This is a genomic window from Olleya sp. UBA1516 (assembly GCF_002323495.1).
Taxonomy (GTDB): Bacteria; Bacteroidota; Bacteroidia; order Flavobacteriales; family Flavobacteriaceae; genus Olleya.
Genome location: NZ_DCQO01000012.1, coordinates 1 through 57,671, shown reverse-complemented (window position 1 = coordinate 57,671; position 57,671 = coordinate 1). Strand labels below are relative to the sequence as shown.

The following is a 57,671-nucleotide window of genomic DNA, read 5'->3' as shown; positions in this document are numbered from 1 at the left end:
GAAATGCCAAATTACTTTATAACATCTTCTAGCAAAGACATTGGTAAAGATGACGTACTAAACTACATTGATGGATTAAATGAAAACATCATAATTGAATAGTATCCGCCAAAAAGTTACCAACTTAAAATTAAAACAAAAAAAACTCGCTATTAAAGCGAGTTTTTTTGTTTTATTAAAGATATAAACTACATCATTTTTAATGTGTTAACCTCTTGCTCTGATAATATTTTCCAATTACCTCTTGGTATATCTTTTTTAGTTAAATGCGCTATTTGAACACAATCAATTCTAACTAATTCATATTTTAAATGCTCAAATATTGTATGTAAAATAGTGTTTCCTGTGTTTTTTATTTTTACACCAACTTCATTCTTTGTGTTATTTACATAGTCAATTTCTTCAACACCAACTTGTTTACCTTCAACCTTAAAACCTTCTCTGATTTTTTTAAGATCTTCCATTTTTAAGTTTTTATCCAACTCTAAATGAAATAATCTTTCAACACCTTTATTAGAATTAGTAAAACGTGCTACAATCTTTTCGTCGTTAGTAAAAAGTAATAAACCTGTAGAGTTACGTCCTAAACGTCCTATTGGCTTAATTCTAGAACTTGAAGCATTAGCTACTAAGTCCATAACGGTTCTACCTTTTTGTTCACTTGTAGTTGTAGCAAACCCTTTTGGCTTGTTTAATAAAACGTAAGCCTTCTTTTCTGGATTAATTCTAGCTCCATCGTACCTTACTTCATCCTCTAGCTTAACTTTATAACCCATCTCTACCACAACTTTACCATTTACGGTTACTAAACCCATTGCAATATGTTGATCAGCTTCTCTTCGAGAACACATCCCAGAATTAGCAACGTATTTATTTAACCTGATTAAATCAGAGTTAGTAGCGCTTGTAGGCTTTGCTTTTGGAGCAACTTTCTTTTTTATAGGTGCATTGCCTCTAGCAAAAGTTTTGCTTTTAGCATTATCACTTCCTCGTCCTGAAGACTTTCCTTTATCATTGCCACCTTTATGTCTACTCATAATATAATTTTTTGCAAATCTACAACGAATTTTTCATCTGTTGTTAATTATCGTATGAATGTTAATGATTTAACCATTAAAGAATTCGATTTAAAACTAAATCAATATTGATTAGCAGTATACTAAACACTCCTGCTACGATTATTATTTTTAAGATATTATGCAACCACAAATAGTGTATTTTAGTCACTGATCGCCATAATAAAAATAAATAGACAACCAACAGAGCCTCGCAAACATAAAAATACAGATACATATATCCAATATCAAATTTTGCTATTAAAAAATAAACCGGAAACAACGTAGCTATAACCAAAACACTAATCATTTTTTTGGATGTGCGCTCACCATATACAATTGGGATAGTCCTATAGTTTAGTGTTAAATCTCCTTTTATATTCTCTAAATCCTTAGTTAATTCTCTTATAGCAATTATTAAAAATAAAAACGTAGCATGAACAAATACTACTGACTTAAAATTATGATAGTAGACAAAAATTACAAAAAATGGTGTTAATGTCAATATTGACGACACAACATTACCTACAATAGGCATTTTTTTTAGTTTATGTGAATAAAACCAAATTGAAAAAATATAAAACGAAAAGAATAATACTGGCTTAAAAGACACGTAACTAGCCATTACTACTGCTGAAAAATTAAGCACAAAATAAAAAGACAACTTAGTATTTTGACTTACTAACTTATCCAACATTGTTTTGTTAGGTCTGTTGATTAAATCTTTTTCAGAATCGTAAAAATTATTAATTATATATCCTCCTGCAATTACAGCTGCTGTTGCTAACACTAGCATTAGCAGATTAACATCAAACAACACCTTTTTTAGTGGTTTGTCCGAAGCAAAAATGTAAATTGACGCTAAATATTGCGCAAGGACTACAACTAGTATATTATAGCCTCTAATTACAGAAAACATACTAAAAAACTTAATAAGTATATGTTTTTGCTTTCTAGTGAGCATTAACTATTTATTAGATGTAATTTTTTTATAAATTTTATAAACCAAAACGATGAATGCTAATAACAGCAAAATCATGAATAATTGCCAAACGAATAAGCTTATGGAAAAATGATTTAGTTCTGTTTTCAAAAAATAATGGTGTTAATTAAAAATTATAAACCACTTCTAATTTATAGTCTTTTAAGGCTAATTGCGCTTTTTTAATATCAGGTGTAAAACCTAAGATATAACCTCCACCACCAGAACCACAAAGTTTTAAGTAATAGTCATTAGTCTCTATTCCGTTTTTCCATAACTCATGAAATTGAGCCGGAATCATTGGTTTAAAGTTATTTAACACTACTTTAGATAACTGCTTGGTATTTTTAAACAGCGATTTTATATCTCCTTTTAAAAAGTCATCTACACACGCATCTGTGTGCTTTATAAATTGATTTTTAAGCATTTTTCTAAACCCTTCTTGCTTCATGTTTTCCATAAAGATACTTACCATTGGAGCAGTTTCTCCAATAATACCAGAGTCTAACAAAAACACAGCACCTTGACCATCGCTACTTTGCGTTGGTATACCTGTAGCTTCAATATTTTCTTTAGAATTTATTAAAATTGGTAAGCTTAAATAACTATTAAGAGGATCTAATCCCGAAGATTTTCCATGAAAAAAAGATTCCATTTCAGAAAAAATAGCCTTAAGCGTTAACAACTTTTCACGTGTCAAATTTTCTAATACAGTAATTTTATCTTGTGCATACTTGTCATATATAGCTGCAACTAACGCACCACTACTACCAACTCCATATCCTTGCGGAATTGAAGAGTCAAAGTACATACCTGCTTTAACGTCTTTATTTAATGACTGTATATCAAAAACGACTAATGAATCGTCTATTTTAGATAAATAGTCTGCAAAGCGTTGTAAACTTCGATTTGATTGTTGCGCTACTTCCGATGGATTGTCCTCCATTTTTAGCGCACCATTATAAAAATTATAAGGTATTGACAGACCTTTAGAGTCTTTAATAATACCGTACTCTCCGAATAATAAAATTTTTGAATAAAATAAAGGGCCTTTCATAAGCAATTAAGCATTGGTTTTATAAAGTTACAACTGTTTTGCGCCAAAACCAATTTTATCACAAATATAGTGACCGTTTTGACAATATGCAACTAACTGTTCCTTAATGAATTCATAAATTTTATCTTTATATTTATCTGGATATAAGACATGTACATTAGCACCAGCATCTAAAGTAAAGCAAACAGGCAACCCTGTATCTTTCCTAAATTGCCAGATTTTATTAATAATTTCTAGCGTATTAGGTTTCATTAAAATAAAATAAGGCATACTTGTCATCATCATAGCGTGTAGCGTCAAGGCTTCACTTTCGACTAAAGCAATAAATTGATTTAAGTCTCCTGTTTCTAAAATTGATTTGATTGCAGTTATGTTGTCTACTGCTTGATCAAAACGTTGGCTAGCAAATGGGTGTCCATGCATTAAATTATGACCAACTGTACTACTTACCTGTTTTTCTCCTTTATCAACCAATAATATGGTATCGTTATAGTTTTTAAAAATATCGTGAACTTTATACGGATATTTTACACCAAACAAATCGCTACTATCTTCAATTTTTGGATGTTTACCCCAAACTACTAAATCGCCTTCCAAACTCCTACAAGCACTACCTGATCCTAATCTTGCTAAAAAGGATGCTTTTTGGATAAAATGCGTTTGAGATAATTCTGGATTTAATTGTTTTTCTATGCTCATTATACACAAAGCTAAAGCGCTCATACCTGATGCGGAAGATGCAATACCAGAACTATGAGGAAACGTGTTTTTAGTTTTAATAGTAAACTCAAATTCTTTTAAAAAAGGCACATAACTTTCAATACGCTTAAAAAACGTTTCGATTTTAGGATGAAAGTCAGGCTTTAATTCTTCATCTAAAAAAACCTTAAAATCAAAACTATTATTACCTTTTTGCTTTTTAATATAGTGCAACTCAGTAATTGTTTTACAAGAATCTAAAGTAAAACTGATTGATGGGTTTTCTGGAATTTGATGTTCTTTTTTTCCCCAATATTTAACTAGTGCAATATTACTTGGAGAAGACCAAGTTACACTTCCGTTATTTAGCTTATTTTGATAGTTTTTTAATAAAAAACGTGATAAATCCATCTAATAATTAAATTTATACAAATATAGCTTTAATATTTAAACTAATTTATTAATTTTGACCACCGAATGAACATTCAATTTACTGATTAACAACCCTTAACAAATCGTCTGTCTTTCTTAAAAAATTTATAATGTTAACTGATAGGTAAAAAAAGTTCCCTTAAAACTTCGCCTCACCGCTTTTTACCATAAAATACAACCTGTCTAAATGGACAAAAAACAACGCATAATAATCACTATGTTAGAATTAGTGGTTAAACAAGGTGTACACGCTACACCTATGTCGCAAGTCGCCAAAGAAGCTAATGTAGCTGTTGGTACGATATACCATTATTTTGAAAATAAAAATGAGGTTATACAAGAACTATACATGATGATTGTTCAAGATTATGGTGTGGTTTTAATGGCTAATTTACCTGAAGGCGATTTTAAAGCACAATTTGAAACCATGTGGTCCAATTTGTACAACTACTTTGTTGGAAACCCATTAGCTTTTCAATTTGTCGAGTACGTTGCTGCACCACCAATTATATCTAAAGAGATTGTTAATCAATCTGTGCCTTATATTGCTAACATTAGAGATTTCTTTTTAAAAGGAATTGAAGAAAAGCATGTTAGAAATGTACCTGTAAGATTAATTTTGCAAATGGCTTTTGGAACCGTAATATCTGCAGTTAGACTTAAGAGTAACGAAGAATTGGAAATGACAAAAGAGGAAATAGATCTAGCAATAGAAATGTCTTGGGATGCTATTAGAAACAAAAACTAATTTTTTATTAGCGACAGTACCTTAGTAAGTGTTTTAAAATTTCTGGCGGTAGCTTTGATTTTTAATTTAGTTTCAAAAAAATTACTATTTGCCTTAGTCCTTCCATAACCTACACTTGAATAAAGATAGATACACTGGTTAGTTATGGTAAATTTTTCATTTGGAAAATCATAACTTGATAATGCTGTGATTTGACTTTGACTTGGAGCGTTATAAAGTAGAGCAAAATAGCTGTTTTCTTTTTCTACATCAGTAAAAGGACATTTTTTCAATATCAAATCAAGGTCTGCTTTTGTTTTTACTAGAGTTGGTATGTTAAAACCAAAATGATCTAAAATAGACTCCTCTATTTTACTGGTTATAATTGCTTTGTCTTTTAAATCTGTTTTTAGTATAATATTACCTGTTTGAATATACGTTTTTACATCATTAAAGCCTATATCTGATAACACTTGACGTAAATCTAACATTTTTATTTTGTTGTGTCCTCCAACATTAATACCTCTTAAAAATATAAAAAAAGTCTCCATACTAAATCTCAATATTTTTAGCCACAATGTAAGCTCCTGTCCATGCATTTTGGAAATTAAATCCACCTGTCAAGGCATCAACATTAATAATTTCGCCAGCAAAATACAGGTTACTATGCAATTTACTTTGGTAATTTTTAAAATTAACTTCCTTTAAATCTATTCCTCCTGCTGTAACAAATTCTTCTTTAAACGTACTTTTTCCGTCTACTTTAAAAATTGCTGTAGTTAATTGACTAGCCAAATCATCTAATTGGGATTTATTTAAATCTGCCCAACGTGTATTTTCAGTTATTCCTGCAGCTTCAACTAACGTTTTCCATAACCGTTTTGGCATATCAAATTGCGCTGCTTTAAAAACAGTTTTTTTAGACAAGTCTTGCTTATATGTTTTTAAATCTGACAGCACGTCCTCAAAATCTTGGTTAACAAAATTAACTTCAATATCAAATTTATACTCTTTTTTAGCCAAATCTAAAGCACCAAAAGCTGATAGTTTTAAAATGGAAGGCGCACTCATTCCCCAATGTGTAATTAATAAAGGACCAGAAGACTCTAACTTAGTCCCTATTACTTTAACTGTTACGTTTTGAGCCACAACACCTGGAATATCTTTAATCCTTGCATCATTAATATTAAATGTAAACAATGAAGGTACTGGCTTAATAATAGTATGCCCTAACTGCTCTAAAAAAGACCAAATTTTAGGATTACTTCCTGTGGCAACAATAAGTTTTTGAGCTGTAAATTGGTCCGATTTTGTAACCACTTCCCATTGCTGGTCGATTGGACTAAAACTTGTTACGGATTGATTTGTTAATACCTCAACATTATATTTATCAGCTTCGTTTAAAAAGCAATCAATAATGGTTTGCGAATTATTACTGGTTGGAAATATGCGTCCATCGTCTTCAATTTTTAATGACACGCCTTTATTTTCAAACCACTCCATAGTATCTCCAGTCATAAAGGTGTGAAAAGGTCCTAAAAGTTCCTTTTCTCCTCTTGGATAGTAACTGGTTAATTCTTGCGGAACAAACTCGGCATGTGTTACATTGCAACGTCCACCACCAGATACCTTAACCTTACCTAGTACATCTTTACCTCTTTCTAAAACAGCTATTTTTAAATTGGGATACAACTCGCCAATATTAATTGCTGCAAAAAAACCAGCTGCACCACCACCTATTATTATTACATCGTACTGTTTCATAATCTATCTGGAAAATCACTTATTATAGCATCAACATTATAGCTTTTCATACGTGCAATAGCTTGCTTAGTGTTGACTGTCCACACATTTACTTTATATCCTTGGTCTTGTGTCTGTTTAACATTGTCCTTACTTAGCAATGCTAAATTAGGATGAATTGCTTTTGCATTAATCCGCTTGGCTAAAGCAATTGCTTGATTTACACTTGCTTTTGTTAAAACGCCTAATGCTATATTAGGGTTGCAACTAAACACGTCAAGCAATTCTTTTTCTTGAAAACTACTAACAATAAAATGGTCCATTGTCCAATTTTTATTATCCACGTAATCTTTAATTACAGCACAAGTTGGATTAGCGGTATGTTCGCCTTTTAATTCAATATTTATAAAAATTTTATTATCAATTAAATCTAATACTTCAGTTAGCGTTGGGATACTATATAGATTTTCAACCTTTAATTGCTTTAATTCCGATAACGAAAATTTACCAATTTCTCCTGTACCATCCGTAATTCTATCTAACGTAAAATCATGAAAAACAACTAGCTCTCCTGTTTTACACACGTGTACATCAATTTCGATCCCATCGACTCCCAAATCCAAAGCCTTTTGGATTGACTCCAAGGTGTTTTCTGTCACATGACCTTTTGCTCCTCTATGACCAAATTTTAATATTTTGTTCATTAATTTTATAAATACTTTAAGATTACAAACTTTAGTCTGACTTGTTATATGCCTATATTTAATCTTATTTTAAACATGACAATTTATGACTTTTCATTTAAAACCAATACTAGTTTTAGCATTACTTTTTATGTCTTGCAATACAGGAAAACTAACTGTAGTAGGATCCATAGATGGTGATTTGGACGAAGCTTCTGCAGCACAATTAATTAGTGGATCTGATTTAATTTGGACTATTGAGGATGCAGGTAATAAAAACAATGTGTATGGTTTAGACAAAAAAGGTAATATTATTAAAGATATAGATATTAGCAATATTAAAAACCATGACTGGGAAGACTTAGCTGCTGACACCAATGGTAATTTATACATTGGAGATTTTGGAAATAACTCAAGAAAACGAGACCACTTTTTTATATATAAAGTCAATAACATAGCAAACATTAAGGACAAAACCGAAGCTGAAACTATACGCTTTACATTACCTGATGATATTAAGTCTGAAGATTTTGAAGCTTTCTTTTTATGGAATAATGACTTTTATATTTTTAGTAAAGAGAATAAAAAAACAATGGTTATTAAAGTACCAAACACCATTGGGTCTCACGTAGCAACGTATGTTACAGACTACAAACTAAAAGGAAAAGACACACGTGTAACATCTGCAGACATCAGTCCTGATGGCTCTACTATTATACTATTAAATCATGATAGAATTTGGAAACTTACAAACTTTAAATCCGATGCTTTTTTTGATGGTAATGTAGAGAGCATCTCATTAAATCATGATAGTCAAAAAGAAGGTGTTTGCTTTATAAATAACACGTCTATTTATATTACAGACGAAGACTCTGGTAAAGAAGATAATAATATTTATAAGTTTAAATTATAGATTAAAAGATTTTAATCTGTCGTTTATTAATTTTAAATCCTCCTGATTACTTATAGCACTATTAGCATCTATTGATAAGCGTTTAACTTCGTTATCAATATCTGTTAAATAGCCTTTATTATCGCAATCTATATTAAATGCTAAATGCTGAAATAGGTTAATTAATTTATTAACTATAATAACGTCATGCTTTGCGTAAGTCCTAATTGGAGCCATTACAAAATATAGTAACTCTTTAAATGTCACAGAGCTAATTTTTACTACTGGTTTATTATCTTCCAACAAGATACTTATATCATTTTTATACATTCTGCTTTGAAAAAGTTCTGCAAGATAATCTATTGCGATAATAGTTGTTCCAGGATCATTAATACCAGGAGACATCGCTTTTACAGCAATTTCGGTAATTTGTTTAAAGCCTAAAACGTAGTTATCTTCTATAATCTCGTCTCTAGAAAAAAGAAAATAAGCTAGTAAATCTTCAAGAGCTTCGTCTTTAAGTTTTGTTTTACATTTAAATAAAGGCTTGTCCTTATATATGTATTGTCCTTTAATTGCTACAATTTCAAATTGATTGTCATTTTGTTTTGCATGTTGACTAAAAGGGTCTAATATAATATCTTGTAAAAAGCCTGTTGCTGGAGACTTATAAACCGTCCAATCATCCGTATTTGGAAACCCTTGAGTTGTATCTTCTTCTGAATGTATAAGTTTATCTAGTCTATTTTTAGCCTCATCAAATATACGCTGCATGATACTATGAACCTGAATCTCTTGCGAAATGGAATGTATAAAATAAATAAAAGCACCTAAGCAGATAACCATAAATACAATAGCCAATAATACTGAAAAGCCAGGCAATTGGTTTTCACCTCCATCAGGCTCTATTCCTACCATAGTAAATATGCAAAATAGTAACGTTGCATTATATATACCTAATATTTTTTGATGACGCTTATTAGATATTAAACCAGGTAAGACTCTAGGCGAAAAGTTACTTGATGCTTGATTTAACAATATCATTACCATGGAAAAACTAAAAACCATTATGGAGATTAGTCCAGCAATAAAGGTGGTTAAAATATTAAATGCGGTTTCTGAATTATTTATAACCAACAGAGGTACATTGTCTACTAAATAAGACGATATACCTCTATTTTCTGCATAGTACATAAAAAATGTAAACAGTAACCCTGTCAGGCTATAAACCGAAGGGTAAAAAGCTATTTTACTTTCAAGTTTTTTTAAATATTCAAAACCATTAACTATAACATTTTTCATTAATTGGGTTTTAAAAATTTAATCCAAATCCAAAAGAAAAACGTAATCCTTCTTCGCTATTAAAAAAGTTAAATGTCCCAGAAACACTATCTGCTGCAGTCACCCAAAATCCAACACCATAATCGTTATGCCAAATTTTTGACGCATCATTTTTAGTCCAAACACGTCCTACATCACCTCCAACAAAGACACCTAATTGTAATGGTAACGTTTTTGTTTTAAACTGATTAAAGCTATATCTAATATCTGCACTACCAGTTAAACTGTTTTGACCTGTAAAACGTTGCAACCTGTAACCACGTAGTCCATTGGCTCCACCAATATTTGCTGCTTGATAAAATATTAAATCATCACCAAATCTCATTTGTGCTCTTGCATCTGTTTTTAAAACTAGTTTTCTGTTTGTAGACAGCGCGTTGTAAAACCCTAAAGCAGTATTTACAAAACCGTATGTATATTTAGAGTCTTTAACTTCGGTTTTACCTCCTACACCTAAATCAAAGGTCATCCCTCTGGATGGATTTATAGCATTATCAAAACTATGATAATTAAAATTCCCTTCTAAACCTGCAAAAAAGCGTCTATTATAAAAGTCTGTTGTGTTTACAGACGGTTCTTGTGTTTCAATAAAACGGTCTGGTGTTTCTCCAATCTCTACAGCTTCTGTAGTTATTTTTATTCCGTAATCAGATCCAAAATCTCCTTTTTTAAGGACACCTACACTAGCTGCATAAATACTTGTTTTAATTCTATTATAATCTAAATCTAAGTCATCATCATTATTAACGGTTTCATTACCATAACCAAAAAAGTTATTGGTAAAATTCTCGCTGGTTAGCTGTCCTGCAACATGTAAGTTCCATTCGCCAAAAAGGTTTGCAAATTCACCATCATAATTTAAACTAAAACCACTAGTTGCAAAAAAGTAACCACTTTTAAAACGATGTTGTTGCGAGTATGGATTACGAGAAAATCCTTTAACAGTATAATTTAAGCCAACACCTACTTTAAAACCATCATCTGGATTATACCCAAGACTTGGCGTAACCACACTTGTTTTAACTATATTTTTCTGAAAATCAAACAGGTTATTGTTGTAAATATCTGTAAATTTAACCTTAGCTCCATTATTTTTTGTTATGGTATTTGGTTTTGATTTATGGTCATAAATACGTACACGTCTTCCATTATTAATAATATATTCGTCGTTATTTTGCCCACCAATAATACGTGTAAAAATCAAGTTACTAGCTTTACCGCTAACTTCAATTATATCATCATCATCTAAAGCATAAATCCATAACTCCTTAGTTATATCCTTATCAAAAGTACGATCTACTATAACATCTGCTTTTTTACCATCTTTTATTCTTGAAATTACAACTTGAGTTTTATTATCTGCAATCCTATTAACTTCAATATAATCATCCTTATCTGTACCAGTTAGTATCACCAATTGATTAAGATAATCAGAATAACGCTCTGCTATATCTAGTAAGTTATTTTTTCTTTCTTTTAAAAATGTTTTTATCTGCAATAAAGATTCTTCTTGTACTTCTTTTGGAACTTTACTAAAAGCTTCTTCAATAACAGCATCTGTAATATTATCTTGCAAGTATTGTGCTTGCTTAATCCAAACAGATTTATCAGAATTTTGAATTAACACTTTATCCAATTTAATACCTGCACTATTCATCCATTTTATATCCTTCAACTCACCATCATACACTTGAAGCTGTTTAGTTGATCCAGAAATAAAACGCATAATATCTAATAAAGCACCATCAAAATTAGAAAATACTTGATCTCTATCTCTAGGAATAGGTTTATATAATTTATCTCCATTGTCTTGGTTAAACTGAGCCCATCTCCATTGGTCTTGGTGTCTGTCCCAATCACCTAAAAGCATATCAAAAAGGCGTGCTCTAACAAAAGCGTTTTCGTCTATTTTATATTTTTCATCAGTTCTAATTTTTTTAATAATGTCATGTGTACTTTCAATATCATCTGCATAACCAAAGTTTTTTTCATCTGTATAATTATCTTCAGGTCGTTCTTCAATTAAATATAATTCGCCACCATAATTATAGTTGTAATCCTTTAAATATTTATGTTTTGGTATATAAAATAATTTAGGGTTAGTATGGTACACACCTGCTGCATGTGACAAATCCGGAACTACTGAAAACGCATAAGGATGCGCTGCTGTGTAAAAATCTAATATTAAATCTTCGATTTTAGTTTTATCAAAATCATCTTTTAAATATGTTTCTTTAAACAAAACCGTTTGCAAATACTGTGTAGCACTTTTGCGCAACGCACGCATATTTAATTGTCGACCATCTTTTGTTTGCAATCTTAAAGATCGTGTTTGGTGACCTCCACCCTCTCTTACAATTTCTAGACCACCATAAAGCGTATCCAATGTAGCAACAGGAACTTCTACTTTTTGGCTATAGATATCACGATATTTCTCTCCAAAAAATGTTTTATAAACACCTGTTTTTTTGGTTTCTTCTTCAGTATAAATTGAGGCTTGAATAGTGGGTAAAAAGCTATCTGGTAATGTTGACAAATCAAATTGAGACGCGTTTTTTTCAGCAATCTGTTTGGTATATAACAGTTTTGGCTGCTCATTATCCTCGCCATAAAAACTAACATAACTACTTCCGTCTTTATATACTGTTAGTGTTGCAAAACCTTGTTTACCATAAGCAAATAAACCATTATTACTTAAGGCTGCTCCAGATTGTTTAGCGCCAGAACCTGATACAATTTGTTTGATTCCATTATTTTCTATGTATTGTAAATTGTGTTCGTGACCAGATGTAAAAATTATATTTGTATACTCTAAAGCTAAGGTTTCAATACGATTCATCATCTTATTATAACGCTCGTTATACCTATCTTGAATAGAAACACCTCCTTGTGTTCTAACTTGCGTTAAAAAAGAAGCTAATATTGGAACCGGAATTTTACTTTGTGTTGGGTATAAATGTTTATCTGCGCTATAAAATCCACCATGAGTACCATTAGTATACATGGGATGATGCATAGCAACTACAACGGTTTTATTTTGTGCTTTTTTAAACTCGCCTTCTAATTCTAATAAAAAACGTTCTCTTGTTTTAATTTCACACTCATCATTTATAGTTGGATGATCATTCCAGTTTTCTAAATACCATTGTGTGTCAATGATAATTAACTCGATACCATCGCTAACCTCGACCACTTCTAACGGACAACCGTTTTCTGGCTGAAATGTGTTTTTACCCAATGCGTCTTCAATAAATTTTTCTTCATCTTTTAACCCATTTAAACCATCTGCGTACCAATCGTGATTTCCAGGAATAAACAACACTTCACCATTAAAACCAGAAACAGCATTTACTTGTGCTTGCAAATGGTTTTTAGCTTCGTCATAATATGGATCTTCCTTTGTTGGTAGACCTGCAGGATAAATATTGTCTCCTAAAAATATAGTATAATCACCTTTGGTATCTTTCTGTTTTATTAGATTTTTATATGCAGTTAACCCACTACTAAATCCACCCATTGGTGATTTTCCAGCATCACCAACTAAGTAAAACGTTTTGTCAATTGGTTTATTTGGTAATGCAACTACTGTTTTATCTTCTGATTTATATTGCGCCTCAAAACTGGCACAATTAGTCAATAGAAAAGCTAAAACAAACGTTAGAAATATGTTATTTTTTGTCATTAAAGGTTGAGAGTTTTATTTTTTTAGTACTTTGGATAAGAATAATTATGCACTCATGTCAAAACTAATTGAAAAAACCGAAGCTTTTGTATTTGAACTCCTTAAAAATGAGCTACCAAACACGATAGTCTATCACAATCACACGCATACCTTACGAGTATTTAAAAGTACGAAAGAAATTATAGAAAACTCTAAAATTGATGTTAATGATGCGCAAATACTTCAATTAGCAGCATTATTACATGATGTGGGCTACACTAAAAAAAGAGAAGGCCATGAGGAGGTTAGCGCACAAATAGCTAGGGAATTTTTGACTACAGAAAATGTAGATGAAAAAACTATTAAAGCTGTTGAAGATTGTATACTAGCTACAAAATTTGATAGTAAGCCAGAAACCGAATTAGAGAAAATTTTACGCGATGCTGACGCCTCTCATTTTGGAAAAAAATACTTTCCGGAAGCCAGCGAGTTTTTAAGAAAAGAGTTAGAATTAGCAGGTATTGCAAACTACACACCAAGAGAATGGCTTGACGAGAACATTAAAGTCTTATCTAAAAAACACAGTTATTATACGGATTATGCCTTACAAAATTGGCAACAAAGAAAAGAGAAAAATCTTGCTAAGCTAATCCTTGCTAAAAAGAAACAAAAAAAGAAGCAAAATACAGAAGAGCTAAAGGCAAAGTACAAAGCCCAATATAAAAACGAAAGTCCAGAACGTGCTATTCAATCGTTTTACAGAACTGCGCTACGAAATCACATTAAATTAAGTGACATTGCGGACACTAAGGCCAACATCTTATTATCTGTTAATGCTATTATTATATCAGTTGTATTGGCTAATTTAATTTCTAAATTAGACACCAACCCTTATCTAACTTGGCCTACTGTGATTTTTACTCTGTTTAGTGTTGTATCAATGGTAATGTCTATAATTGCAACAAGACCAAATGTAACTAGTGGTCAATTCACTAAAGAAGATGTAGAAAACAAAGAAGTTAACTTAACGTTTTTTGGGAATTTTCATAAAATGAAACTTAACGAATTTGAATGGGCTATTAATGAAATGATAAATGACAAGGAGTACATTTACAAGTCACTGACTAAAGATTTGTATTTTTTAGGAATTGTATTAGAACGAAAATACCGTTTATTAAGAATAACATACACTGTATTTATGATAGGTATTATTATATCGCTACTTGCTTTTGGTATTGCTGTAAAAAACAATCCAGGTGTAAATATTCAGGATGTATTAGATACAACCTCGCAAATACAATACATATTACCTCAAAATCTTAACCAACTTTTAGTTGGTTAGGATTTTATAGCCTGCATTAAATCGTTATACGTGTAAAACTGCTTTGTATTGTTTTGGTCTTGATACAAGATATTAACTCTAATAGCTTTTAAGCCAGTTACTCCTTGTAAATCCTCTAACTCTAATATTTCTACCTCATCACCTAATTTATGTTTTGATTGTAAAAATCTAACATATTTTAAGTATTCAAACTCATCTTCTTGCTGAGAATAGACAATTGTTAACTTACCCTTAGCAGTAATGCGCTCGTCTGTACCTTTAATATTAGCTTTATCAACTCGTTTTTTAACCACCTCGTATCTTGCATTATAAGTACCATCCACATCAAAGTGTTTCTCATCTGCTCTAAATCTAATAGATAACGGTTGATTAAACACTAAAATCATTGATGCAACATCAAGCGCGATAGGATATTTGTGCTGTTTGGTGTAAAAAGACGTTTCCATATCTATCATGACTTGCATTTGCCACAATCTTAAATTATATAAATACAGCTCGTTAAACGAATCTTCTTTTGTAATAGACTCTCCAATGTACATATTATGCTCAACACCATCCGTTTTAAAACGCTCAAAAAAGTGAGGATACATAGCCTGTGCTTCTACTTGTTTTTTATCTAACAAGGCAGACATATTTTTGTTTATCAAGCTAATAGTATCATCATAATTTTTACGATAATAATATATCACTTCAAGATTAGCATCTACTTTAGCAAAATAATCCTCAATATCTTGGGTTATAAATGATTCTGATTTAAGTTGAAATTTAAAAAGTGGCTCTATTTCATATTTAAAAAAATGAGTGATTTTTTGCTCACTATCAACTTTAAAATCGTTTTTTAAAGCAATTTGATAACTTTTAACCTGAAATAATAATTGCTCAAAAATTGGTAAGTTTTGATGATCAAAAGCTTTTTCAACGATCTTTTCTACTAATTTTAATTGAAGCGCTAAATCCTTTTGTGTTGCATTATTTCTAGCATCAGACGATCCTTTAACATCTATCTGACCAAATAATGGATAAACATTATCAAAACTAATTTTATTAAAAGATGGGTTTTCATTACCATTATACTCCTCTTGCATAAACTTACGTGCAGCACTTTCAAATTTCCATTTTACACTTGGGTGTATAGAAGTACATTCGCGTTGTATAATAGCCTGTATTAAATTTGCCTCGTCTAATTTAGAGCGCTTAACCGCAGACAAAATAAAAGGCATAACGTCTGCTAGTTTATTAGCATTAATACTATTTAAAGCTCTGGGTGTTTTAGATACTAACTCCAAAACAGCAAGTAAATCACCTTGTTCTGCTATTGGTGCAAAAATGGCACTTTTAAAACCTTGCTCTTTTAAAACTTTAACCTGAGGAGACTTACCTTTTGATTTTTTAAAATTAGCATCTACATCAGATATAGCAAGGTTAGCTTTACTTTTTAAAATTTTATCATAACTGTAATGACAAAATAAATTCTCACACTTAAACTCCTCTTTAGCTTTAAGCAAAAAACTGTTAATGCTAGAATCATGCACCTTCATTAAGGTGTTTTCTTCTTTATTATAAATAGAAAATCCCACCTCCAAATCAGTAACTCCTAATAACGAACGGAAGACTTTTTGAAAATCTACCATAAAGCTTTCGTCTTTACGTTTACTATTTTTTATTAAGGTTGTTTTTATGTTTGAAATAGACTGATCGTCCGTAACATCAAAAATATTAGATATTACAAATCCTTTTGATACATAACTGTTAGGAGGAAATTTTTCTTTCCACAACTCTATATTTTCAAAATTATCTAATAATTCGTCAAAGTCTTTATCAGTTAATTTAGGTGCAGCTTCAGTAGGCATAATTTCCATGAAATCTGCATTATAAGTAATCTTGTAAATTCTTACGATACCATTTTCATTCGGAATCTCATAATATAATGGTCTTTTAAAATTAGTGTCATAGTTATAACAAAAACTCATTATAATTGTACAACTAAGAATATACCAATCATTTTCTGGCATATTTTTAATTACCAATTCAAAATCAGGACCAGCTGATTTTATTATATTTTCAAAACGTTTTGAAGCATTAAAAATAAAATTATGATAAGGTACACTTGCTGTTTTAATTTCATTTAGACTTAACACCTCGCTAAACGAATCTTCCAATAATATTGCGATTTCTTTCTCATATTTTTTCAATACAGAAATCTTACTAAATCCCTCTTTTAATAAAGGATTAGCCTGTCCTATTTCTAATATGCGATTTGCTTTGGCTGCGATAAAGGAATCTTCACTTTTAGCCAAGTCATTATAACGCTCAATAAGTTTATTAAAACTTATTTGTAACGAAAAAGGTAAATTTATATTGTCGTTTAAATCGATCATTTATATTAATAATGTAATGCAAAAATACGCATTATTATGATTAGTCGTATTTTCTTGTAAAAACTGACAATATATTAAACCAGAAAAGCACCATCAGGCACTTTTCTATATTTTTATGAAGAAGAATTATTAATTCTTTTACTTTTTAACTAAAATCTTAAATTCATTAACCGCTAAAGGGATTGCATCACCTTCTAATTCTATGGTTTTATTAGACAAATAATCTAAATATGTCCCTTTTTGAACAAGGTTTACTTTAGCATTCTCTTTTGAAACATTTGCAATAAACACAACCTCATCATTATCTTTTATTCTTGAAAATGAAATTACATCTTTTCCATTAACAATTACGTTGTATTTAGCGGAAGCTTTTCCGCCATGTAAAGCAGCATTATTCTGTTTTAATGTTGCTAATTTTTCTAATAATTCCCAAGTGGCTCCTTTGGTATGAGGGAAACTATCTTTTTCAAAAAACAATAATCTATGGTCTAAATCATACTCTTGACCAGAATAAATTAATGGCATTCCTGGTGTTACATAAGCTAAAGCAGTCATCATTTCGCCAGCTTCTCCCATGCGTTCTTTAATGGTCCCATTCCATGAGTTTTCATCATGATTGGTAACAAAATTCATTAAAATATCGTCACTCGCGTAACGCTCAAAATCGGTTTGTAAAGCATTATTAAATTCGGTTGCATCCTTTTCTCCTTTTGCAATTGCATTCATAGCGTGATGTCTATCCCAACCGTAAGCCATATCAAATAAACCGTCTTTTAATAATTCTGGTTCCCAAGCTTCTGCTAACATAAAAATGTCTTTTTTAGCACGTAATTCTGGTATCGCTTGCTCCCAAAAGTTGGTTGGTACAGATCCTGCCACATCACATCTAAATCCGTCAACACCTTCCTTTGTTAACCAATACGTCATGTCTGCAATCATTGCTTTACGCATCTCTTGGTTGTCGTAGTTTAAATCGGCAACGTCTGTCCAATCTGTATCTACAGGATGTACTACTTCGCCTTTATCATTTTGTGTGTAATATTCCGGATTAGTTTTTAACCAAGTATGATCCCAACCTGTATGATTTGGTACCCAATCTAAAATCACATAAATCCCGTTGTCATGCGCTGTATTTACTAAATCTCTAAAATCTTCCATTGTTCCAAATTCTGGATTAATTTTAGTAAAATCAGACACTGCATAATAACTACCTAAGTACTTGTCTTGTTCTGCTTCTGGGAAATCGGTTGCAAACTTACTATCTTCACCTCCTGTAGCTTTACGTTTTGTTTCCGAAATAGGAAAAACAGGCATTAACCAAATGACTTTTACACCTAATTGTTTTAACTGCGGAATATCTTTTGTGAAAGCTTCAAAAGTGCCTTCTGGTGAATATTGTCTGATGTTAGCTTCATAGATAACAGCTGTTTCTAAATCTGAATCTGCTATAGGTTTTAGTACTACTTTTTCTTCTGAAACTACTTTCTTCTCGACTTGACTAGCCTCTTCTTTACAAGCAAAAATTGTTAGGATTACTAGGGATAAGATTATTTTTTTCATTGTGTATAGTTATTAAAGAGCACTTCGACTGCGCTCAGTGTGACATTGGTTGTTTGCTGATTAATTATTTATTTTTTCTAATAAAATGATGTTTGCGTCTGCTACAATTGTAATTGTTCCGTTAGACACAGTAAATGTTTCTCCCGAATAAAAATCTTTAACTGTCGTTCCGTTTTTAAACACCGAAGACACCGTAATAGTTTGTTTTCCTTTAGGCATGTCTAAACCAATAATCACGTCATCTTTAAAATCGCCTTTGGTATACCTTCTACTAAAAAGGTAAGGTGTATTGCTTAGCATGGTATGTTTTCCTGCTCCAACCGAAGGATGATTACGTCTAAACTGTCCTAATTTTTGCCAATGGATTAACAAGTCTTGTTGGTGTGAAAGCTCTTCCCAATTCATGTTACTTCTTAACGTTGCGTCACCAATTGTCCCTTCTATGGTTAAATCTCTTGCAGATTCGTCTCCATAATACACTTGTGACGTTCCAGGAGACAGTAATAATCGCGTTGCAGTTTCGTAGGTTTTCTCTCTGTTTTTATCAAAAGGTTGCCCATCGTCATGAGACGTTAAATAGTTTAACACACCATAACCTTTAAGGTTGGTATGTAATAGGCTATCATATTTTTTAAATTGCTCCTCATACGATTGTTGCGCCGCATTCCATTTAAATTCAAAATTGATTAGGCTATTAAATGCTTTGTCAAAATAGTTGACTTTTTTATCTCCAAAATCAAAAGCGGTTCCTGCCGAAATTCCGAAGTTGTAAACCTCTCCAACCATATAAAAATCATTATCGTCTAAAACCTTATCTGGGTTTTGCTGCTTAAATTCCGCGAAAGCGTTATCACAAACCGACTTAAACTCTTGCCAAACATAAGCTTCTGTATGTTTTACAGTATCCACTCTGTAACCATCAATTCCAAAATCGGTGATGTAATCGCTTAACCATTTCATGATATAAAAACGAGGTGCACGAGGATGACCTGTGGCTTTAAAAAAGGCATCTAGCTCTGCAACTTCTTGGTCATAACGACCTTCGGCTTTCCATTTTTCTACCAATTGTGGTGGTAATTCTACAGCTTCATTGCTTTCTGTTTTTATATCTGGAAGATTTTTAACTAACGTACACGTTACTGTATTATCGTAATTTTTATAGTCACATTGTGGTCCCGTCCTCACCCAATCACTTGGCCAAACAGGATCTTTTTCTGTAACAGGTCCCGTATGGTTAATCACCGCGTCCAATAAAACACGAATGCCTTTTTTGTGCGCCGCATCAACCAAGTTTTGTAGATCTGCTTTGGTTCCTAAATTGGCATCGATATTGGTCCAATCTTTAGTCCAATAGCCATGATATCCGTAAGACAACCCTGTGCCTTCATCTGTTCCTCCATGAATTTGCTCTACAATTGGCGACATCCAAATAGCATTAACACCCAAATTGGTAAAATAACCGTCTTCAATTTTTTGAGTAATCCCTTTTAAATCGCCACCTTCAAAACCACGTAAAACGCCTATTTCTTTTGTTCGACCATAATTAATATCGTTAGTTTTATCGCCATTATTAAAGCGATCCGTTAACAGAAAATATAAGTTTGCTGCTTCCCAAACAAAAGGTGTTTCCATAGTCTTTGGTTTTTGATTTTCGGCTAAATCTTGTGCTTGTTTTGTCTCAGTTTTACAACTGAAAGCAAGCATTGTAATTGCTATTAAAAGTATCGCTTTTTTCATATTATACTTAATATTTTATTTGTGTTTTGCTGCCTTCTGACGTATTCCATTGCACATCAAAAGTTAAAATGTTACTAGTTTGATTATAATTGAAGTCTATTTTTTTTCTGTTGAATTTTATACGCTTCGGGTCCTTTGTAAAATTATGAATCACGACCGTTATTGTTTTTGTCGAAGTAGCATAATTAGAACCAACCGCTGCATCAAACTGAAGCTCTAGCATTTTTTTTGTGGTTTTAGAATCAAACTCTAAAATCTCATATTCTCCTTTTTCAAAAGCATTTTTAGTTGCTCCGTCATCATTATAAAGTGTGCGCTTACTTTCTGAAACCGATGCATCAAAGTAGTAATATAACTCCAATGTGTTTCCGTCATACTCCGCTGTGCTTTGCATTGGCTTTGCGGTAGGAATAAATGCTCCACCACGAACGTATGTTGGAATGCTATTTTCTTCCGTTTTCACGGATAGTGTTTGTCCGCCTTCTACTTTTTTATTCGTATAAAAATCGAACCAATTACTATTTTTCGGAAAGTATACCTCAGCTTCTTTTTGTTCTGATTGTACAATTGGCGTGACTAAAAAGTCATTTCCCCAAAGGTAAGTGGATGCATTGGTCTGCAAATTTGCATTGTCTTCTTCTTCAAAAAATAAGGCTCGCATTAAAGGTGCACCTGTTTGGTTATTTTCGAAAACTAAATTGTAGTTATATGGTAGTAATTTGTAACGCAACTCGATAGACGCTTTCGCTAAAGCTTTTGCTTTATCGCTTCTAAAAACAGGTTCTGCAGGCACTTCTTCTTGTGCATGTGGTCTATAAATTGGCTGAAAAACGCCATATTGCAACCATCGTGCATATAGCTCATCGTCTAAATTATTACCAGCAAAACCACCTAAATCGCTATGCATAAAAGCCAAACCTTGCATTCCCATTTGCAGTGCAATTTCTGGCTGACTTTGTAATCCTCCCCAAGTTCTGTTTACATCTCCAGACCAAGGAATCATTCCAAAACGTTGGGATCCAGAACTACCTGCACGCATTAAAATAAATGGTCTTGTGTTTGGAAAGTTTTGCGTGTACATTTCTTGCACAGATTCTGCCCAATTATGACCATAAATATTATGTACCTCGTCTGCTGTTCCTGTTGCGTGAAGCAATCCTTTAGGATGTACTTCTGGTTCTCCTAAATCTCCCCAAACACCAGAAACACCTAAATTGGCCAAGTCTTTGTAAATGTTTTGAAACCATTTTTTTCCTTTCGGATTATAGATATCAATCAAACCAGTATTTCCAAAATAGAAATCGAAAGTAAACGGATTTCCTATGGAATCTTTAGCTAAAACATCTGCTTTTACCGCTTCGTCCCAACGATTAGAAGTCGTTAATACAAACGGTTCTGTGACTAAAACCGTTTTCACATTATTGTCTTTTAATCCTTTTATCATTTGTTTCGGATTAGGAAAAGAATCGCGATCAAACGCTAGATTTCCCATAGTACCTTGAATGGTTTTTCCGAACCAAAAAATATCGATAATAATAGCATCTAATGGAATGTTCTCTTCTCTAAATTTTTCTACAGTAGCAGTTACTTCTTCTTGTGAATGGTATCCAAATCGACTAGAAAAATTACCCAAAGCCCAACGTGGTGGCATTGGTTGTGTCCCTGTAAGCTGAGTATAGTTTTTAGTAAGATCTAACCAAGAATCGCCTACTACTACTTGATAGGTTTTTCTACCAGAAATAGTTTCATACGTGAGTATATTATCTGCTTTGCTATCTAAATCTAAAAAGCCAATAGGTGCATTATCAAAATGAATTAAATAATTGTTGGAAGACACTACCATTGGCATGGTGTAATTCATTAACTCGCTACGATCTTCATAACCATAATGTGCTTTATTGTATAACTCTAAACGATTCCCTCTACGATTCATACCTAGAGCTCTTGCGCCTCCACCATATAAAACTTCATCTGATTTTAAGTTAAAACTAATAGTTTCAAATGCATCCGTTTTTTGATAACCATTTTTTACAGAAGTGACTTCTTTACCATCTTTCCAATACGAAATATGAAAAGGTGTTTTTGTGATTTTTACTGTTAATTTTTCAGATTGAAAACTAATCTCTGAAGCTGTTTCATTAAATTTTACATCAGAAAGTACTTTATCTAAAACAACCGCGTGTGACTTTTTATCAAACACTTCTCCTGTTGGTAAAAATGTAGTTTCTATTATTTCAGGATGGTAAAAATGCATTTTATAACTTCCGTCTGAAACCTGAATATGTAATTGATTATCTTGAAAGCGCGCTGTTTTGAACTCTCTTTTTTTAATAGCATCTGCAAACAACCAAGTAATAGCTTCCTCAAAATTGTTTTCCCATAAAGCCTCATTATGTTTCCCTTCTGGAACGACTTTAGACTGAATGTTTTCTTTAGGAAATCCGTTTTCGGTTAAAATAGAAATCATACTATTCATGTCTGTAACGGTTTGGCTAATTTCATTAAAACCTGCGTTTTCGCCTTCTTTTCCACCAGCCAAAAAGTACATTTTCGTGTCTTTAATATTGGCATGAGATACCGTAAATGGTTTTACTGCTGGCGCAAACCAAAATGCAGGAGAATACACGCCAACTTTACCAAAAACCATTGGGTATTTTAAAGCAGCATAATGCGAAATCAATCCACCCATGGAACTACCAAAAATAGCTGTATTGGATTTGTCTTTTTTAGTATTGAAATTAGTATCGATATACGGTTTTAATGTGTTTACAATAAAATCTACATAAGCTTCCCCTTCGCCTCCACCATATTCTGGATGTGTCCAAGGAGAATATTCATCTAAACGTTTAGATTCTCCATTATCTACAGCTACCACAATTAGTTTTAGGTTTTCTTTAAATAGTTTATCTAGAATTTCATCTACTTTCCACTCACCATATGTAGACGTACTGGCATCAAAAACATTTTGTCCATCGTGCATATACACTACTGGATAATTTATTTTAGACGTTTTATAATCTGCTGGTAAATACATCCAAACGCGACGTTTTCTGTTTAGCTGTGGTATGTTGAAAGTTTCGGATAAAACAGTAACATTTTTTGAAGCTGTTGATGCTTCCTGAAGATCAAATAAATGACCCCAACCTGCGATTTTTACTTTTAATGTATCGTTTGATGTCGTAAACTTATGGATACGATTATCTATTTTTAATCCTTTATTTGTACTTTCGGAAGTCTCCCAATTCCCTAAGGTAAACTTGAATAAAATGCGTTGTTCTGTTTTAGGAAGTGTTATTTGATACTGTCCATTTACTTGCTGTAATTGGTAATCCTTATGTCCTCCAGACCAACCTTCAAAATCTCCTGAAATAAATATGGAAGCCTCTTTTGGTGTGTCTTTTGGAAGTTCTTCAACTATAATTGTAACCTGAGCAAAGGTGAATTGAAATAGTAAGAAGGATAGTATGTATAATATTTTTTTCATTACGATGGAGACCTCTCGACTGCGCTCGAGGTGACATTTAATTTATAATTTAGTAGATAATAGTAAGCTTCCTCTTTCGTTTAAGATAATTTCATCTTCCCAAACAAACGTTTCATTAGTTACTATGTTTTTTAATGTTTTGCCTTGTAAACCAACTTCTTCAAAACGTTTTAAATCTAAAGTAATTGGTTCGTTATTTTTATTAATGATATGTACAACGGTTTCACCTTCAATCACTCTAAATAAGAAATACGTTCCCATAAATGGAGCAAAATGAATGGTTTTTCCATTGTGTATAGCATCACTAGATTTTCTGTAATTCAATACTTTTTTAAGGAATAACTGCATGTCTTTTTGCGCATCTGCTAAACCTTCTCCTGAAAATGCATTTATAGCATCTCCTTGCCAACCTCCTGGAAAATCGGTACGAATTAAACCATGATCGCCAGGTTTTTCAAAATCGTTCATTAAGATTTCTGTTCCGTAATACAATTGCGGAATTCTAGGTAGAGTAAGTAAATAACTTAATGCCATTTTGGTATTTGGCACATCACCTTTTAGCTGTGTAAAAATGCGACTCATATCATGATTGTCTGGAAATGCCATAATATCTTTTGGTGATGCATACGCAAAATCGTTTGCTAAACCTTCATATATTTTCACCAAACCAGTGTCCCATTTTTCGGCTTCGTTTAAAGCATCTACCGTATTTTTTTGCATAGCAAAATCCATAGTCGATCTTAAATTAGAATCGTAACCATCTTTATTGTCATGACCTTCTTGCCAATAGGCAATTAATAACGGATTGGTACTCCATTCTTCACCAACAATACTAAAGTTAGGATACTCATTCATGATTGTTCCTGCCCAATTAGACATAAATGTTTTATCAGGATATGGATAGGTATCTTGACGAATTCCGCTAAGATTTAAGGTTTCTACCCACCAAATACTATTCTGAATAATATAGTTTGCCATAAACGGATTACGCTGATTTAAATCTGGCATTGTTGGTACAAACCAACCTTCAGCCATTTCTTTTTTATCACGTTTGGCTGCATACAAATCTTGATTACTTGTACGTCTATGATTAGAGTTATTTAATGGTTTATTATTCTCAAAACTGTCTTGTTGGTTCACCCAATCTTTAAATGGTAAATCTGGCATCCACCAATGTTCACTTCCGCAATGATTAGCCACTTGGTCCATGATTAAACCTATACCTTTTTCTTTAGCTTTTGCTGCTAATTCTTGGTATTCTTCTAAACTTCCGTAACGTGGATCTACTTGGTAAAAATCGGTCATTGCATAACCATGATACGAAGACCTTTCCATGTCATTGGTTAATAAAGGACACGACCAAATTTGGGTAAAACCCATTTCTTGAATATAATCTAAATGCTGAATAATGCCTCGTAAATCACCTCCATGACGTGCATAATCGTCTTTTCTATTAATGGTTTTCTCCTTTAAATCTTCCTTTATATCATTAGAAGTATCTCCATTTGCAAAACGATCTGGAGTGATTAGATAAATAGCATCTGTGCTATCAAAACCTTGGTAATCGGCAGCTTCTTTTAAGCGTGCTTTTACTTCGTAAGTTTGAACTAGTTCCTTTTCTTCATTAAATTTAAAATGAATATTGAATGGTCCTGCTTTTGTACTTTCTAAAATATTTAGATCTAAAAACAGATAATTAGGACTATCTGCTTTATGCACTTTTTCTATGGAAACTCCTGCATAATTTATACTAGGTGTTGCTTCCGAAATGTTTGGATGCTTCACCAATAATTGTACTTGTGTATTATTAAAACCAGTCCACCAATGTGGAGGTTCGATACGCTCGATATCGTTTTTAACTTCGGTTACAACTTCAGAAGTTGTTGTTTTTTTGGTTCCTTTTTGGCAAGAAAAACTAACACTAATTAAAATTACTAATGCTAGTGGAATTAATTTTTTCATCTTAATTAGTGTGTTTAGTTTTAAATTTTCACCAAGTTATTTGGTGATACTGTTACCGAATTATCATATACTTGAATGTTTAGGTCTGTATTTCCTTCTAACTCAAAAGTCGTTTCCGATTGTGATACATTCACTTTTAAAATTTGATCTCTAAAGTTTACTTTAAACGAATACGCTTCCCATTCTTTAGGAATACGAGGTTCAAAATTCAGTATATCGTTTTTAACACGCATACCACCAAAACCTTCCACAATACTCATCCAGGTTCCAGCCATACTTGTAATATGCAAACCTTCTTCAACCTCTTTATTATAATCGTCTAAATCTAAACGAGACGTACGTAAATAGAAGGTATACGCTTGCTCCATTTGGTCTAATTTAGCAGCTTGAATACTGTGTACACAAGGTGAAAGTGAACTTTCATGTACTGTAAATGGTTCGTAAAAATCGAAATGACGTTTTAATTCTTCGGTTGAAAATTGATCTTCAAAGAAGTAAAAACCTTGTAACGTATCTGCTTGTTTGATGTATGGCGAACGTAAGATTCTGTCCCAACTCCATTTTTGGTTTATTGGTCTATCTGCTTTAGGTAAATCTGAAACCGTAATTAATTCTTTATCTAAAAAGCCATCTTGTTGTAAGTACACTTGGTGTTTTTCAGAATAAGGAAAAAACATATTATCTGCTACTTTTTTCCAAGTATGTAACTCTTCGTGAGTAATCTTTGTTTTTCCAGCAATACGCAAATAATCTTCGTGATGACCTTCTTTTACTTTTTCAATTTGCTCTAAAGCATAATCAATACACCATTTAGCTAAATAGTTGGTATAAAAGTTATTATTGATGTTGTTTTCATATTCATTAGGACCTGTAACACCTAAAATAACATACTTATTTTTGTCTGTAGAAAAGGTTGCGCGTTGTTGCCAGAATCTAGCAATTCCGATAAGCACTTCTAATCCCATTTCTGGAATATAGCTGTAATCTCCTGTATAACGATAGTAGTTAAAAATAGCAAAAGCGATAGCTCCATTTCTGTGAATTTCTTCAAATGTAATTTCCCATTCATTATGGCATTCTTCACCATTCATGGTTACCATTGGGTATAATGCTGCTCCGTTTTTAAAGCCTAATTTCTCTGCATTTTCAATCGCTTTTTCTAAGTGATTGTAACGATATTGCAGTAAGTTTCGTGCTACTTGTTGGTCTTTAGTAGCCATATAAAAAGGAATACAATACGCTTCGGTATCCCAATAGGTACTTCCACCATACTTTTCTCCTGTAAACCCTTTTGGACCAATGTTTAAGGTAGAATCTTTTCCTAAATAGGTTTGATTTAATTGGAAAATATTAAAACGAATACCTTGTTGTGCTTTTACGTCTCCATCGATTGTGATGTCTGACATTTCCCAAATTTTTGACCAAGCCTCTTTTTGATTATTTAAAAGTGCATTGAATCCTAAATTTGAAGCAGTATCTAATACTTTTTTAGCTGCTGAAACTAACTGATTCTTATCGTGATTTCTATCTACTGTATAACCACCAAACTTTTGGATGCTTGCAGTTTCGCCCGCATTTACAGAAACTGTATACGTAAACGAAACAGTGTTTGCTTGTTTATCTACATTTGGTGTTTGTTCTTGTTTTGTATTATTTACAAAAACCGAAGACTGCATAAATGTACAAGTATGAAAAGCCGTTTTCATGGTTTTGGCTTCAATAAATGCTTGCTCGTTTTCTGTACTTACGTTTAAAGTATCCCAAAATTGGTCGTCCCAATTGGTATCTTCATTTGTAATACCTGAATCTAAATACGGTTGAAACTTAATAGTCGCTTCTCCATTTAAAGGTTTTACTTGGTAATTTATAGCTCCAACTTCATCTAAATCTAAGCTTAAAAAACGAAGTACTTTCACTTCAATTTCTAAATTATTTTGAAGCGTTGCAGTAAACGATCTAGACAACCAACCTTCTTGCATGTTAAGTTCTCTTCTAAAATTAGATACAGAAACACAGGTGTTTAAATCTAGTTGTTCGTCATTAATCTCTACATTAATACCTATCCAATTTGGTGCATTTAATACTTTAGCAAAATACTCTGGATAGCCGTTTTTCCACCAACCAACTCTGGTTTTGTCAGGATAATAAACGCCTGCAATATAGCTTCCTTGAAAGGTTGGACCTGTGTATTGTTCTTCAAAATTAGCACGCTGACCCATTGCACCATTTCCGATGCTGAATAAACTTTCTGAAGACTTAACGCGATCTGCATCAAAACCTTCTTCAATTATGGACCAATTGTCTGGTTGTATATAATCTTGATTCATTTTCTTATATTTTTTTTGATAACAAACACTTCGACTACGCTCAGTGTGACAATCAATATTTTTATCTATTTATTAATTCTTCTATAAAGCTGTTTTCTATTTCAGTAAAATCTGAAAAGATATAATCAGCTTCATGTAGTACCTCTTTTTCGCCTATACCAATAGAAATCATATTTGCTGTATTTGCAGCTTGAACACCAGCTACAGAATCTTCAAAAACAATACAATCTTCTGGTTTCATGTTTAAATGCTTTGCTGCAATTAAAAACACTTCTGGATCTGGTTTCGCTTTACTTACATCGTTACCATCAACAATAGCATCAAACTTTGAAAGTAAATTGACTTTTTCTAAAATTGGTCGTGCATTTTTGCTTGCAGACCCTAAAGAAATTGGCTGTTGTTTTTCGATTAAATAATTTAATATTTTTGGTACGTCGGGTAAGATTTCTTCATCAGTCATTTTTTCAATGAAGCTTAGATACTCTTCATTTTTTTTACCCATTAATGATGTAAATAATTCTTCTGAAATGGTTTTATTTCCCCATTCTAATATTTTTTCTAATGATTTTACTCGGCTAACACCTTTAAGTTGTTCGTTTTGCTCGTGTGTAAAATCTATATCAATACTTTTTGCAAGGTTTTGCCATGCTAAAAAGTGATATTTTGCAGTGTCTACAATGACACCATCTAAATCGAATATGAATCCTTTTTTATTCATTTTTTAAATTTCTTCTGCTTGATATGAGATTGCGTTTTTATTTGTGATTAATAAGTTGCAAAGACCTGCAATTATTAAACTAATTCCTGCAACTGTCATAGCATTTATAGTTTCTTCTCCTAATAAACTTGATATAAAATTAATACCTCCAAGTGCTGCGATAATTTGTGGGATTACAATAAACATGTTGAATATTCCCATAATTACACCCATTTTTTTTGGATCTACAGAACTAGATAACATGGCATAAGGCATTGATAAAATACTTCCCCAAGCAAAACCAATAAGTATAAAGCAATACTTTAGGTGTTCTGGTGAAGCATAATTCATTAACAAAAATCCTACACCACCTAACATTAGTGATACCATATGTACTAGCTTACGGTTAATGCGCCTTTTGGCTGTATATAGTACTAATAATAAAGCAAAAGCCATAGAGGATAACCCATACACACCCATTGCTGAACCTACTAAATTTGATGATTTTTGAAACGCTGTATTTTGTGTATCAAATGCAGCTTTTTGCACAGTATCTGCCATATCAAAAGCACTTTCTATTGGAGCTGGTGTATTAAACACGTGCTCTGTAAGTGCTGGATTGGCTAAACTCCACATGGTGAAAAAGGCAAACCAAGAAAAGAATTGGATGACTCCTAATTTTTTCATGGTTAAAGGCATGTTACCAATATTATTTAAAATATCAGGAATGAAGTTGTTTTTCTTAGCTTTCTCGCGCTCAAACTCTTCCATGTCTTCTGGAGGATATTCTGTTGTAGTAAATACAGTATAAAGAATACTTAGTAAAAACACGAATGCACCAATTGCAAAAGCTATTTTAACTGAGTCCGTAATTACACCAGAGTCTGCAGAATCGCTAACTCCAAATTGCGACACCATCCAAGGTAAATTACTAGCAACCCAAGTACCAATACCTATAATTAAGGTTTGTACAACAAATCCATAAGACCTTTGAGAGTCAGGTAATTTATCTGCCACTAAAGCCCTAAAGGGTTCCATAGACACATTTATTGAAGCATCCAGAATCCATAAAAATCCTGCTGCTACCCAAAGTGCTGGAGAATAAGGCACAAAAAATAATGCTAACGAACTTAAGATAGCTCCAATTAAGAAAAACGGTCTACGTCTTCCCCATTTAACACTCCAAGTACGATCACTCATGTAACCAATTATTGGCTGAACCAATAAACCAGTTAAAGGTGCTGCAATCCATAATAATGGGATTTCATCTTTACTTGCTCCTAATGTTTGAAATATTCGAGACATAAAGCCTCCTTGTAATGCAAAACCAAATTGAATTCCTAAGAAACCGAAACTCATGTTCCAGATTTCCCAAAAGCCAAGGGTACGCTTTTTCATAAATAGTAAGTTTAAATTATTACTATTTTGACAAGCTTTTACTTATCAAAACTATATTACCTGAGAAGTAAAAATATATGTTTTGATTGGCGTAAAGATATAAAAGATTTTAAATGAGCAATGTTAAATTTTTATTTTGTGGATGCGCGTTCAATTAATTCGGTTTCAATAACTACGGTTTCGTAGATGTCTTCTTCGTCTTCTCTTTCTAAATTATTTATCAATAATTCGGCTGCTTTTTCGCCTATTTTCTTACCATGTTGACTGACTGTAGTTAAAGTAGGAACAGCATGTTTAGACAATACACCATCTGTAAAACCAACAATTTGCAAATCGTCTGGAATGGTTAAGCCTAACTTTCTAGCAACCTTCATGGTTGTAATAGCATACAGCTCGTTTACAGCAAAAACACCATCAATTTTTTTATTATTTTTAAATAAGTTTTCAATTTCAATTTCTAAAGAATCCAAATGATCTTCGGACAACAATTGATCATGAACCTTTAATATTAGACTTGCTTTTGGATCTATTTTATGATCTTCTAAAGCTTCTAAATAGCCTTGAGTCCTTAATTTACCTACACTTACATAATCTTTAGTTGTTACAATCGCTATGCTTTTACAACCACATGCAATTAATTTATTAACTGCTAATTTTGCTCCTTCAGTGTCATCAACTATTACCTTATCACATTTAATTTCGTTTACAACACGATCAAACATTACAATTGGCATACCTTGACTGATAGTTTCAGTAAAATGATGATAATCTTGCTGTTGTAAGGTTTCTTTAGCAATAGACAATATAAAACCATCTATACTACCATTAGCAAGCATTTCCATGTTAATGACCTCTTTAGCAAAGGACTCGTTTGACAACCCTACAATAACATTATAACCTCTTTGATTTGCTACAGCCTCAATACCACTAATAACTTTTGAGAAAAAATGATGCACGATTTCTGGAATAATAATTCCAATAGTTTTTGTCTTCCTATTTTTTAAGCTAAGTGCAATGTTGTTTGGTCTGTAATTATAAAACTTAGCAAATGCCTGTACTTTTTGGCGTGTATCCTCACTAATCTCTATGCTATTTCTAAGTGCTTTGGACACTGTCGATATTGATACATCTAATTCTCTTGCTATTTGCTTTAAGGTTATTTTTTTTTTCATAAGTGTATTAAAAATAGAATGCTTGATTAAGATTTATCAAATATAAGGGGTTAAACTTATTGGATTAAGTCAAATATCCATTAAAAAATGACGATAATTCATTATTTAGTAGTCATTTATCTTAAATACTCAAAAAGTTGTCAACACGAAAACGTTTTCGTTGCTTGATATATAAGAGGTGACAAAATATTAACATAAAATTTACATAGATTTATCATCGAGAAGTAAAAATATACATTTAAAATTTAAACTAACTTAATATTATTGTATGAAAACAATTTTTAAAAGGCTTCTATTAGCTTTACTGTTTTTGCCAACAATTATACTTGCACAAAGTACAGTTACTGGGACAGTTACAGAACAAGCTACAGCCTTACCAATACCTACGGTTAATGTTATAATTAAGGATACATCCAGAGGAACAGCTACGGATTTTGATGGTAATTATACATTAGAGGTTAATAATGGAGATGTATTAGTCTTTTCTTATATAGGCTATTTAACTCAAGAAATTACTTACAATGGACAATCTAATATTAATGTAGGTCTAGTAGAGGACGCTTCGCAATTAGACGAAGTCGTTATTATAGGATATGGTAGTGTTAAAAAAGAAGACCTAACAGGATCTGTAGATGTTGTTACGTCTGAAGATTTTAATAAAGGAGCCATAACGTCTACGGATCAACTGTTACGTGGTAAAGCAGCAGGTGTGAGAATTACAGATAGTGGTGGATCACCAGACTCTGCTCCAACTATTAGAATACGTGGTGGTGCCTCTTTATTTGCGGATAACAGTCCATTAATTGTAATTGATGGTGTTGCTCTTGGAGGTCAAAATCCAGCTGGAGTTTCAAACCCTTTATCATTAATTAACCCAAATGATGTAGAAAGCTTTTCTATATTAAAAGATGCCTCTGCAACTGCTATTTACGGTTCTAGAGCATCAAACGGAGTTATCATTATTACAACTAAAAAAGGAACTTCTGGCGAAGCAAAATATACATTTTCCACTAATGTATCAGTTGATAGTGCAGGTGAAGGTTTAGATATGATGAATAGCGAAGAATATGTTCGTTTTATTAAACAATATCATCCAACATACCAATCAGAATTAGGAGTACCAGTTGGAGAAGTTTCAACTACTGAACCTTCTAGCATTATCCAGGTTAACATTTATGATACCGATGGAAACATTACAGGTACAGAAAACAGAGCTATTTATGATACTAATTGGAGAGATGCTATTTTAAGAACTGCTATTTCAACAAATACAAACTTTAGCGTTAGAGCAAATCTTGGAGGTGTATTACCTTTTAGAGCATCTGTAGGTTATAGTGATTTAGAAGGTGTTGTAAGAACAGACGATTACAAACGTTATAGTGCTGCCTTTAAATTATCTCCAAAATTATTAAATGATAATTTAAAAATTGATGCCAATGCTAAATTAACTTTTGTAGATAAAAATGCTACAGATGCAGGTGGAGCACTAGGAGGAGCAATTGTTTTTGACCCAACAAAACCTGTGTATGATAATAATTCGATTTTTGGTGGTTATTATACCAACACCGCTTTAGATGGTACAAGATTATTAATTGATGGACAATCAAATCCATTAGCGCTTTTAGAGCAAAGAGAACGACCTGAAAGAGCTTACAGATTTTTAGGAAATGTAGAATTTGATTATACCATGCCTTTTTTACCAGAATTAAAAGCGGTTGTAAATGTTGGATTAGACGCATCACGTTCTAAAATAAAAGAAAGCTTTGAAAATAATGCAATTTCTGCTTTTGGTATAGATACAACTAACGGTAACGCTGTTGTCTTTAATCCAGGAACAAGCTACAGAGAAAGACAACACATAACTAATGCAACCTTCGATTCGTATTTACAATACGCTAAAGAAATCGAGGAAAGCTTTATAACAAGATATGATGTGCAATTAGGTTATTCTTACCAAAATTTTAAAACTGATGGTAATAGTGATCGTTTTCGTAACAACGTGGACACTGGTTTTAGAGAAGTAGATTTTAATCCAGAAAATCCTAATAACAGATATTATAATGATCAAAATTTACAATCGTTTTTTGGACGTTCAAACATTAATATTCTAGACAAGTATTTAGTAACTGTATCTTTAAGAGCAGATGGTTCGTCATTTTTTGTAACCGATGATGTTTGGGCAGAAGAAGCTTGGGGGTTTTTTCCAGCAGCAGCTTTAGCTTGGAAAATAAAGCAAGAAAACTTTTTAAAGGATGTTAAGTTTGTAAACGACCTAAAATTAAGATTAGGTTATGGTAAGACTGGACAACAAAACATTGCAGGTGCAGTTGGGACATACTATCCTACTAGTCCACTTTTTGCTGTTGGGTCTCAAAACAGTCAATACCTTCCAGGTGCTAATTTATATTCGGCATTACCATTTCAAACAGGTTTAACTTGGGAAAAAACGTCTACTTACAATCTAGGCTTAGACTTCAACTTCTTTAAAAACAGCATAATTAGTGGTTCTTTTGATATCTTTAAAAGAGAAACAACAGACTTATTAACAGATGCTTTAATTCCGCCAGGACAAGGATTAACAGATTCTTTTATTAAAAATGTAGGGTCGACAGAGAGTGAAGGTTTTGAACTTAACTTAAACTTAAACCCTATTCAAAATGAAGATTTCAACCTATCATTTAACGGAAACATTAGCTACGCTACAACAGAAGTTACAGATTTAGGTGGAATAAACACTTTAAGAATTGGAGGAGGTCTTTTAGGGACAGGTTCTAATTTGTTTTTTAATAAATTAGGAGAAGAGCCTGGTTTAGCAGGAGTTTTCAAACAAGTTTATGATGCTTCTGGAAATCCAATTCCTGGTGCTTTTGTAGATTTAAATGGTGACAATCAAATAACTGAAGATGACAAATACTTTGAGGCTTTAGCACCTAATTGGACGTTTGGTTTTGGTTTAAATGTTAATTACAAAAACTGGGATTTATCAGCTAGTTTTAGAGGACAGTTAGACGGAAAACTTTATGACTTTAATGAATTAAGATACGGTCATACAGGTAGTGCAGAGCCAAACAACAACACAAGTATTACAAATGTTTTAAACTTTTATGATGGTGCAGCCAATCCTGTATTTGATGAAGTTATTGGTAATACACAGTTTTCAGATTACTTCCTACAAGATGCATCATTTTTAAGATGTCAAAACATTGTTGTAGGTTATAACTTTGATAGTAATTTTATTAAAAACACAAGTATGAGAATATATGGATCGGTTAACAATCCATTTATTATCACTAATTACGAAGGTCAAGATCCAGAAAATAATGGTGGTATTGATGGTGCTTTCTATCCAAGACCTACAACAATTAGTATGGGTGTGAATATTGATTTTTAAAAAACTATGAACATGAAAAAAATAATATTAACAGTTTTAGGGCTAGCGTTATTTACAACACTATCGTCTTGTGTTGATGACCTTGACACAGCGCCTAAAGTAGAATTAACTTTGGAACAATTATTAGAAAATGATCCAAATGCTGTAGAAGGTATTTTATCTAGATTATATGCATCATTTGCATTGTCAGGTCCAAGTGGTCCTGGTAGTTCAGATATAAGTGATGATCCAGGAGAATCACCTTTCTTAAGAGGAATTGTAAATTTACAAGACTTTACTGCAGACGGAATGAAAAATCGTTGGGGAGATGATGGTTTAGACCAACTAACAACAACCTCAGAATGGACAAGTAATAATAAGTTTTTTAGATATTTATACAACAGAGCTTATTACACAATCCCACAATGTAACAACTTACTTAACGTATTAAGTAGTGCTAGTACTGATGCTGGCGAGACAGTAGTCTCTGAGGTAAGATTTTTAAGAGCGCTAGCTTACTTTTATGTAATCGATGTTTTTGGAAAAGGTGTTTTAGCTACTGACGAAAACTTTGGCCAATCAGAGCTTTTACCTGAATCTACAAGAGAAGAACTATTTAATTACGTAGAGTCTGAACTTTTAGAAATCGAACCTTTAATAGGAACGTTTAACGGTTACGGAAGAGCAAACACATATGTTGTAGACATGTTATTAGCAAAACTTTATATTAATGCTGAAGTTTATACAGGTACACCACGATATGATCAAGCCTATACCTATGTAAATAAAGTTATTACTGAAGGTGGTTATACCTTAACAGATAACTTTGTTGAAAATTTCTCAGGAGATAATGATATGTCTTCAGAAATTATCTACCCTTTAATTGCAGACCCAATTGTAAGTCAAAGTTTTGGAAACACAACTTATATTGTAAACGGAAACTTAAGTCCAGACACAATAACTATTTCAGAATTTGGAGCAACAGAAGGTTGGCAAGGACACAGAGCCACTAAAGCTTGGTATGGATTATTTGGAGATTTAGATACATCTACAGATGATAGAGCTGATTTATTTTGGACTGAAGGTCACAACTATGAAATGAATGATTATACTGTATGGACTGATGGTTACCCTTCAATAAAATTTAGAAACACAACATTTAATTCCGAATATACTCCTACTAGTTTTTCTGGTACAGATTTTCCTTTATACCGTTTAGCAGACGCTTACCTTATGTATGCAGAGTGTGCGCTTCGTGGTGCAGCTGGAGCAAGTATGACAGACGCACTAAATTATGTTAATTTAGTAAGAACACGTTCAAATGCAACAGCTATTTCAATGGGAGATTTAAACTTAGATTTTATCATTGACGAAAGAGGTAGAGAATTAAACCTAGAAGGACACAGAAGAACAGACCTTATTCGCTTTGGAAAATTCACAGGTGGAAGCTACCTATGGCCTTGGAAAGGTGGAACTGTAAATGGATCTTCAATTCCTGACACATACAAAGTATTTCCAATACCGCAAACAGCTTTAGAAGCAAATCCTAATTTACAACAAAATACAGGTTACTAACTAAATAAAATAACAATGAAAAATTTTAAAATTTTATTACTTGTAGTTATTGCTATGATAGGCTTTAACTCTTGTCAAGAAGACGATGATTTAGTTTTCACAGCAGCTCCAACAGGTGATTTCACCTTTTCAAATTCGTTTTTAGAACAATATGTTTTAACATCTCAAGCGTCTGGTAACATCGCAGAAAGATTTACATGGGATGATGCCAACTTTAATGTAGCTACCAACACCAGTTACGAACTACAACGTTCATTAACTGGAGATTTCACAGATATGGTTGTAGTAGAAACAACAAGTGCTAATGAGCTAGCTGTGACTATTGGAGACATGTTATCTATTGCTGAAGAAGCAGGTTTAAATAACGATCCTGCAACACCAGAACAAAATGCTGGAAGCATAACTTTTAGATTAAGAGCTTATGTTGGTGATACTGGTAATGGGACAGAATTAATGTCTTTTCCACAAGTATTAAACGTTTATTTACCGCCTGTTACTAATGGTGGTGGTGGATCTGGAATAGAACCATCTATTTGGGGAGTTGTAGGATCTGCAGCTAACGATTGGGGAGCTGCTGGTCCAGACTTACCATTTTACACGACTTCTGATCCTGACGTTTTAGTTGCTTATGTTAATTTAAAAGATGGAGAGATTAAAATTAGACAAAGTAGTGATTGGTCACTACCTAATTATGGAGATGCAACTTTAGATGGTGTTTTAGACACAGACAACGATAATAACATTGCTGTTACAGCTGGCGATTACAAAATTGTATTTAATACCTCTACATTAGATTATACCATTGAAGCGTTCTCTTACGGAATTGTTGGTTCTGCTTACAATGACTGGGGAAATGCTGGACCTGATGCTAAATTTCATTACGACTACACTACAGATACATTTAAAGTAGGTGTAAGATTAATAGATGGTGAAATGAAGGTTAGATTTAACCAAGATTGGGGATTACCTAACTATGGTGATGCAACACTTGATGGTGTTTTAGATACTGATAGCGACAATAATATTGCTGTAACTGCTGGATTCTATTTAATGACTATAAATCTAAACGATTTTTCTTACACCTTAGTACCAACAGATTTATGGGGAGTTGTAGGTTCTGGTTATAATGATTGGGGTAATGCAGGTCCTGATGCTACTTTTACACCTTTAACAGACACACAATGGTTAGCAGAAAATGTGACATTAATTGATGGAGAAATTAAAATACGTTTAAGTGAAGATTGGTCTTTAATTAACTATGGAGATGCAACATCAGATGGTGTATTAGATACTGATAACGATAATAACATAGTTGTAACTGCTGGAGTTTATGATATCAAACTAGATTTTACAGATCCTGATGCTCCAACATATGTATTTATAACTAAATAATAATTAATTTGATTATTAAATAAGAGGCAGCATCCAATTTGGTAAGCTGCCTCTTTTTTTAAAACTAACTTCGCTATGAAAAAAATTATTTTTTTATTTTTTTTGCTATGTCAGATTACATTGGCGCAGCAACAAAATGTAACTTACAATGTTACTCCTTCTGTAATTGAAGAAGACCAACTGGTAACACTAACTTTTAATGGTAGTAGTATTAATGAAGCAACTTGGAATGTTGTTAATAATGAACTGTATTTATGGTCTTGGTCATATGATTTAAACTTAACTAATCAGCAAGACGCACCAAATAATGGAGATTGGACAGACTCTTCAAACACAACAACGCCAAACCTATTGACTTATAATTCAGGAAGTGACACCTACTCTATTTCATTTATACCACAAGACTTTTATAGCAGAACAGGAATTGGACGTATTGGATTTCTTTTAAAAGCTAAAGACGCTTCAGGAGACAAAAAATCTCAAGATATACTTGAAGATGTTGGTTCATTTCAAGTAATATTAACGACTCCAGAAGACAATTCAACAACAATTATAGATACTGGAAGTAACTTTGACATTTCTGCTAATAATACTGGTGGTAATGCTAATTACGTTTTAAGTGCAGACGGAACAACTATTCACACTCAAAATGGCGTGTCTGTATATAACTTCCAAGACACAGCTATTACAATAAACAAAAACTATACATTAGACGTAACAGTTGGTGGGCAAACCAAAACAAAATCATTTTCTGTAGTAGTAGATCCTGGTAGTACTTTTGCTATCATGCCAACTAACTATCAAGACGGAATCACTTATGATCCTGCAGATCCTACACAAGCAACTTTAGTATTATATGCACAAGGTAAAGACTTTGTATACGTAGCAGGAAGCTTTAACAATTGGCAGCCTGACAACAGCTACGCTATGAAAAGAGATCCCACTAGAAATAATAAATATTGGATAACATTAACAGGGTTAACTCCAGGTCAAATAGAAACTTATCAATATTGGGTAGTGGACAAAACACCAATAACAAATTCGCCTAAATTAGTTAAGGTTGCAGATCCTTATTCAACATTAGTATTATCTCCTTTTGATGATCCATACATTCCAGCAACTACTTATCCAAATATCCCTACCTATCCTACTGGTCAAGATAGAGAAGTTACTGTTTTACAAACTGGTCAAACAGATTATCCATGGGTAGTTACAGATTTTGAAAAACCTAAAAAAGAGGATTTAGTAATTTATGAAGTCTTAGTTAGAGATTTTGATGCTAATAGAAATTTTCAGGATATAATAGATAGAATAGATTATTTTAAAAATCTAAACATCAATGCTATTCAATTAATGCCAATCATGGAATTTGAAGGCAATGAAAGTTGGGGATATAACACCTCTTTTCATATGGCATTAGATAAATATTATGGTACAGAAGACAAACTTAAAGAGCTTATCGATATTTGCCATCAAAACGGAATTGCTGTAATATTAGACCTTGCACTAAACCATGCATTTGGACGTAACCCTATGGTACGCATGTGGATGGATGATGCAGATGGTGATGGTTGGGGAGAACCAAGTAGTGAAAATCCATATTTTAATCAAGTCGCAACACATAGTTACAGTGTTGGTTCAGATTTTGACCACTCCAACTCTTTCACAAAAGTATATTCAAAAAGAGTGGTAAAACAATGGATTGAAGAATACAAAATTGATGGATTTAGATGGGATTTAACCAAAGGGTTTACTCAAAACGCCTCTTCAGGAGAAACGCAAACCAACGCTTACCAAGCCGATAGAGTTGCAATTTTAAAAGAATATGCAGATTACTCATGGAGTTTGGATGAAGACCACTACGTTATATTTGAACATTTAGGATTTGGCGGAAGTGCTGCAGAAGAAAAGGAATGGGCTGATTATAGAGTAGATGAAGGTAAAGGTATCATGCTTTGGGGTAAAATGACAGATCCTTATAACCAATTAACCATGGGTTATGCTTCAGGAACCGATATTAGCAGAATGGGTCATAAAGACAACAGTCGTAATTATGATGCACCAAGATTAGTAGGCTATCCAGAAAGTCATGACGAAGAAAGACTAATGTATAAAAATGTACAATTTGGAAACAGCACTAATGCTAGCCATAATGTTACTAATTTAAATATAGCTATTAAAAGAATGTCTGCATTAGGTGCAGTATCATTAACCATACCTGGTCCAAAAATGATTTGGCATTTTGGAGAACTTGCTATGGAAAACTCTATTTACACCTGTAATAATGGTAGTGTAAATACGGAAGCAGACGCTATTGACGGTAACTGTAAACTAGATACAAAACCACAACCACAATGGACAAACGGATGGCTTACAGACGCTAACAGAAGTCAAGTATATAATGATTGGTCTAGAATTAACGAGTTAAAGGTAAACGAAGCTGTCTTTGAAGGAGACTATATAATTAACGATAGTAGCAACCCAAATGTAGATACTTTAACACCTAGAATTTACATATTTGACAATGCTTTACCTTCAACCGAATTAAAAAACGTAGTTATATTAGCAAATTTTGATGTAACATCACAAAACGTGACACCAGATTTTCCATATACAGGTACATGGTATGACTTAATGGATCAAAATAATAGTACCTTTATTAATGTAACTAACACTGCAACACCAATTACAATTCCAGCAGGAGAGTTTAGAATATATGGTAATGCAGTTCCACAAAGCCTAAGCACAGATCAATTTCAAATTGCAGATAACTTTAAATTATATCCAAATCCTGCAAAAACATCTTTTAAACTAACCACTAAAATAACAGGAGTTAAAATCTTAGACGTGTCAGGAAAACAGTTAATTGAATACAAAGGAACATTTGATGCAGGACATCAATTTAATATTGACAGTTTAGTTAACGGATTATATATTATACAATTAGAAGACACTAACGGACAAACTAAAATAACCAAACTAATAAAATCTTAAATCAACACTTAAAAACATATAAAAAGCTTCAACTAAATCTTGAAGCTTTTTTATAGTGCATTTTGATACTCAAAAAGATATGAACAAACTTATTAAAAATAAGTGCTATCAGTATTTGGTAATCAAATATATAATCGTAAATTTGCAAACTCTTTTTGAGAGAGGAATGTTTAATAAAAAATAATTAATAACGTGGACACATTAAGCTACAAAACGATTTCAGCAAACAAAGCAACTGTAGATAAGCAGTGGGTTTTAGTAGATGCTGAAGGTCAATCATTAGGTCGTTTAGCTTCTAAAGTTGCAAAACTTTTAAGAGGAAAACATAAGCCTAGCTTCACACCACACGTTGATTGTGGAGATAACGTAATTGTTATCAATTCAGAAAAAATCAACTTAACTGGAAACAAATGGAATGACAAAACGTACATTCGTCACACAGGTTATCCAGGTGGTCAAAGAAGTTTAACTGCTACAGAAATGTTTGGAAAAGATCCAGCAAGATTAGTAGAAAAATCAGTAAAAGGAATGTTACCTAAAAACAAATTAGGTGCAACATTATTCCGTAATTTAAATGTTGTTGTTGGTGCAGCTCACTCACATGAAGCACAAAAGCCAACAGTAATTAACTTAAACGAATTCAAGTAATGGAAGTAATTCACAAAATTGGTCGTCGTAAGACCGCAGTTGCTCGTGTTTACCTATCTGAAGGAAAAGGTAACATTACGATCAACAAAAAAGATCTTAAAGACTACTTCGATACAGCAACTTTACAGTACAAAGTAAACCAACCATTAGCTTTAACAGATAATGAAGGTAACTTTGATATTAAAGTAAATGTATTTGGAGGAGGTATCACAGGTCAAGCTGAAGCTGTACGTTTAGCAATCTCTCGCGCAATGTGCGAATTAGATGCTGAAAACAGATTAATCTTAAAGCCTGAAGGATTATTAACAAGAGACCCAAGAATGGTTGAGCGTAAAAAATTCGGACAGAAAAAAGCGCGTAAGAAATTCCAATTCTCTAAACGTTAATACCTTTGTTGAATTTATTTTCAACACAAAACAAAAAATCAAACAGTTATTGTTGTCCTAGTCTCTTTAAAACAAAAGCGCAGGATTTAGTTTAGCATCTAAATAGTTAAGGCTATTGAATATTATTTTTTCAAGACCACTTAATTATTGCTAATTCAACAGAACGTAAACTATTACAAAATGGCAGTAGAAGTAAAAGAATTACTTGAAGCAGGTGTACACTTTGGTCACCTTACACGTAAGTGGGATCCTAACATGGCGCCTTACGTATATATGGAGCGTAACGGTATCCATATTATAAATTTATATAAAACAGCAGCTAAAATTGAAGAAGCTGGAGAAGCATTAGCAAAAATTGCAGCTTCAGGTCGTAAAATTTTATTTGTTGCAACAAAAAAGCAAGCAAAAGATATCGTAGCTGAAAAAGCAGGTAGCATTAACATGCCTTTCATTACTGAAAGATGGCCTGGTGGAATGTTAACAAACTTTGTTACAATCCGTAAAGCAATCAAAAAGATGGCTACTATTGATAGAATGAAAAAAGATGGTACGTTTTTAACGTTATCTAAAAAAGAACGTTTACAAGTTGACCGTTTAAGAGCTAAGTTAGAAAAAAACTTAGGTTCTATCGTTGACATGACACGTTTACCAGGAGCTTTATTTGTTGTTGACATTAAGCGTGAACATATTGCAATTAAAGAAGCTCAAAAATTAAACATTCCAATTTTTGCAATGGTAGATACTAACTCTGATCCACGTCAAGTAGATTATGTTATACCAGCAAATGACGATGCTTCTAAATCAATTGATAAAATCTTAACGCACGTTACCGATGCTATTACAGCTGGATTAAACGAGCGTAAAGCTGAAAAAGCAGACAAAGATGCAGCTAAAGTAGATAAAAAAGCAGCACCTAAAAAAGCTAAAGCAGCTAAAGACGAAGAAGAATAAAATAACAATTTCAAAACACAAATAAGTCGTTTAATTCTTTTCTTTGTTGAAAACTAATTAAACGACTTTTTTTAAATTATACTTATTATGAGCGAAGTAAAAATTTCAGCAGCACAAGTAAACGAACTAAGAAAAGCTACAGGAGCCGGAATGATGGACTGTAAAAAAGCATTAGTTGAAGCAGGTGGTGATTTTGACAAAGCAATTGACGTTTTACGTAAAAAAGGTCAAAAAGTAGCAGAAAAAAGAGCTGACAGAGATTCTTCTGAAGGTGCTGCAGCAATCAAAATTAACGATGACAACACTGTTGGTGTTGCAATCGTATTAGGTTGTGAAACTGATTTTGTTGGTAAAAACGAATCATTTTTAGCATTAGCTGCACAATTTGCAGATATCGCAATCAACTTTGATACTAAAGAAGATTTCTTAGCTGCAGACTTTGGTGGTATGACAGTTACTGAAAAATTAGTAGAACAAACAGGAGTTGTTGGAGAGAAATTAGAAATTACTGCATTTGAAAAATTAGAAGCGCCTTACGTAGGTTCTTATGTTCATATCAATAAAATTGGTGCATTAGTTGGTTTATCTGAAGCAAACGAAACGGTTGGTAAAGATGTAGCAATGCAAGTTGCTTCAATGGGAGCGTCTTCATTATCTTACAAAGATTTTGATCCTGCATTTGTAGCATCAGAAACTGAAGCTAGAATTGCTGTTATCGAAAAAGATAATATCGAGTTAGGTCGTTTAGGTAAAACACTTAAAAATGTGCCTCAATACATCTCAATGTCTCAATTAACTCCAGAAGTTATGGCTAAAGCAGAAGAAGATGCTAAAGCAGAATTAAAAGCTGAAGGAAAACCAGAACAAATCTGGGACAAAATTTTACCAGGTAAAATGGATCGTTTTGTATCTGACAATACTACTTTAGATCAAGAACAATGTTTATTAGATCAAAGATTCATTAAAGATGAAAAAATGACTGTAGCGGATTACGTAGCATCTCAAAACGTATCTGTAACAGCTTTCAAACGTGTATCTTTAGGATAGAAAACTATTTTTATTTCCGCGTAAGCGAAAATTTAAAATAATTACACATATTTAAAACCACTACTCTATTTTAGAGTTAGTGGTTTTTTTTGTTTAAATTGTAGTGTAAATTCTTTTAAATGAGAAATATATTATTCACATTAATATTCGCAATTTCTATACTTTCTTGTAAAGCACAACAACCTATAATAAGCATAGAAGATGCAACAGCCGAAGAAATAGAAAACGCCTATTATAAAGACACTAATAATATACTTGATCCCTTTGTTGGTACTTGGGTACTAAATGATGGTACAACCTATCTAAAAATTGTATTTCAAAAAAAAATCATGGTAAATACAGGAAATTATTTTGAAGATCTTTTAATAGGCGAATTTCAATATAAAGAGAATAATATAGAGCTAGTAAACACCTTACCCAACCTAACAGACTCAACAATAACTAATGTTTTTAAATATAGCATTAATGGCAATTACTTTATGTTAAATACATCACCTTTTGAAGACTATACAACAGACAACTTTAGAATGAACTTAAGTATGAGCGAACCAAATGGTTGCGTAAGTAATTTAGATGTAAGAGTAGCTACGGAAAACGGACAACAAGCTATACAAATATTTAAGCGAGGCTTTCTTATAACTTTAGAACCAGGTGAGCCAGCATCACCAGAACCTATCATACCAGCAGGTTTTTACTTTTTGATAAAAGAATAAAATTTAATGCTAACTAAACGCAAAACCACTACTCTATTTTAGAGTTAGTGGTTTTTTTATAATTAATTAATCAACTTAGTAAAAAAGCGAACATTTGTGTATTAATAGCAATTTCAGAAATAAAAAATTTATGTAGCTTTGCTAAACTTTCAGAACGACTTATGAAACTTCCATAAAAAACGCTCTAACGCAAGAGAATGATTAAATGGAAGCAACATATGACCCATGAAAAACAATAAATAAACACATGAAATACAAACGCATACTCCTAAAATTATCTGGTGAAGCCCTAATGGGAAACCGTCAATATGGTATTGATCCAGAACGATTATCAGAATACGCAGAAGAAATTAAAGCAGTTACAGAAAAAGGTGTAGAAGTTGCTATAGTTATTGGTGGTGGTAACATTTTTAGAGGTGTTGCAGGTGCCATGAATGGTATGGATCGTGTACAGGGAGATCATATGGGTATGTTAGCAACTGTTATTAATGGTTTAGCATTACAACAAGCATTAGAAGACGCTGGTATAAAAACTAGACTTCAAACAGCTATCAAAATAAACGAAGTTGCAGAGCCTTTTATTAGAAGAAAAGCAATGAGTCATCTTAATAAAGGTCGCGTTGTTATTTTTGGAGGTGGAACAGGTAATCCTTACTTTACAACAGACTCTGCAGCAGTTTTAAGAGCTATCGAGATTGAAGCTGACGTAATCCTAAAAGGGACGCGTGTGGATGGTATATACAATACAGACCCAGAAAAGGATAGTACAGCTATAAAGTTTGACCATATTACTTTTGACGATGTATTACGCAAAGGTCTTAAAGTTATGGATACTACAGCTTTTACTTTAAGCCAAGAAAATGATTTACCAATTATAGTATTTGATATGAATACAAAAGGTAATTTAATGAAGGTAGTTTCTGGAGAAAACATAGGAACACAAGTAAGTTTATAAAATAGATTATTATATTACGTTTAAAATTGGCTCGCTTTTTGAAAGTCATTCAGTATTAAATTATTACAAGCATGAACGAAGACATTACATTTATAGTAGATAGCACAAAAGAAGCAATGGATAAAGCCATTAAGCATCTTGAAAAACAATTTGTAAATATTAGAGCCGGAAAAGCTAGTCCTGCAATGTTAGGTAGCGTAATGGTAGACTATTATGGATCACAAACTCCGTTAAGTCAAGTTGCCAATGTTAACACTCCAGATGGTCGTACAATAACAGTACAACCTTGGGAGAAAAACATGCTACAAGCAATTGAAAAGGCTATCATGATCGCTAACCTTGGTTTTAACCCAATGAATAATGGTGATTTAATAATAATAAGTGTTCCACCTTTAACAGAAGAGCGTAGACGTGATTTAGCAAAACAAGCTAAAGCTGAAGCTGAAGATGCTAAAGTAGGTGTTAGAAGCGCACGTAAGGATGCTAATAACGACATTAAGAAGACTGAAGATGCGTCTGAAGACCTTCAAAAAAATGCAGAAGCAGATGTACAAGCTTTAACAGACAAATACGTTAAAAAAATTGATGACATACTAGCTGCTAAAGAAGCAGAGATTATGACTGTATAAATCTTAAAAGCGACTTAAAAGTCGCTTTTTTTATAACTTTTATCAAAATATACCGTTAAGAGGTTTTAATAAAATATAGTTATGAAGTTTTTAAAATCACTTTGTGTATGTTTGTTTTTATGTGTTAGTATCCTGCAAGCACAAGAGTATGCCTTTATACCAAAAGAGCAACATCGACTAACAGATGAAGAAGTTAAAACAATGGAGTTAGTTATTACACCAGATGTTTTACTTTTTAACGAAAGAGGCAAGTTATTACCCATGTCACAGGTGCAACTAATGACCAACTCAGACTACAAACCGTTATTTTTTGTTGACAACGACAATAAACTAAAGTCAATAGTATTTAAAAGACTAAAAGCAATAAACAATACTATCGCTAAAAATCCTGAAGCTAACTTTACTAAAGGCGAAAAAGCCTATGATTTTATAGCTACAGATTTAGATGGCAACACCTTTAAATTATCAGATTTAAAAGGACAAGTTGTAATATTAAATTTTTGGTTTACAAATTGTGGTCCTTGTATCCAAGAAATGCCAGAATTAAATAAATTAGCAGACAATTTTAAATCTAAAAAAGTAAAATTTTTGGCAATTACTTTTAATCAAAAAGACAATGTCGAGCAGTTTTTAAAAACCCAAGACTTTAAATTTACTATTTTACCAAATGCCAATAACATAATATCGTTATATGGTGTAGGCACCTTCCCGACCACTATTGTAATTAATAAAAAGGGTGAAATTGTAACCAAAGAAGTTGGTTACAGAACTAATATAAAATCTGTACTTACTAAAGCTATTAATGCAGCACTTTAAAACAAAAAAACAAAAGTATTGGTTAGTAATGTTGTGCTTAATTTGCATGACGTTTTCTTGGGCACAAACACCTGAGAAAAACCTAAAAGTTAGTGACACTACCAAATCTAGTGAACTTTTAAAACAAATAGGAAATGGTTTTTTCCCTACCAAAGTATGGAATTTTGACCTAAGGTATCTTATTAAATTTAATCAATACGAAGGATTTAGAACAGGTTTAGGCGGAATTACTAATGATTCGTTTTCTGAAAAATATAGAATAGATTCTTATTTAGTATATGGGTTTAGAGACGATAGTTTTAAATATAAAATTGGTGGTGGTTTTAGAGTAAACGAAAAATCAAAAACCTGGATAAACATTTCTTACATTGATGATTTAAAAGAAACTGGTAGTTCTGACTTTTTAACAGACAGTAGATCTTTTTCATTTTTTGAACCTAGATTGTTAAACATAGATTTATTTCATAAACACATTACATCTGCAATATCTTTAGAACACGAAATTACCGCAAAACTATACTCAAAATCTGAAATAGCAATAAGCAACATAAGACCTACTTACACTTATAGCTATGACTTAGAAGGCAATAATTTTAGCGGATTTGAAACCACTACAGCAAAAGTCGCGTTACAATGGAATCCATTTAACACCACACAACGATCTGACGATGGAGCAGAGAAAACTATTGAAGGCTACCCAAAATTTACACTGCAATACGCAAAAAGTTTTAAAGATGTTTTGAATGCTGATTTCAACTTTTCAAAACTAGACTTTAAAACCATTCATAAAATTAAGCACAGCAAAAACTCCTATACTATAGGAACTTTATCTGCAGGAATAGCACATGGTGACGCACCTTTAACTCACCTTTACCATGCTTACCCAAATAATATAACCAAAGAAACTATTTTACAACGTTTTTCAGTCGCTGGAATTAATAGTTTTGAAACCATGTATTTTAATGAGTTTTTCTCAGATCGTTTTACAACAGTAGTCTTAAAACATTATGTCAAACCATTTGCAATTGCTAAGCGTTTTAATCCACAATTAGTTTTAATTACTCGTTATGCTATTGGTAACATGAATAATATTAACAGACACAAAGAAGTTACGTTTGGGACTCTGGAACATGGCTATACTGAAAGTGGTTTTGAGATTAATAAACTACTATTTGGTTTTGGATTAAGTGCAACTTATAGATATGGAGCCTACCACTTACCTAACCAAGAAGATAATATTGCAGTAAAATTCACTTTTAATATTGCATTATAAACCAAATTTAGCTTAGTAAATACAATGGTTTTACATACCTTTGCTCCGTTTTTTAAAGCATTATGTTAAAACTATTTTCAGCAAATTTTTGGGACGTTGTAGCAAGACTAATATTGCGCAACAAAATAGCTATTCTATTAGGTGTTGTACTTGTTACTATTTTTTTTAGTACACAATGGAAGTACATGCGCTTTACTTACACTGAAGCTAATTTATTGCCTGATGACCATGAGGTCAATATTACTTACAACGATTTTTTAAAAGTTTTTGGAGAAGAAGGTAACTTAATTGTCCTTGGTGTTAAAGACACAACCCTGTTTACTGTAGAGAAATTAAATGCTTGGAATGCACTTTCTGATAGTTTTAGGGAAGCTCCAGAAGTAGAAACTGTAGTTTCCATAAAAGATCTTCAAAAATTAGTTAAAGATCAAGAAAACGAAAAATTTGCATTAGAGCCTTTTATTAAAGACTCTGTAGCTTCAATAGATCAGATTGAAAAACTGCAAGACCAACTTTTTAATCAATATCCTTTTTACGATAATTTTTTATTCAACAAAAAAACTAAAACAGTACGTACTGCTATCTATTTAAAAAAAGATATAGTTAATACTCCTGCTAGAAAGGATTTTGTGATGGAAAATTTAGTTGAAAAAGTTAAAGCTTTTGAGACTAATCAGGGAATGAATGTTCGTATTTCAGGAATGCCATACATTCGCACACTTAATGCTCAAAATATTGTTGATGAGATTAACTTATTTGTACTTGCTGCATTATTAGTAACCTCTTTAATATTCTTTTTATTTTTCAGATCGTTTAGAGCCACCTTTATTTCACTTATCGTAGTCTGTATAGGTGTTATGTGGACACTTGGGATTTTAGGACTGTTGGGTTATGAAATCACTGTATTAACAGCCTTAATACCACCTTTAATTATTGTCATTGGTATTCCTAATTGTATTTTCTTAATTAACAAATACCAACATGAGGTTAAATCTCATGGTAACAAAGTTAAAAGTTTACAACGTGTTATTACTAAAGTTGGTAATGCAACACTAATGACCAACGTGACAACAGCATCTGGTTTTGCAACCTTTATTTTAACAGAAAGCACTCTATTAAAAGAGTTTGGTGTTGTCGCATCACTAAGTATCCTTGCTATTTTTATACTTTGTCTGTTAATCATACCTATTATTTACACCTTTTTACCTTACCCTAAAGAGCGTCATTTAGAACATTTAAACAAAAAATGGATAGGTGGTTTTGTGGATTGGATGGAAAAAATGGTTAGAGAAAAACGCATTACTATTTACATTACCTCAATCGTATTATTAGTGGTTTGCTTAATAGGAATTTTTCAAATTAAAATATCTGGAAGTCTAATTGAAGACATGCCTAAAAAGGCAGAGTTTTTTCAAGATATTCGCTTTTTTGAAGAAGAGTTTGATGGTATTATGCCATTAGAAATCATGATTGACACCAAACGCAAACAAGGTGTCATGAAGTTAGCGACCTTAAAACGTATGAATAAAATTGAGGAGTTTATTAATGAAACACCTGAATTTTCTAAACCAATCTCTGTAGTAGGCTTAGTTAAATACTCTAAACAAGCGTATTATAATGGTAATCCAAAATATTACCAGTTACCAACTAGTCAAGAAAACAGTTTTATATTATCGTACGCAAAAAACTCTACATCAAATGTAGACTTACTTAAAAATTTTGTAGATAGTACAGGTCAATATGCCAGAATAACAACCTTTATGAAGGATATTGGAACCGATAAAATGGAACGTATCCAAGAAAATCTTCAAGATAAAATAGATAATGTTTTTCCGGAAGAACGCTATAATGTTACCATGACTGGTAAAGCATTAGTGTTTCAAAAGGGAACAAAATATTTGGTTAAAAATTTAGCGATTTCATTATCATTAGCTGTGATATTAATATCACTGTTTATGGCTTATATGTTCCGTTCGTTTAGGATGATAATCGTTTCATTAATTCCAAATCTTTTACCGTTAGTCGTTACTGCTGGATTAATGGGATATTTAGGCGTACCAATTAAACCATCTACAATACTTGTATTTAGTATTGCTTTTGGTATATCTGTGGATGACACGATACACTTTTTAGCAAAATATAGACAAGAGTTACAAGCCAATAATTGGAAAATTAAAAAGTCGGTTTATGCTGCTTTAAGAGAAACAGGTGTAAGTATGTTTTATACATCAATAGTACTGTTTTTCGGGTTTTCGGTATTTATAATCTCTAGCTTTGGTGGTACAGTTGCTTTAGGTGCATTAGTATCTGTAACGCTTTTATTTGCTATGTTATCAAACTTATTACTATTACCATCTTTATTATTATCTCTTGAAAGAAGCATTGCCAATAAAGAGGTCCTAAAAGAACCAACAATAAATATCATACCTTCTGAAGATGATGATGACGAAAAATCATTTATTTCAGAAGAAAAATAATATAAAAAGTATATTTTTAATCAAATTTTTTTAAAAATGAATTCATATACAGTCGCTACATTACTTAAAGAGACCAAATTACAAGAAGTACATATAAAAGGTTGGGTACGTACCTTTAGAGCCAATAGATTTGTGGCTTTAAATGATGGATCAACACTACAAAACATTCAATGTGTAGTAGATTTTGAAAAAACTGACGAAGCCTTATTAAAACGAATTACAACAGGTGCTGCTGTAGCAATTACAGGAGATTTAGTGGAGAGTCAAGGAAAAGGACAAAACGTTGAAATAACAGTTACTAAAATTGAAATTTTAGGAGATTCTGATCCAGAAACATATCCAATTCAACCTAAAAAACACAGCTTTGAGTTTTTAAGAGAAAACGCGCATTTACGTACACGTACTAATACATTTAGTGCTGTAATGCGTTTACGTTCGGCTTTATCTTTTGCTGTACACAAGTATTTTAACGACAATGGTTTTTACTACATGCACACACCAATCATAACAGGTAGTGATGCAGAAGGAGCTGGAGAAATGTTTCGTGTAAGCACTTTAGATCAAAAAAATCCACCTTTAACAGAAGATGGAGTAATAGATCACTCAAAAAACTTTTTTGGTAAAGACACAAACCTAACTGTTTCGGGACAATTAGAAGCCGAAACCTATGCGATGTCTTTAGGTAAAGTATACACTTTTGGACCAACGTTTAGAGCAGAAAACTCTAACACTTCTCGTCACCTTGCCGAGTTTTGGATGATTGAGCCTGAAGTTGCTTTTATGGATTTAGCAGGTAACATGGATTTAGCAGAGGACTTTATGAAATCTGTTATTAGTTATGTTTTAGAACATAATAAAGAAGATTTAGAATTTTTAGACCAACGTCTATTAGATGAAGAAAAAGTAAAACCACAAGCTGAAAGAAGTGATTTAAGTTTAATTGAAAAATTAAAATTTGTTACAGAAAACAACTTTAAACGTGTTAGCTATACTGAAGCTATAGATATTTTAAGAAATTCTAAACCTAACAAGAAAAAGAAATTTAACTATATCATTGAAGAATGGGGAGCAGATTTACAATCAGAACACGAACGTTTTCTTGTAGAAAAGCACTTTAAATGTCCAGTAATATTATTTGATTATCCTGCAAACATTAAAGCATTTTACATGCGTTTAAATGAAGACGGAAAAACAGTACGTGCTATGGATATTTTATTTCCTGGTATTGGAGAAATAGTTGGTGGATCACAACGTGAAGAGCGTTTAGAAGTTCTTAAAGAAAAAATGGCTGTTTTAGATATTCCTGAAGAAGAATTATGGTGGTACTTAGACTTACGTAAGTATGGTACAGCAGTACACTCTGGTTTTGGACTTGGATTTGAACGTTTGGTTATGTTTGCAACAGGTATGACTAACATTAGAGACGTAATTCCTTTCCCAAGAACACCACAAAATGCAGAATTTTAATAGCATAAATGACTATAGTGTAACACTAAAGTAATTTTATACCTAAAATATATCTTAAAACAATCTACTAAAATCAATAATGTAGATTGTTTTTTTTATTTTTATCATTATTCTAAAACAAATCATGCTTAAACAATATCTACAGTTTAAATTATCGCAAAAGTTGTCTCCGCAACAAATTCAATTAATGAAATTGATACAATTGCCTACGCAAGCATTTGAGCAACGATTAAAGCAAGAGTTGGAAGAAAACCCTGCTTTGGAAGGTGGTAAAGAAGACAATTCAGACGATTTAGATGATGATTTTGACAACTCTCAAGACGATTATAATGATAATGAAACCATTGATACTGGCGACATTAACGTTGATGATTATTTAAGTGATGACGAAATACCAGATTATAGAACAAGTGTCAATAATTACAGTGCAGATGATGACGAAAAAAGTGTACCATATGCAGCAGGAACATCGTTTACACAACATTTAATCAATCAATTAAACACGTATAGACTATCAGATGACGAAAGAGATATTGCCGAATTTTTAGTTGGTAGTGTTGATGAAAGTGGTTACATACGTAGAGAATTAAGCGATATTGTTGATGATTTAGCTTTTACACAAAGTGTCTACACAGAGGAAGATAAAGTAAAAAAAGTACTTAGGATTGTTCATCAATTAGATCCAGCTGGTGTTGGTGCCAGAAACCTACAAGAGTGTTTAAGTATCCAATTACATCGTAAAGAAAAACAACCTGATATTGTATTAGCAGCAGATATTATAGACAATGCTTTTGATCAATTTACAAAAAAGCATTATAAAAAATTAATGCAAAAATTTGATATTACAGAGTTACAACTTAAGGATGCCATTCATGAAATTGAACGCTTAAATCCAAAGCCAGGAGGATCTTATGCTGGAAACAACAGAATTGTAGAACACGTCGTACCAGACTTTGCAATTAAAATTGTTGATGGCGAGTTAGAGCTTACTTTAAATGGTCGTAATGCGCCAGAATTACATGTTTCTAGAGAATATAGTAACATGATGAAAGGTTATAAAGAAAGTAAAGATAAAAGTAAGTCGCAAAAGGATGCAGTTATGTTTATTAAGCAAAAACTAGATGCAGCCAAGTGGTTTATAGATGCTATAAAACAGCGTCAACAAACGTTATTTGTAACAATGAGTAGCATCATGCACTACCAAAAAGAATATTTTTTAACTGGTGATGAGCGCAATCTAAAACCAATGATTTTAAAAGATATTGCTGACGAGATTGAGATGGATGTCTCAACAGTATCACGTGTTGCTAATAGCAAATACGTAGATACACCTTACGGAACTAAATTGATAAAAGAATTTTTCTCTGAATCTATGACTAACGATCAAGGAGAAGAAGTATCCACTAGAGAGATTAAAAAAATATTAGAAACTGTTATTGAAGAAGAAAGCAAAAAGAAACCTATGACAGATGAGGCATTGGCTAAAATCTTAAAAGAAAAAGGCTATCCTATTGCACGTCGTACTGTTGCTAAATATAGAGAGCAACTAGATATTCCTGTTGCTCGATTGCGTAAAAAAATATAATTACGTAAATCTATCAAGTAAAACTTAGACCTACACTGCTATTAATAAACACTGTTTTTACAGAAATTAAAACGTATTACTTCATGAAATGGCTAATCAAAAGTTTGTCATTTATATTTCATCCTGTAATAATGCCATTATTGGCAGTACATTTCTATTTTAAAAAATCACCAAGATTTATTCCAGAAGAAATTGTTCATGCGAAGTTAATTTCGCTTTCTATACTATCTATAGCATTACCCATATTAGTATATTTTTTATTAAAAACTTTAGGTAAGACTGAAACAATATATTTAAAGACAACCAAAGAGCGTGTCTATCCTTTACTAATTAACTGCCTTATAATTGGTTTGCTAATATTACGCGTATTCCCATTAGATCAAATACCAGAGTTATACTTCTTTTTTGTGGGAATATTAATTTCTAATATCACTTGTTTACTTTTCGCTCTAGCAAAATTTAAGGCTAGTATACATTTAATTGCAACAGGAGGCGTTTTTATGTTTTTTATAGCATTTGCTATTCACTTTAGTGTAAATATAAATGGCTCGTTGGCATTAATGGCAATAATAACTGGAGCTGTAGCATCCTCTAGATTATCCCTAAAAGCACATACACCAAGAGAGTTAATAATAGGTTTATTTATTGGTATTACACCTCAATTAATATTATTACAATATTGGTTATAAGATGTAAAACATTAGACCTACTTTAATAGCAGTCATATCTATAGGTTCTGCATTAATAGTTGCAGTATCAAAAATATCGTTTAGACCATAGTATAGATAAAAATTCCAGGTATTATATCCTGCACAAAAGGTTAATCCATATTGCAACGTATTAAATACATCTGTATTTTTTAAATTAATATTTTCTGGACTTCCTTCAAACTTAGTATTATTAGCTAAAACATAGCCAAATTTTACTCCTGTATAAATCCTCCAAAAACTATATTGAGTTGCTGTAGACGTCCTCCATCTATATTGTAAGGGCATTTCAATAACGTAAGTATTAAATTTATTTTTAGTGTAATCTGTATCATCATTTAACACCGTAAAACCCAGTGTTTTGCTATCTTGGGATATTAGCAAATTTTGATTATATGAATTAACAGACAGTCCTAACCCTAAACCAATAGCCTTGTTACGTCTTTTATTAATAGGCATATCCCTAATAAAACCAAAATGTACACCACTTGAAAAACCATTTTGAGATACACCACTTGGCTTTTTACTTAATAGGTTATAAGTTACACCTAAATAAAACTGATCTTCTCTGTAAAGTGAATCTATTACAGTATTTACTGAGGTAGACTCTTGAGCAACACTAATTGTACTAAACAAAGGGATAATAAATAAAAGCACTAAATATTTCATCTGATACATTTATTGAAATTAAACAGATGTAATCACATCTATTAATCTAAGATAAAAGAAATTAATTATTATAAAAAACAAAAGGTGTTTTGAAAATCAAAACACCTTTTGCTATAAAATTAAGAGTAATACTTATTTGAGTCCACTACCTTTTTTAGTAGTGTAATTAATTTTTAATTGACCAGTTTTACGCAATGCTTGTTCAATATCAGATACTAAACCCATGTTAGTTTCTTTATCAACCTTTAAAGCAGCGATTAATTGTGGCACTTCAGCTTCACGCTTAGAAGCTCTTTCAGCAGCTATAAAAGGTGCAATGTCTTTAAGTTCAGCAAACTTATCGTTTAACTGGATCTTAGCTTCATCACCCATATTTTTATAACTATCACTAGGCTTTCCAGCGTAGATAAACATTATTAAGTTTTTTTGACCTAATTTTTCAGTCTCTGCAGCAGATGGTAAATTGTTTTTAATTTTCAAACTGTTGTCTCTCATTACGGTTGCTACCATAAAAAAGAATAATAGCATGAATACAATATCTGGTAAAGATGCTGTAGATATAGCTGGCAACTCTTTGCTGCCTCCTTTTTTAAATTTTGACATAGTTTAATAATTATTTAGGTTCTGCTTTCGAGATAATTCTAGGATATTTATTCTTAATATTATCAATCTTCTCTTTTAGCTTTTCACTTTTAAATTGAGGTGAATTAGAGTCATCATAACTAGCTTCCATTTCTTTAAAAGAGCGGTTGTATAGTCTTTGTGCTAAACGCTCTCTTAACTCAGTGTAAGCGCTTACTAACTGATCATAAACCACGATAAATGTTTCATAATCTGTAGCTCTAGAATGTGTTATAGAAACGATAGCTTTAGATGGATGGTCAGACGATGCTGGATCCTTTGCTCCGTTACAGTAATCACACTTAGTTCCCTCAGTTCCCTCTCCTGCTCCATTATCAATAAACTTGATAGCTGCAGCTTTAAGGTCTTTAATTTTCATTAATTCTTCTTCAACCAACATTTGGTTGTCTTTGTTCAATTCAACAGTAAAAATGTTTTTCTGTTTAATTTTAACTTCAGGTGGTGGAATATCTGGTGGTAGTTTAGAACTAATACCAGAGTCCACTTCTATAGTTGTAGTAACTAAGAAGAATATTAATAATAAGAAGGCAATGTCAGCCATAGAGCCTGCATTAACTTCTGGTGCTGATCTTTTTGCCATAATTATTTTATTAGTTTTTTAATACCTGAGAATAACATTGCTCCAGCAGCTGCTAAAATTAGTATATAAAAAGCTACTAATCCTGCTCCTACCATTTTAGATTCTCCTTCTGTAGCTACAATCCCATTATAGAAGTATTCTTTAACATCTCCACCAGATACTGCATAAGCAATAACCAATACTAATAAGAATGCTCCCAATCCTATTAATGTATTTTTAAGAGATTTTCCTCCTGTAAATAAATTTTTGAATACAAAAAACACTACAAAAGCTAATACTAATCCTAGAATGATATAAGCAACAATTGCCATAGGGTCTACTATTGAAGTATCTCCATCAAGAGCTGCAGCTTTAATCGCTTCATCTCCTTTAGCAATAATGTTAACTAATATACCAATTCCAGCCAAACTCAATACTAAAGCAACTATTTTTAAAATCTTGTGCATAATCTTTAATTTTTAAAGTTAGTAATTGAGTAAATTATTTCTTGTACTTAGATAACATATCCATTAAGTTAATAGAAGAGTCTTCCATATCGTTAACAATACTGTCTATCTTAGCGATAATGTAATTGTAAAAAATTTGTAATATAATTGCTACAATAAGACCAAATACAGTAGTTAATAAGGCAACTTTAATACCTCCTGCTACTAATGATGGTTGCATATCTCCTGCAGCTTCAATTTTATCAAATGCTTGAATCATACCAATTACAGTTCCCATGAACCCTAACATTGGTGCTAAAGCGATAAATAAAGAAATCCAAGAAACGTTTTTCTCTAATTGTCCCATTTGTACTCCACCGTAAGCAACAACTGCTTTTTCAGCAGACTCTAAGTCTCCATCTGCTCTGTCTAAACCTTGGTAAAAGATAGAGGCAACAGGTCCTTTTGTGTTACGACAAACTTCTTTAGCAGCTTCTAATCCACCTGATTGAAGTGCATCTTCTACATCTTGTGTTAACTTTTTAGAGTTAGTTGTAGATAAATTTAAAAAGATAATTCTCTCAATAGCAATTGCTAATCCAAGAATTAAACATAATAATACAATCCCCATGAATCCTGGTCCACCTTCAATAAAACGTTTTTTAAGTTCTTGGTGGAACGTTAAGTTTTCGTCTGCAGTTGCAGCAGCAGTATCTGGTTCATCTTGTGTAAGTACTACAGTAGTTGCAGTCGTCATTGCTGCGTTAGTAGTTGCATTTGCAGTTCCGAATGCCATGATACACGCTATGGCTAGGATAGAAAATAATCTTTTCATTTTGTTGTTCTTAATTTTATTAGTTAAAGTGTTAAAGATATAAAAAAAATGTAATTAAAAATAAAAATTACAAAAAGAGATAAGTAAAATCATACAATTCTACTTTTCCTCCTCTATAATTTATCAAGACAGTTAAATATCTTGCAGAGAGGAAGGGATTCGAACCCTCGATACGCTATTAACGCATACACGCTTTCCAAGCGTGC

Annotated in this window: 44 protein-coding genes (1 of these 44 running past the window's edge); 21 read left to right on the top strand and 23 right to left on the bottom strand. The window is 32.3% G+C overall.

Annotation, left to right across the window (positions count from 1 at the left end; genetic code table 11):
* Positions 1-102, top strand: partial view of a ribosome biogenesis GTP-binding protein YihA/YsxC gene (yihA, locus tag B2989_RS07750; RefSeq protein ID WP_292946873.1) — the final stretch only. It extends 504 nt beyond the left edge of the window; the window shows 102 of its 606 coding nt (coding positions 505-606); its start codon lies beyond the left edge, outside the window; the stop codon is at positions 100-102.
* 86 nt (positions 103-188) lie between these two features.
* Here the strand turns inward: yihA and B2989_RS07745 are convergent, their stop codons facing one another.
* From B2989_RS07745 to B2989_RS07730, 4 genes are all read right to left on the bottom strand, one after another.
* Positions 189-1,037: a pseudouridine synthase gene (locus B2989_RS07745; RefSeq protein WP_145006089.1), complete on the bottom strand. Its 849-nt coding sequence runs from the start codon at positions 1,035-1,037 to the stop codon at positions 189-191.
* Between the two features lie 76 nt (positions 1,038-1,113).
* Positions 1,114-2,019: a geranylgeranylglycerol-phosphate geranylgeranyltransferase gene (locus B2989_RS07740; protein ID WP_292946869.1), complete on the bottom strand. Its 906-nt coding sequence runs from the start codon at positions 2,017-2,019 to the stop codon at positions 1,114-1,116.
* A 145-nt stretch (positions 2,020-2,164) separates the two neighbouring features.
* The gene (locus B2989_RS07735) at positions 2,165-3,094 is read right to left on the bottom strand and encodes a mevalonate kinase family protein (RefSeq protein WP_292946867.1); all 930 of its coding nucleotides are present in this window, start codon (positions 3,092-3,094) and stop codon (positions 2,165-2,167) included.
* A 27-nt stretch (positions 3,095-3,121) separates the two neighbouring features.
* Positions 3,122-4,204 carry a diphosphomevalonate/mevalonate 3,5-bisphosphate decarboxylase family protein gene (locus B2989_RS07730; RefSeq protein WP_292946865.1) on the bottom strand — a complete coding sequence of 361 codons (1,083 nt, stop codon included), beginning with the start codon at positions 4,202-4,204 and terminating at the stop codon, positions 3,122-3,124.
* Between the two features lie 208 nt (positions 4,205-4,412).
* Between B2989_RS07730 and B2989_RS07725 the strand changes: the two genes are divergently transcribed.
* Positions 4,413-4,973 carry a TetR/AcrR family transcriptional regulator gene (locus B2989_RS07725; protein ID WP_292946863.1) on the top strand — a complete coding sequence of 187 codons (561 nt, stop codon included), beginning with the start codon at positions 4,413-4,415 and terminating at the stop codon, positions 4,971-4,973.
* On the opposite strand, the gene B2989_RS07720 is transcribed toward B2989_RS07725, so the two are convergent.
* The 3 genes from B2989_RS07720 to B2989_RS07710 are packed head-to-tail and all read right to left on the bottom strand — an operon-like array spanning position 4,970 to position 7,399.
* Positions 4,970-5,503, bottom strand: coding sequence for a DUF1697 domain-containing protein (locus B2989_RS07720; RefSeq protein ID WP_292946861.1), 534 nt, complete (start codon positions 5,501-5,503; stop codon positions 4,970-4,972). The genes B2989_RS07725 and B2989_RS07720 overlap by 4 nt on opposite strands.
* Before the next feature lies 1 nt (position 5,504).
* The gene (locus tag B2989_RS07715; protein ID WP_292946859.1) at positions 5,505-6,716 is read right to left on the bottom strand and encodes an NAD(P)/FAD-dependent oxidoreductase; all 1,212 of its coding nucleotides are present in this window, start codon (positions 6,714-6,716) and stop codon (positions 5,505-5,507) included.
* Positions 6,713-7,399, bottom strand: a complete 687-nt coding sequence (locus B2989_RS07710) for a glycerophosphodiester phosphodiesterase (RefSeq protein ID WP_292946857.1) — start codon at positions 7,397-7,399, stop codon at positions 6,713-6,715. Before B2989_RS07710 ends, B2989_RS07715 begins: the two co-directional genes overlap by 4 nt.
* Before the next feature lie 85 nt (positions 7,400-7,484).
* Between B2989_RS07710 and B2989_RS07705 the strand changes: the two genes are divergently transcribed.
* A complete protein-coding gene (locus B2989_RS07705) occupies positions 7,485-8,291 on the top strand; it encodes a hypothetical protein (protein WP_292946854.1) in 807 nt (268 codons plus the stop codon).
* On the opposite strand, the gene B2989_RS07700 is transcribed toward B2989_RS07705, so the two are convergent.
* Both B2989_RS07700 and B2989_RS07695 read right to left on the bottom strand, forming a co-directional pair.
* Complete coding sequence (locus B2989_RS07700; protein ID WP_292946851.1) at positions 8,286-9,572, bottom strand: DUF2254 domain-containing protein; 1,287 nt, start codon at positions 9,570-9,572, stop codon at positions 8,286-8,288. The two genes, B2989_RS07705 and B2989_RS07700, sit on opposite strands and share 6 nt — an antisense overlap.
* A 10-nt stretch (positions 9,573-9,582) precedes the next feature.
* Entirely contained in the window at positions 9,583-13,293 is a 3,711-nt protein-coding gene (locus B2989_RS07695; RefSeq protein ID WP_292946848.1) for a metallophosphoesterase, read from the bottom strand.
* 55 nt (positions 13,294-13,348) lie between these two features.
* On the opposite strand from B2989_RS07695, the gene B2989_RS07690 reads away from it, so the two are divergent.
* Positions 13,349-14,614: a Pycsar system effector family protein gene (locus tag B2989_RS07690; protein WP_145006058.1), complete on the top strand. Its 1,266-nt coding sequence runs from the start codon at positions 13,349-13,351 to the stop codon at positions 14,612-14,614.
* Here the strand turns inward: B2989_RS07690 and B2989_RS07685 are convergent.
* From B2989_RS07685 to B2989_RS07645, 9 genes are all read right to left on the bottom strand, one after another.
* Positions 14,611-16,992, bottom strand: a complete 2,382-nt coding sequence (locus B2989_RS07685; protein ID WP_292946843.1) for a GAF domain-containing protein — start codon at positions 16,990-16,992, stop codon at positions 14,611-14,613. The genes B2989_RS07690 and B2989_RS07685 overlap by 4 nt on opposite strands.
* A gap of 138 nt (positions 16,993-17,130) precedes the next feature.
* Positions 17,131-18,552: an alpha-amylase family glycosyl hydrolase gene (locus B2989_RS07680; RefSeq protein WP_292946840.1), complete on the bottom strand. Its 1,422-nt coding sequence runs from the start codon at positions 18,550-18,552 to the stop codon at positions 17,131-17,133.
* Positions 18,553-18,612: 60 nt separating this feature from the next.
* Positions 18,613-20,289 (bottom strand): alpha-amylase family glycosyl hydrolase, encoded by a 1,677-nt coding sequence (locus tag B2989_RS07675; RefSeq protein ID WP_292946837.1) that lies wholly within the window; start codon positions 20,287-20,289, stop codon positions 18,613-18,615.
* Between the two features lie 7 nt (positions 20,290-20,296).
* On the bottom strand, positions 20,297-23,773 hold the full coding sequence (locus tag B2989_RS07670; protein ID WP_292946834.1) for a TIM-barrel domain-containing protein: 3,477 nt from the start codon (positions 23,771-23,773) through the stop codon (positions 20,297-20,299).
* A gap of 42 nt (positions 23,774-23,815) precedes the next feature.
* Positions 23,816-25,735, bottom strand: coding sequence for a glycoside hydrolase family 13 protein (locus tag B2989_RS07665; protein WP_292946831.1), 1,920 nt, complete (start codon positions 25,733-25,735; stop codon positions 23,816-23,818).
* 20 nt (positions 25,736-25,755) lie between these two features.
* Positions 25,756-28,062 carry a glycoside hydrolase family 65 protein gene (locus B2989_RS07660; protein ID WP_292946828.1) on the bottom strand — a complete coding sequence of 769 codons (2,307 nt, stop codon included), beginning with the start codon at positions 28,060-28,062 and terminating at the stop codon, positions 25,756-25,758.
* A 61-nt stretch (positions 28,063-28,123) separates the two neighbouring features.
* Positions 28,124-28,780, bottom strand: coding sequence for a beta-phosphoglucomutase (pgmB, locus tag B2989_RS07655; RefSeq protein ID WP_292946825.1), 657 nt, complete (start codon positions 28,778-28,780; stop codon positions 28,124-28,126).
* Between the two features lie 3 nt (positions 28,781-28,783).
* On the bottom strand, positions 28,784-30,157 hold the full coding sequence (locus tag B2989_RS07650) for an MFS transporter (RefSeq protein ID WP_292946822.1): 1,374 nt from the start codon (positions 30,155-30,157) through the stop codon (positions 28,784-28,786).
* 131 nt (positions 30,158-30,288) lie between these two features.
* Entirely contained in the window at positions 30,289-31,329 is a 1,041-nt protein-coding gene (locus tag B2989_RS07645; RefSeq protein ID WP_292946819.1) for a LacI family DNA-binding transcriptional regulator, read from the bottom strand.
* Between the two features lie 268 nt (positions 31,330-31,597).
* Here B2989_RS07645 and B2989_RS07640 point away from each other — a divergent pair, with 268 nt between their 5' ends.
* The 17 genes from B2989_RS07640 (at position 31,598) to B2989_RS07560 (ending at position 54,296) form a co-directional block, all read left to right on the top strand.
* Positions 31,598-34,720 (top strand): SusC/RagA family TonB-linked outer membrane protein, encoded by a 3,123-nt coding sequence (locus B2989_RS07640; protein ID WP_292946816.1) that lies wholly within the window; start codon positions 31,598-31,600, stop codon positions 34,718-34,720.
* Between the two features lie 12 nt (positions 34,721-34,732).
* A complete protein-coding gene (locus B2989_RS07635) occupies positions 34,733-36,274 on the top strand; it encodes a RagB/SusD family nutrient uptake outer membrane protein (RefSeq protein ID WP_145006024.1) in 1,542 nt (513 codons plus the stop codon).
* A gap of 15 nt (positions 36,275-36,289) precedes the next feature.
* On the top strand, positions 36,290-37,666 hold the full coding sequence (locus B2989_RS07630; protein WP_292946809.1) for a SusE domain-containing protein: 1,377 nt from the start codon (positions 36,290-36,292) through the stop codon (positions 37,664-37,666).
* A 75-nt stretch (positions 37,667-37,741) separates the two neighbouring features.
* On the top strand, positions 37,742-40,660 hold the full coding sequence (locus tag B2989_RS07625) for an alpha-amylase family glycosyl hydrolase (protein ID WP_292946806.1): 2,919 nt from the start codon (positions 37,742-37,744) through the stop codon (positions 40,658-40,660).
* 192 nt (positions 40,661-40,852) lie between these two features.
* Complete coding sequence (gene rplM / locus B2989_RS07620; RefSeq protein WP_145006015.1) at positions 40,853-41,308, top strand: 50S ribosomal protein L13; 456 nt, start codon at positions 40,853-40,855, stop codon at positions 41,306-41,308.
* Positions 41,308-41,694 carry a 30S ribosomal protein S9 gene (gene rpsI, locus B2989_RS07615; protein WP_028289143.1) on the top strand — a complete coding sequence of 129 codons (387 nt, stop codon included), beginning with the start codon at positions 41,308-41,310 and terminating at the stop codon, positions 41,692-41,694. Before rplM ends, rpsI begins: the two co-directional genes overlap by 1 nt.
* Before the next feature lie 180 nt (positions 41,695-41,874).
* Positions 41,875-42,645 (top strand): 30S ribosomal protein S2, encoded by a 771-nt coding sequence (gene rpsB, locus B2989_RS07610; protein ID WP_292946791.1) that lies wholly within the window; start codon positions 41,875-41,877, stop codon positions 42,643-42,645.
* A gap of 87 nt (positions 42,646-42,732) precedes the next feature.
* The gene (tsf, locus tag B2989_RS07605) at positions 42,733-43,692 is read left to right on the top strand and encodes a translation elongation factor Ts (RefSeq protein ID WP_099568045.1); all 960 of its coding nucleotides are present in this window, start codon (positions 42,733-42,735) and stop codon (positions 43,690-43,692) included.
* A gap of 119 nt (positions 43,693-43,811) precedes the next feature.
* The gene (locus B2989_RS07600; protein WP_292946786.1) at positions 43,812-44,405 is read left to right on the top strand and encodes a DUF6705 family protein; all 594 of its coding nucleotides are present in this window, start codon (positions 43,812-43,814) and stop codon (positions 44,403-44,405) included.
* 247 nt (positions 44,406-44,652) lie between these two features.
* Positions 44,653-45,360, top strand: a complete 708-nt coding sequence (gene pyrH, locus B2989_RS07595; RefSeq protein ID WP_145006006.1) for a UMP kinase — start codon at positions 44,653-44,655, stop codon at positions 45,358-45,360.
* A gap of 71 nt (positions 45,361-45,431) precedes the next feature.
* Positions 45,432-45,989 (top strand): ribosome recycling factor, encoded by a 558-nt coding sequence (gene frr / locus B2989_RS07590; protein ID WP_145006003.1) that lies wholly within the window; start codon positions 45,432-45,434, stop codon positions 45,987-45,989.
* An 81-nt stretch (positions 45,990-46,070) separates the two neighbouring features.
* Positions 46,071-46,805 carry a peroxiredoxin family protein gene (locus B2989_RS07585; RefSeq protein WP_292946779.1) on the top strand — a complete coding sequence of 245 codons (735 nt, stop codon included), beginning with the start codon at positions 46,071-46,073 and terminating at the stop codon, positions 46,803-46,805.
* The gene (locus B2989_RS07580) at positions 46,792-48,078 is read left to right on the top strand and encodes a DUF5686 family protein (protein WP_292946776.1); all 1,287 of its coding nucleotides are present in this window, start codon (positions 46,792-46,794) and stop codon (positions 48,076-48,078) included. Before B2989_RS07585 ends, B2989_RS07580 begins: the two co-directional genes overlap by 14 nt.
* A 62-nt stretch (positions 48,079-48,140) precedes the next feature.
* Entirely contained in the window at positions 48,141-50,555 is a 2,415-nt protein-coding gene (locus B2989_RS07575; protein WP_292946772.1) for an efflux RND transporter permease subunit, read from the top strand.
* Between the two features lie 36 nt (positions 50,556-50,591).
* Positions 50,592-52,022 carry an asparagine--tRNA ligase gene (gene asnS, locus B2989_RS07570; RefSeq protein WP_292946769.1) on the top strand — a complete coding sequence of 477 codons (1,431 nt, stop codon included), beginning with the start codon at positions 50,592-50,594 and terminating at the stop codon, positions 52,020-52,022.
* Positions 52,023-52,146: 124 nt separating this feature from the next.
* Positions 52,147-53,607 (top strand): RNA polymerase factor sigma-54, encoded by a 1,461-nt coding sequence (rpoN, locus tag B2989_RS07565; protein WP_292946766.1) that lies wholly within the window; start codon positions 52,147-52,149, stop codon positions 53,605-53,607.
* Between the two features lie 83 nt (positions 53,608-53,690).
* Positions 53,691-54,296 (top strand): hypothetical protein, encoded by a 606-nt coding sequence (locus B2989_RS07560; protein WP_292946763.1) that lies wholly within the window; start codon positions 53,691-53,693, stop codon positions 54,294-54,296.
* Here the strand turns inward: B2989_RS07560 and B2989_RS07555 are convergent.
* The 5 genes from B2989_RS07555 to B2989_RS07535 form a co-directional block, all read right to left on the bottom strand.
* Positions 54,291-54,983, bottom strand: coding sequence for a porin family protein (locus tag B2989_RS07555; protein ID WP_292946760.1), 693 nt, complete (start codon positions 54,981-54,983; stop codon positions 54,291-54,293). The two genes, B2989_RS07560 and B2989_RS07555, sit on opposite strands and share 6 nt — an antisense overlap.
* A 132-nt stretch (positions 54,984-55,115) precedes the next feature.
* Positions 55,116-55,586 carry an ExbD/TolR family protein gene (locus B2989_RS07550; protein ID WP_292946756.1) on the bottom strand — a complete coding sequence of 157 codons (471 nt, stop codon included), beginning with the start codon at positions 55,584-55,586 and terminating at the stop codon, positions 55,116-55,118.
* A gap of 10 nt (positions 55,587-55,596) precedes the next feature.
* A complete protein-coding gene (locus B2989_RS07545; RefSeq protein ID WP_028284233.1) occupies positions 55,597-56,205 on the bottom strand; it encodes an ExbD/TolR family protein in 609 nt (202 codons plus the stop codon).
* Between the two features lie 2 nt (positions 56,206-56,207).
* Positions 56,208-56,651 (bottom strand): hypothetical protein, encoded by a 444-nt coding sequence (locus B2989_RS07540; protein WP_292946751.1) that lies wholly within the window; start codon positions 56,649-56,651, stop codon positions 56,208-56,210.
* Positions 56,652-56,685: 34 nt separating this feature from the next.
* The gene (locus B2989_RS07535) at positions 56,686-57,465 is read right to left on the bottom strand and encodes a MotA/TolQ/ExbB proton channel family protein (protein ID WP_292946747.1); all 780 of its coding nucleotides are present in this window, start codon (positions 57,463-57,465) and stop codon (positions 56,686-56,688) included.
* Positions 57,466-57,671 lie beyond the last annotated feature (206 nt).

What these genes read in the sequence shown, in the direction of transcription:
- B2989_RS07745 (WP_145006089.1), bottom strand. Translation starts at nt 1,037, where the DNA reads ATGAGTAGACATAAAGGTGGCAATGATAAAGGAAAGTCTTCAGGACGA.
- B2989_RS07740 (WP_292946869.1), bottom strand. Translation starts at nt 2,019, where the DNA reads ATGCTCACTAGAAAGCAAAAACATATACTTATTAAGTTTTTTAGTATG.
- B2989_RS07735 (WP_292946867.1), bottom strand. Translation starts at nt 3,094, where the DNA reads ATGAAAGGCCCTTTATTTTATTCAAAAATTTTATTATTCGGAGAGTAC.
- B2989_RS07730 (WP_292946865.1), bottom strand. Translation starts at nt 4,204, where the DNA reads ATGGATTTATCACGTTTTTTATTAAAAAACTATCAAAATAAGCTAAAT.
- B2989_RS07725 (WP_292946863.1), top strand. Translation starts at nt 4,413, where the DNA reads ATGGACAAAAAACAACGCATAATAATCACTATGTTAGAATTAGTGGTT.
- B2989_RS07720 (WP_292946861.1), bottom strand. Translation starts at nt 5,503, where the DNA reads ATGGAGACTTTTTTTATATTTTTAAGAGGTATTAATGTTGGAGGACAC.
- B2989_RS07715 (WP_292946859.1), bottom strand. Translation starts at nt 6,716, where the DNA reads ATGAAACAGTACGATGTAATAATAATAGGTGGTGGTGCAGCTGGTTTT.
- B2989_RS07710 (WP_292946857.1), bottom strand. Translation starts at nt 7,399, where the DNA reads ATGAACAAAATATTAAAATTTGGTCATAGAGGAGCAAAAGGTCATGTG.
- B2989_RS07705 (WP_292946854.1), top strand. Translation starts at nt 7,485, where the DNA reads ATGACTTTTCATTTAAAACCAATACTAGTTTTAGCATTACTTTTTATG.
- B2989_RS07700 (WP_292946851.1), bottom strand. Translation starts at nt 9,572, where the DNA reads ATGAAAAATGTTATAGTTAATGGTTTTGAATATTTAAAAAAACTTGAA.
- B2989_RS07695 (WP_292946848.1), bottom strand. Translation starts at nt 13,293, where the DNA reads ATGACAAAAAATAACATATTTCTAACGTTTGTTTTAGCTTTTCTATTG.
- B2989_RS07690 (WP_145006058.1), top strand. Translation starts at nt 13,349, where the DNA reads ATGTCAAAACTAATTGAAAAAACCGAAGCTTTTGTATTTGAACTCCTT.
- B2989_RS07685 (WP_292946843.1), bottom strand. Translation starts at nt 16,992, where the DNA reads ATGATCGATTTAAACGACAATATAAATTTACCTTTTTCGTTACAAATA.
- B2989_RS07680 (WP_292946840.1), bottom strand. Translation starts at nt 18,552, where the DNA reads ATGAAAAAAATAATCTTATCCCTAGTAATCCTAACAATTTTTGCTTGT.
- B2989_RS07675 (WP_292946837.1), bottom strand. Translation starts at nt 20,289, where the DNA reads ATGAAAAAAGCGATACTTTTAATAGCAATTACAATGCTTGCTTTCAGT.
- B2989_RS07670 (WP_292946834.1), bottom strand. Translation starts at nt 23,773, where the DNA reads ATGAAAAAAATATTATACATACTATCCTTCTTACTATTTCAATTCACC.
- B2989_RS07665 (WP_292946831.1), bottom strand. Translation starts at nt 25,735, where the DNA reads ATGAAAAAATTAATTCCACTAGCATTAGTAATTTTAATTAGTGTTAGT.
- B2989_RS07660 (WP_292946828.1), bottom strand. Translation starts at nt 28,062, where the DNA reads ATGAATCAAGATTATATACAACCAGACAATTGGTCCATAATTGAAGAA.
- pgmB (WP_292946825.1), bottom strand. Translation starts at nt 28,780, where the DNA reads ATGAATAAAAAAGGATTCATATTCGATTTAGATGGTGTCATTGTAGAC.
- B2989_RS07650 (WP_292946822.1), bottom strand. Translation starts at nt 30,157, where the DNA reads ATGAAAAAGCGTACCCTTGGCTTTTGGGAAATCTGGAACATGAGTTTC.
- B2989_RS07645 (WP_292946819.1), bottom strand. Translation starts at nt 31,329, where the DNA reads ATGAAAAAAAAAATAACCTTAAAGCAAATAGCAAGAGAATTAGATGTA.
- B2989_RS07640 (WP_292946816.1), top strand. Translation starts at nt 31,598, where the DNA reads ATGAAAACAATTTTTAAAAGGCTTCTATTAGCTTTACTGTTTTTGCCA.
- B2989_RS07635 (WP_145006024.1), top strand. Translation starts at nt 34,733, where the DNA reads ATGAAAAAAATAATATTAACAGTTTTAGGGCTAGCGTTATTTACAACA.
- B2989_RS07630 (WP_292946809.1), top strand. Translation starts at nt 36,290, where the DNA reads ATGAAAAATTTTAAAATTTTATTACTTGTAGTTATTGCTATGATAGGC.
- B2989_RS07625 (WP_292946806.1), top strand. Translation starts at nt 37,742, where the DNA reads ATGAAAAAAATTATTTTTTTATTTTTTTTGCTATGTCAGATTACATTG.
- rpsI (WP_028289143.1), top strand. Translation starts at nt 41,308, where the DNA reads ATGGAAGTAATTCACAAAATTGGTCGTCGTAAGACCGCAGTTGCTCGT.
- rpsB (WP_292946791.1), top strand. Translation starts at nt 41,875, where the DNA reads ATGGCAGTAGAAGTAAAAGAATTACTTGAAGCAGGTGTACACTTTGGT.
- tsf (WP_099568045.1), top strand. Translation starts at nt 42,733, where the DNA reads ATGAGCGAAGTAAAAATTTCAGCAGCACAAGTAAACGAACTAAGAAAA.
- B2989_RS07600 (WP_292946786.1), top strand. Translation starts at nt 43,812, where the DNA reads ATGAGAAATATATTATTCACATTAATATTCGCAATTTCTATACTTTCT.
- pyrH (WP_145006006.1), top strand. Translation starts at nt 44,653, where the DNA reads ATGAAATACAAACGCATACTCCTAAAATTATCTGGTGAAGCCCTAATG.
- frr (WP_145006003.1), top strand. Translation starts at nt 45,432, where the DNA reads ATGAACGAAGACATTACATTTATAGTAGATAGCACAAAAGAAGCAATG.
- B2989_RS07585 (WP_292946779.1), top strand. Translation starts at nt 46,071, where the DNA reads ATGAAGTTTTTAAAATCACTTTGTGTATGTTTGTTTTTATGTGTTAGT.
- B2989_RS07580 (WP_292946776.1), top strand. Translation starts at nt 46,792, where the DNA reads ATGCAGCACTTTAAAACAAAAAAACAAAAGTATTGGTTAGTAATGTTG.
- B2989_RS07575 (WP_292946772.1), top strand. Translation starts at nt 48,141, where the DNA reads ATGTTAAAACTATTTTCAGCAAATTTTTGGGACGTTGTAGCAAGACTA.
- asnS (WP_292946769.1), top strand. Translation starts at nt 50,592, where the DNA reads ATGAATTCATATACAGTCGCTACATTACTTAAAGAGACCAAATTACAA.
- rpoN (WP_292946766.1), top strand. Translation starts at nt 52,147, where the DNA reads ATGCTTAAACAATATCTACAGTTTAAATTATCGCAAAAGTTGTCTCCG.
- B2989_RS07560 (WP_292946763.1), top strand. Translation starts at nt 53,691, where the DNA reads ATGAAATGGCTAATCAAAAGTTTGTCATTTATATTTCATCCTGTAATA.
- B2989_RS07555 (WP_292946760.1), bottom strand. Translation starts at nt 54,983, where the DNA reads ATGAAATATTTAGTGCTTTTATTTATTATCCCTTTGTTTAGTACAATT.
- B2989_RS07550 (WP_292946756.1), bottom strand. Translation starts at nt 55,586, where the DNA reads ATGTCAAAATTTAAAAAAGGAGGCAGCAAAGAGTTGCCAGCTATATCT.
- B2989_RS07545 (WP_028284233.1), bottom strand. Translation starts at nt 56,205, where the DNA reads ATGGCAAAAAGATCAGCACCAGAAGTTAATGCAGGCTCTATGGCTGAC.
- B2989_RS07540 (WP_292946751.1), bottom strand. Translation starts at nt 56,651, where the DNA reads ATGCACAAGATTTTAAAAATAGTTGCTTTAGTATTGAGTTTGGCTGGA.
- B2989_RS07535 (WP_292946747.1), bottom strand. Translation starts at nt 57,465, where the DNA reads ATGAAAAGATTATTTTCTATCCTAGCCATAGCGTGTATCATGGCATTC.